Annotated in this window: 58 protein-coding genes and 1 other RNA gene (1 of these 59 only partly in view); 42 read left to right on the forward strand and 17 right to left on the reverse strand. The window is 63.4% G+C overall.

The annotated features are described in order from the left end of the window. Positions 1-233: 233 nt before the first annotated feature. The 4 genes from ssrA to WMO64_RS13235 form a co-directional block, all read right to left on the reverse strand. Positions 234-579: a transfer-messenger RNA gene (ssrA, locus tag WMO64_RS13220) on the reverse strand. 264 nt (positions 580-843) lie between these two features. Further along, positions 844-1,368, reverse strand: a complete 525-nt coding sequence (locus WMO64_RS13225; protein WP_349232272.1) for a peptidylprolyl isomerase — start codon at positions 1,366-1,368, stop codon at positions 844-846. A 37-nt stretch (positions 1,369-1,405) separates the two neighbouring features. After that, positions 1,406-1,873 carry an SsrA-binding protein SmpB gene (gene smpB, locus WMO64_RS13230; protein WP_006573054.1) on the reverse strand — a complete coding sequence of 156 codons (468 nt, stop codon included), beginning with the start codon at positions 1,871-1,873 and terminating at the stop codon, positions 1,406-1,408. Between the two features lie 94 nt (positions 1,874-1,967). Further along, the gene (locus tag WMO64_RS13235) at positions 1,968-2,465 is read right to left on the reverse strand and encodes a hypothetical protein (RefSeq protein ID WP_349232273.1); all 498 of its coding nucleotides are present in this window, start codon (positions 2,463-2,465) and stop codon (positions 1,968-1,970) included. Between the two features lie 249 nt (positions 2,466-2,714). Here WMO64_RS13235 and WMO64_RS13240 point away from each other — a divergent pair, with 249 nt between their 5' ends. The 5 genes from WMO64_RS13240 (at position 2,715) to WMO64_RS13260 (ending at position 8,016) form a co-directional block, all read left to right on the forward strand. Next, positions 2,715-3,251 (forward strand): NUDIX domain-containing protein, encoded by a 537-nt coding sequence (locus WMO64_RS13240; protein WP_294516464.1) that lies wholly within the window; start codon positions 2,715-2,717, stop codon positions 3,249-3,251. A gap of 26 nt (positions 3,252-3,277) precedes the next feature. Continuing rightward, complete coding sequence (locus WMO64_RS13245) at positions 3,278-3,982, forward strand: response regulator (protein ID WP_349232274.1); 705 nt, start codon at positions 3,278-3,280, stop codon at positions 3,980-3,982. A 90-nt stretch (positions 3,983-4,072) separates the two neighbouring features. Further along, on the forward strand, positions 4,073-5,842 hold the full coding sequence (locus tag WMO64_RS13250; protein WP_349232275.1) for an ATP-binding protein: 1,770 nt from the start codon (positions 4,073-4,075) through the stop codon (positions 5,840-5,842). Further along, positions 5,832-7,175, forward strand: a complete 1,344-nt coding sequence (locus WMO64_RS13255; protein WP_349232276.1) for a hypothetical protein — start codon at positions 5,832-5,834, stop codon at positions 7,173-7,175. The genes WMO64_RS13250 and WMO64_RS13255 overlap by 11 nt, the downstream gene beginning before the upstream one ends. A 16-nt stretch (positions 7,176-7,191) precedes the next feature. Next, positions 7,192-8,016 (forward strand): two-component system regulatory protein YycI, encoded by an 825-nt coding sequence (locus tag WMO64_RS13260; RefSeq protein WP_349232277.1) that lies wholly within the window; start codon positions 7,192-7,194, stop codon positions 8,014-8,016. 150 nt (positions 8,017-8,166) lie between these two features. Here WMO64_RS13260 and WMO64_RS13265 read toward each other — a convergent pair whose 3' ends face one another. From WMO64_RS13265 to WMO64_RS13280, 4 genes are read right to left on the reverse strand one after another with little or no spacing between them, the layout of a single operon-like run. Beyond that, positions 8,167-10,548 carry an S-layer homology domain-containing protein gene (locus WMO64_RS13265; protein WP_349232278.1) on the reverse strand — a complete coding sequence of 794 codons (2,382 nt, stop codon included), beginning with the start codon at positions 10,546-10,548 and terminating at the stop codon, positions 8,167-8,169. Between the two features lie 50 nt (positions 10,549-10,598). Beyond that, positions 10,599-11,876, reverse strand: coding sequence for an ABC transporter permease (locus WMO64_RS13270; protein ID WP_294516447.1), 1,278 nt, complete (start codon positions 11,874-11,876; stop codon positions 10,599-10,601). Continuing rightward, entirely contained in the window at positions 11,873-12,568 is a 696-nt protein-coding gene (locus WMO64_RS13275) for an ABC transporter ATP-binding protein (RefSeq protein ID WP_294516444.1), read from the reverse strand. The genes WMO64_RS13270 and WMO64_RS13275 overlap by 4 nt, the downstream gene beginning before the upstream one ends. A gap of 28 nt (positions 12,569-12,596) precedes the next feature. Beyond that, positions 12,597-14,378 carry an efflux RND transporter periplasmic adaptor subunit gene (locus WMO64_RS13280; protein ID WP_349232279.1) on the reverse strand — a complete coding sequence of 594 codons (1,782 nt, stop codon included), beginning with the start codon at positions 14,376-14,378 and terminating at the stop codon, positions 12,597-12,599. 558 nt (positions 14,379-14,936) lie between these two features. Between WMO64_RS13280 and WMO64_RS13285 the strand changes: the two genes are divergently transcribed. Next, positions 14,937-17,444, forward strand: a complete 2,508-nt coding sequence (locus WMO64_RS13285; RefSeq protein WP_349232280.1) for an S-layer homology domain-containing protein — start codon at positions 14,937-14,939, stop codon at positions 17,442-17,444. 79 nt (positions 17,445-17,523) lie between these two features. Here WMO64_RS13285 and WMO64_RS13290 read toward each other — a convergent pair whose 3' ends face one another. Then, a complete protein-coding gene (locus WMO64_RS13290) occupies positions 17,524-18,546 on the reverse strand; it encodes a hypothetical protein (RefSeq protein ID WP_349232281.1) in 1,023 nt (340 codons plus the stop codon). 703 nt (positions 18,547-19,249) lie between these two features. On the opposite strand from WMO64_RS13290, the gene murA reads away from it, so the two are divergent. From murA to WMO64_RS13420, 26 genes are all read left to right on the forward strand, one after another. Further along, positions 19,250-20,551 carry a UDP-N-acetylglucosamine 1-carboxyvinyltransferase gene (gene murA / locus WMO64_RS13295; RefSeq protein WP_294516432.1) on the forward strand — a complete coding sequence of 434 codons (1,302 nt, stop codon included), beginning with the start codon at positions 19,250-19,252 and terminating at the stop codon, positions 20,549-20,551. Positions 20,552-20,671: 120 nt separating this feature from the next. Next, entirely contained in the window at positions 20,672-21,460 is a 789-nt protein-coding gene (locus WMO64_RS13300; protein WP_294516429.1) for an MBL fold metallo-hydrolase, read from the forward strand. A gap of 3 nt (positions 21,461-21,463) precedes the next feature. Continuing rightward, positions 21,464-21,946 (forward strand): 23S rRNA (pseudouridine(1915)-N(3))-methyltransferase RlmH, encoded by a 483-nt coding sequence (gene rlmH, locus WMO64_RS13305; RefSeq protein WP_349232282.1) that lies wholly within the window; start codon positions 21,464-21,466, stop codon positions 21,944-21,946. Between the two features lie 184 nt (positions 21,947-22,130). Continuing rightward, the gene (locus tag WMO64_RS13310) at positions 22,131-23,858 is read left to right on the forward strand and encodes a phospho-sugar mutase (RefSeq protein ID WP_349232283.1); all 1,728 of its coding nucleotides are present in this window, start codon (positions 22,131-22,133) and stop codon (positions 23,856-23,858) included. Between the two features lie 171 nt (positions 23,859-24,029). Next, positions 24,030-24,389: an XRE family transcriptional regulator gene (locus WMO64_RS13315; protein ID WP_294516420.1), complete on the forward strand. Its 360-nt coding sequence runs from the start codon at positions 24,030-24,032 to the stop codon at positions 24,387-24,389. Next, positions 24,390-25,637, forward strand: coding sequence for a PBSX family phage terminase large subunit (locus tag WMO64_RS13320; protein WP_349232284.1), 1,248 nt, complete (start codon positions 24,390-24,392; stop codon positions 25,635-25,637). It begins immediately after the preceding gene. A gap of 17 nt (positions 25,638-25,654) precedes the next feature. Further along, positions 25,655-26,815 carry a serine/threonine protein phosphatase gene (locus WMO64_RS13325; protein ID WP_349232285.1) on the forward strand — a complete coding sequence of 387 codons (1,161 nt, stop codon included), beginning with the start codon at positions 25,655-25,657 and terminating at the stop codon, positions 26,813-26,815. Positions 26,816-26,840: 25 nt separating this feature from the next. After that, positions 26,841-27,782: a hypothetical protein gene (locus WMO64_RS13330; RefSeq protein WP_349232286.1), complete on the forward strand. Its 942-nt coding sequence runs from the start codon at positions 26,841-26,843 to the stop codon at positions 27,780-27,782. Positions 27,783-27,811: 29 nt separating this feature from the next. Next, a complete protein-coding gene (locus WMO64_RS13335; protein WP_349232287.1) occupies positions 27,812-28,150 on the forward strand; it encodes a hypothetical protein in 339 nt (112 codons plus the stop codon). A gap of 63 nt (positions 28,151-28,213) precedes the next feature. Further along, a complete protein-coding gene (locus WMO64_RS13340) occupies positions 28,214-29,245 on the forward strand; it encodes a phage major capsid protein (protein WP_294516406.1) in 1,032 nt (343 codons plus the stop codon). A gap of 62 nt (positions 29,246-29,307) precedes the next feature. Continuing rightward, positions 29,308-29,673: a hypothetical protein gene (locus WMO64_RS13345; RefSeq protein ID WP_294516403.1), complete on the forward strand. Its 366-nt coding sequence runs from the start codon at positions 29,308-29,310 to the stop codon at positions 29,671-29,673. Then, positions 29,670-30,029: a hypothetical protein gene (locus WMO64_RS13350; RefSeq protein WP_294516401.1), complete on the forward strand. Its 360-nt coding sequence runs from the start codon at positions 29,670-29,672 to the stop codon at positions 30,027-30,029. Before WMO64_RS13345 ends, WMO64_RS13350 begins: the two co-directional genes overlap by 4 nt. After that, positions 30,013-30,513: a hypothetical protein gene (locus WMO64_RS13355; protein ID WP_294516399.1), complete on the forward strand. Its 501-nt coding sequence runs from the start codon at positions 30,013-30,015 to the stop codon at positions 30,511-30,513. The genes WMO64_RS13350 and WMO64_RS13355 overlap by 17 nt, the downstream gene beginning before the upstream one ends. Next, complete coding sequence (locus WMO64_RS13360) at positions 30,510-31,532, forward strand: phage tail sheath C-terminal domain-containing protein (protein WP_349232288.1); 1,023 nt, start codon at positions 30,510-30,512, stop codon at positions 31,530-31,532. Before WMO64_RS13355 ends, WMO64_RS13360 begins: the two co-directional genes overlap by 4 nt. A 15-nt stretch (positions 31,533-31,547) precedes the next feature. Beyond that, positions 31,548-31,937: a hypothetical protein gene (locus tag WMO64_RS13365; protein ID WP_294516394.1), complete on the forward strand. Its 390-nt coding sequence runs from the start codon at positions 31,548-31,550 to the stop codon at positions 31,935-31,937. A 3-nt stretch (positions 31,938-31,940) separates the two neighbouring features. Beyond that, positions 31,941-32,372 carry a hypothetical protein gene (locus WMO64_RS13370; protein WP_349232289.1) on the forward strand — a complete coding sequence of 144 codons (432 nt, stop codon included), beginning with the start codon at positions 31,941-31,943 and terminating at the stop codon, positions 32,370-32,372. Beyond that, on the forward strand, positions 32,369-32,578 hold the full coding sequence (locus WMO64_RS13375) for a molybdopterin oxidoreductase (RefSeq protein ID WP_294516389.1): 210 nt from the start codon (positions 32,369-32,371) through the stop codon (positions 32,576-32,578). The genes WMO64_RS13370 and WMO64_RS13375 overlap by 4 nt, the downstream gene beginning before the upstream one ends. Beyond that, complete coding sequence (locus tag WMO64_RS13380) at positions 32,575-33,117, forward strand: hypothetical protein (protein WP_349232290.1); 543 nt, start codon at positions 32,575-32,577, stop codon at positions 33,115-33,117. Before WMO64_RS13375 ends, WMO64_RS13380 begins: the two co-directional genes overlap by 4 nt. Positions 33,118-33,128: 11 nt before the next feature. Continuing rightward, complete coding sequence (locus tag WMO64_RS13385) at positions 33,129-33,710, forward strand: LysM peptidoglycan-binding domain-containing protein (RefSeq protein WP_294516385.1); 582 nt, start codon at positions 33,129-33,131, stop codon at positions 33,708-33,710. Further along, positions 33,707-34,657 carry a hypothetical protein gene (locus tag WMO64_RS13390; RefSeq protein ID WP_349232291.1) on the forward strand — a complete coding sequence of 317 codons (951 nt, stop codon included), beginning with the start codon at positions 33,707-33,709 and terminating at the stop codon, positions 34,655-34,657. The genes WMO64_RS13385 and WMO64_RS13390 overlap by 4 nt, the downstream gene beginning before the upstream one ends. Positions 34,658-34,672: 15 nt before the next feature. After that, entirely contained in the window at positions 34,673-35,047 is a 375-nt protein-coding gene (locus WMO64_RS13395; protein ID WP_349232292.1) for a hypothetical protein, read from the forward strand. Then, on the forward strand, positions 35,044-35,397 hold the full coding sequence (locus WMO64_RS13400; RefSeq protein WP_349232293.1) for a hypothetical protein: 354 nt from the start codon (positions 35,044-35,046) through the stop codon (positions 35,395-35,397). The genes WMO64_RS13395 and WMO64_RS13400 overlap by 4 nt, the downstream gene beginning before the upstream one ends. Positions 35,398-35,404: 7 nt before the next feature. Beyond that, positions 35,405-36,463, forward strand: coding sequence for a baseplate J/gp47 family protein (locus WMO64_RS13405; protein WP_349232294.1), 1,059 nt, complete (start codon positions 35,405-35,407; stop codon positions 36,461-36,463). Next, on the forward strand, positions 36,460-37,026 hold the full coding sequence (locus WMO64_RS13410; protein WP_349232295.1) for a DUF2313 domain-containing protein: 567 nt from the start codon (positions 36,460-36,462) through the stop codon (positions 37,024-37,026). The genes WMO64_RS13405 and WMO64_RS13410 overlap by 4 nt, the downstream gene beginning before the upstream one ends. A gap of 11 nt (positions 37,027-37,037) precedes the next feature. After that, complete coding sequence (locus WMO64_RS13415) at positions 37,038-37,496, forward strand: carbohydrate-binding protein (protein ID WP_349232296.1); 459 nt, start codon at positions 37,038-37,040, stop codon at positions 37,494-37,496. Beyond that, on the forward strand, positions 37,493-37,939 hold the full coding sequence (locus tag WMO64_RS13420) for a phage holin family protein (RefSeq protein WP_294516370.1): 447 nt from the start codon (positions 37,493-37,495) through the stop codon (positions 37,937-37,939). Before WMO64_RS13415 ends, WMO64_RS13420 begins: the two co-directional genes overlap by 4 nt. Positions 37,940-37,982: 43 nt before the next feature. On the opposite strand, the gene WMO64_RS13425 is transcribed toward WMO64_RS13420, so the two are convergent. From WMO64_RS13425 to thrS, 7 genes are all read right to left on the reverse strand, one after another. After that, complete coding sequence (locus WMO64_RS13425) at positions 37,983-38,480, reverse strand: S-layer homology domain-containing protein (protein WP_349232297.1); 498 nt, start codon at positions 38,478-38,480, stop codon at positions 37,983-37,985. Positions 38,481-38,521: 41 nt separating this feature from the next. Next, positions 38,522-39,238, reverse strand: coding sequence for a DUF5044 domain-containing protein (locus WMO64_RS13430; RefSeq protein WP_294516365.1), 717 nt, complete (start codon positions 39,236-39,238; stop codon positions 38,522-38,524). Further along, on the reverse strand, positions 39,235-40,032 hold the full coding sequence (locus tag WMO64_RS13435) for a permease prefix domain 1-containing protein (protein ID WP_349232298.1): 798 nt from the start codon (positions 40,030-40,032) through the stop codon (positions 39,235-39,237). The genes WMO64_RS13430 and WMO64_RS13435 overlap by 4 nt, the downstream gene beginning before the upstream one ends. Before the next feature lie 4 nt (positions 40,033-40,036). Further along, the gene (locus tag WMO64_RS13440) at positions 40,037-40,702 is read right to left on the reverse strand and encodes a DUF5044 domain-containing protein (protein WP_349232299.1); all 666 of its coding nucleotides are present in this window, start codon (positions 40,700-40,702) and stop codon (positions 40,037-40,039) included. A 1-nt stretch (position 40,703) separates the two neighbouring features. Continuing rightward, positions 40,704-41,504, reverse strand: a complete 801-nt coding sequence (locus tag WMO64_RS13445) for a permease prefix domain 1-containing protein (protein WP_349232300.1) — start codon at positions 41,502-41,504, stop codon at positions 40,704-40,706. Between the two features lie 33 nt (positions 41,505-41,537). Beyond that, positions 41,538-41,882, reverse strand: coding sequence for a PadR family transcriptional regulator (locus tag WMO64_RS13450; RefSeq protein ID WP_294516361.1), 345 nt, complete (start codon positions 41,880-41,882; stop codon positions 41,538-41,540). A 140-nt stretch (positions 41,883-42,022) separates the two neighbouring features. Beyond that, the gene (gene thrS, locus WMO64_RS13455; protein ID WP_349232301.1) at positions 42,023-43,783 is read right to left on the reverse strand and encodes a threonine--tRNA ligase; all 1,761 of its coding nucleotides are present in this window, start codon (positions 43,781-43,783) and stop codon (positions 42,023-42,025) included. A 522-nt stretch (positions 43,784-44,305) separates the two neighbouring features. Here thrS and rpoN point away from each other — a divergent pair. Together rpoN and WMO64_RS13465 are read left to right on the forward strand one after the other, a co-directional pair. Beyond that, positions 44,306-45,685, forward strand: a complete 1,380-nt coding sequence (gene rpoN, locus WMO64_RS13460; RefSeq protein ID WP_349232302.1) for an RNA polymerase factor sigma-54 — start codon at positions 44,306-44,308, stop codon at positions 45,683-45,685. A 14-nt stretch (positions 45,686-45,699) separates the two neighbouring features. Continuing rightward, positions 45,700-46,350, forward strand: coding sequence for an HAD family hydrolase (locus WMO64_RS13465; RefSeq protein WP_349232303.1), 651 nt, complete (start codon positions 45,700-45,702; stop codon positions 46,348-46,350). Between the two features lie 277 nt (positions 46,351-46,627). Here WMO64_RS13465 and WMO64_RS13470 read toward each other — a convergent pair whose 3' ends face one another. Then, on the reverse strand, positions 46,628-48,532 hold the full coding sequence (locus tag WMO64_RS13470) for a flavocytochrome c (RefSeq protein WP_349232304.1): 1,905 nt from the start codon (positions 48,530-48,532) through the stop codon (positions 46,628-46,630). A 325-nt stretch (positions 48,533-48,857) separates the two neighbouring features. Here WMO64_RS13470 and WMO64_RS13475 point away from each other — a divergent pair, with 325 nt between their 5' ends. From WMO64_RS13475 to WMO64_RS13510, 8 genes are all read left to right on the forward strand, one after another. Next, positions 48,858-49,766 carry a phosphate ABC transporter substrate-binding protein gene (locus WMO64_RS13475; RefSeq protein ID WP_349232305.1) on the forward strand — a complete coding sequence of 303 codons (909 nt, stop codon included), beginning with the start codon at positions 48,858-48,860 and terminating at the stop codon, positions 49,764-49,766. A gap of 214 nt (positions 49,767-49,980) precedes the next feature. After that, positions 49,981-50,835 (forward strand): phosphate ABC transporter permease subunit PstC, encoded by an 855-nt coding sequence (gene pstC / locus WMO64_RS13480; RefSeq protein WP_294516665.1) that lies wholly within the window; start codon positions 49,981-49,983, stop codon positions 50,833-50,835. Between the two features lie 49 nt (positions 50,836-50,884). Then, entirely contained in the window at positions 50,885-51,739 is an 855-nt protein-coding gene (pstA, locus tag WMO64_RS13485) for a phosphate ABC transporter permease PstA (RefSeq protein WP_294516346.1), read from the forward strand. Positions 51,740-51,751: 12 nt separating this feature from the next. Continuing rightward, a complete protein-coding gene (pstB, locus tag WMO64_RS13490; protein WP_294516344.1) occupies positions 51,752-52,513 on the forward strand; it encodes a phosphate ABC transporter ATP-binding protein PstB in 762 nt (253 codons plus the stop codon). Beyond that, positions 52,514-53,158: a phosphate signaling complex protein PhoU gene (gene phoU / locus WMO64_RS13495; protein ID WP_294516342.1), complete on the forward strand. Its 645-nt coding sequence runs from the start codon at positions 52,514-52,516 to the stop codon at positions 53,156-53,158. A 31-nt stretch (positions 53,159-53,189) separates the two neighbouring features. Continuing rightward, on the forward strand, positions 53,190-53,861 hold the full coding sequence (locus tag WMO64_RS13500; protein ID WP_294516339.1) for a response regulator transcription factor: 672 nt from the start codon (positions 53,190-53,192) through the stop codon (positions 53,859-53,861). Positions 53,862-53,931: 70 nt separating this feature from the next. Then, positions 53,932-55,680, forward strand: a complete 1,749-nt coding sequence (locus tag WMO64_RS13505; protein WP_349232306.1) for a sensor histidine kinase — start codon at positions 53,932-53,934, stop codon at positions 55,678-55,680. 108 nt (positions 55,681-55,788) lie between these two features. Then, positions 55,789-56,145, forward strand: the 5' portion of a protein-coding gene (locus WMO64_RS13510) for a dipicolinate synthase subunit A N-terminal domain-containing protein (RefSeq protein ID WP_349232307.1). It continues 159 nt past the right edge of the window; the window shows 357 of its 516 coding nt (coding positions 1-357); its start codon is at positions 55,789-55,791; the stop codon falls past the right edge of the window.

Below are 56,145 nucleotides of genomic sequence, written 5' to 3' on the forward strand. Positions count from 1 at the left end.
TAGCTGTACAATCTTTTCAGGCATGGTTTGCTGTCTCCTTTCAGAATGGTGTGTCGCGACTTCATTCTACCAGAGATCTGCAAACCATGTCTCTTTTTCTTTTTGCGAAACTTATTCTACCTTATCTAATACAATCTTTATTATTTAGACAATGAATGCAAATCACAAAAACCGCAATCCATTGGGGACCAATGAAAAAACCGCTATCCATTGTTGCTCAATGGATAGCGGTTTGGTGGAGGCGAGGGGAGTCGAACCCCTGTCCGAAAACGCTTCAACGGGAACTTCTCCGGGCGCAGACGGTTATTTACATTCCCTTACCCAGGCGTGAGCCGTCACACTCAGGGGCTTGGTAGCTTCATTGTTCATGGTGCGCTCAAAGCTTTGCGCACTCACGTGCACCACTCGTCGACGCCCAATCCCGGACCGTGGTCCTTCCAGGTTGGACGGCCGCGTTAAGCCGCGGCGAGAACTACGTTGTCGTCGTTCTTTAATTTATAAGTTGCCCGTTTTAAGGTGGTCAGGCGCCACCGCCCGCTATTCCCGCCTCTACGTCCCCGTCGAAACCAGTACGCCCCCGCGTCGTCGGAGCAAGCTCCATATCACTCGCTTCGCCGTATACGGCAAAGCTTGCTCATTGCGCTGCTCCTCCGCTCCGGACGACCCCGCTTCGCTGGGCTTTGTCCGGATTGGGAAAACGGTACGATCATCCTCTTATGGGGAAAAGGGAGAAAGCTAAAAACAACGACAATTGCTCTTCATGTCTTCTCACCCGCCGGTGGGGGAAAGAGAATATTTCATCCGGCGGGGCGGGTGCCCCGCCGGAGTGAAAACAATGGGAAATCAGATCTTCTCAGGGGCGGGATAGTCCACACCGAAGGTCTCCACGGTCACGGACTTCATCCGCTGATCCTTGCGGGGACGGTCGGTACGCACGTCACGGTCGGCGTAGACAATGGCGTCGGCCACGTCCATGCCCTCGATGACCTTGCCGAAGGCGGCGTAGTCCCCATCCAGGTGGGGAGCCTTCTCCACCATGATGAAGAACTGGCTGCCGGCGGAGTTGGGGTGCATGGCGCGGGCCATGGACAGCACGCCGCGGTCATGCTTCAGGTCGTTCTTCACGCCGTTGCGGGCAAACTCGCCCTTGATGGTGTACCCCGGGCCGCCCATGCCGGTGCCGTCGGGGCAGCCGCCCTGGATCATGAAGCCGGGGATGACGCGGTGGAAAATCAGGCCGTTATAAAAGCCGGACTTCACCAGGCTGATGAAGTTGTTGACCGTATTGGGGGCCACGTCGGGATAGAGCTCGGCGACCATCTTGCCGCCGTCCTCCATCTCAATGGTGACCAGAGGATTCTGAGCCATTGGGAACATCTCCTTTCCGTTATGGAAGCAAATTATCTCAGTAGCCGCCCCGGGACTTCATGGCCCGGTCCATCTCGCGCTTGGCGTCCTTGGCGGCGGCGGCATCCCGCTTGTCATAGAGCTTCTTGCCCTTGGCAAGCCCCACCTCCACCTTCACCCGCGCGTTGCGGAAGTAGAGGGAGAGGGGAATGAGAGAGTAGCCGTCCACTTTGGTCTTCTGAAACAGGCGGAGAATCTCCCGCTTGTGCATCAGCAGACGGCGGGTACGGCGGGGGTCCTTGTTGAAAATATTGCCCTGCTCATAGGGGGAGATGTGCATCCCCACCACGGACAGCTCCCCGTCCTTGACGATACAGAAGGCGTCCTTCAGGTTCACGTTGCCCTGGCGGACCGACTTGACCTCCGTGCCGCAGAGCTCAATGCCTGCCTCGTACTTATCCTCAATAAAATAGTCGTGGTAGGCCTTGGGGTTCTTGGAGATAATCTTAATACCCTTCTGGTCCATGGGACGCACCTCCTTCCGGGCGGGTATGGCGGTGTGCGCCGGAAAGACGGCACAAATACCACTGTGAAAGTATTATACCATATCTGTCAAGGGCTCAGACAGGGGGAAAATGGCGCAGCAGTACGGCGGGGGCGTCCCGGTCCAGAATGGCGCGGCCATGCTCGGCCAGCCGGGCATCCGGATGGGTGCCCGCGTCCTCGGTGCGGCCGAACTCCGACAGGCAGGCCGCCATGCCCCGCTCGCCGCCGGGGAGAGAGAGCCAGAAGCGGCCGTCCAGCCAGGCCAGAGCGCTGTCCTGGCACAGGGCGGGCAGCGCCCGGACGGCGGCGAGCAGCTCCTCAAAGCCGGCGAAGGAGAACCACTGCCGGGGCGGCGGCGCCACCCGGGCAAAAACCAGCACGCCGCAGGCCTCCGGGTAGGCCTCGATCTCGATGGGCCCCTCCAGGGGCATGCCCTCCCGGGCAAAGGCGGCCCGGGCCAGCTCCAGCGCCCCCTCCAGGGTGAGCTGGGAAGGCGTGAGCCCCCGCTCCTTCAAGTCCGCCGCAGTGATGTACAGCACCGCGCTGCCTGCGCCGATGGGTTGGATGGTCATAGTAGAGACCTCCTTGCTCTGAACAGAAAATGGGCCCCGAAGCGGGCCGTATGACATGGCTACCATTATAGCGGCCGCCCCGGAGGGTGAACAGCTGTAATGATTGGGGGAACTGGAAGAAGCGTCTCCGGGGTAGCGCGGAAATGGGGATTATGCTATAATGTCATAATAGCAACAAACAGAAACGGAGCGCGTTATCTGCGGCAAGACCGGATGAATCCATATTTTGACAAATGGGGCGGTTTAGAGATGGAACTGACAGAAAAAACACTGGAGAGCCGGGAAATCTTCCGGGGACGCATCGTGACCCTCAAGGTGGATAAGATCGAGCTGCCTGACGGGCATCAGTCGGGCAGGGAAGTGGTGGAGCACCCCGGCGGCGTGGCCGTGCTCCCCCTGGACGACCAGGATATGGTGACCCTGGTGCGGCAGTACCGCTACCCCTTCGCCAAGGTGATCACCGAGCTGCCCGCCGGTAAGCTGGACGGAGACGAGGACCACAGGGTGGCCGCCCTCCGGGAGCTGAGCGAGGAGGTGGGCCTGGAGCCCCAAGAGCTGACCTACATGGGCTGCCTCTACGCCTCCCCCGGATTCTGCACCGAGGTGCTCCACATGTACCTGGCCCGGGGCCTGAAGCAGGGCGCCTGCCACCCCGACGAGGGGGAGTTCCTAGAGCGGATCAAGGTGCCCTTCGACCAGCTGGTGGAGCAGGTCATGAACAACGAGATCTCCGACGCCAAGACCGTGGCGGCGGTGCTGAAAGCAAAGGTGCTGTTGGGGCGGTGAGCGGCCGTCCTGTAGAGGAGGCAGTCATGAACAAGCGCATTCTCATTGTGGAAGACGAGAAAAATATTGTGGACATCCTCAGCTTCAACCTGGGCCGGGAGGGTTACGAGACCATAGAGGCCTACGACGGTCAGACCGGGCTCCAGCTGGCCTTGGAGCAGGACCCGGACCTGGTGCTGCTGGACCTGATGCTCCCCAAGATGAACGGCTTTGACGTGTGCCGCAGCCTCCGGGCTCAGGGAAAAAGCACGCCGGTGATCATGCTCACCGCCCGGGAAGAGGAGAACGACAAGGTCCTGGGCCTGGAGCTGGGCGCAGACGACTACATCACCAAGCCCTTCTCCATGCGGGAGTTGCTGGCGCGGGTGAAGGCCAACATCCGCCGCCGGGAGATGTCCGGCGGCCCATCCGCAGCTCCCCTGAGCACCAACAGGTTGGAGGCCGGGCGCATTTCCGTGGACCAGGATCTGATGGTGGCCTACAAGGACGGACGCCCCCTGGACCTGACCCAGCGGGAGTATGAGTTACTGCGGTTTTTGGCCGCCCGGCCGGGAAAGGTGTTCTCCCGGGAGGCCTTGATGGAAAACGTGTGGAACTACGAGGGGTATGTGGGCGACGTCCGGGCCGTGGACGTGGCCATCCGCCGCCTGCGCGAAAAAGTGGAGGACGACCCGGCACAGCCGCAGATCATCGTGACGAGACGGGGCCAGGGGTACCTGCTCAACCCGTAGAGAAAGTCCGGATTTTTAAGTGCAGAGAATCCATAAGACAGTTTTGAGAAGCCGTCAGGAGGTGAGGACGCCGTGTTCAGAAGCCTGCATATGAAGCTGGTACTCATTATGGTGCTGCTCATCGTGTCGCTGATGACCGTGGTGGGGGCGTTTCTGGTCAACTCGGTGTCCGCCTTCTACCTGACAGAGTTCTACGACCAGATGCACACCGTGTTCCGCTCCGACAACGAGACCCTGGCCCGGGATCTACAGGCCGAGGCCGGAGAGGGCCAGAGCGACGTGGACGTGATCCAGGACGTGCTCAAGAGCTACATCGGCGCCCTGGGTATTGACAACCGCCACCGCAACTACTTTATCCTGGACGGCGCCACCGGCAAGTGCCTGGCCGCCTCCGACGAGGAGAAGGGCGCCAATCTGCGCATCACCCCCAACATCACCGCCGCCATCCAGAACCAGGAGGGGGACATGAAGGATGTGTCCGCCGACTACATGGACGTGGCCGTGCCCATCCAGCGGGGAGAGAACCGGTACATCATCTATATCCTGGACGACCGGACCACGGTCCAGAACCTGAACACCCAGCTCTTTCAGCTGATCCTGGAGGCCCTGGCCTTTGGCCTGATTATCTCCATCCTGCTGTCCTTCCTCCTGTCCAAGACCATGATCACCCCCATCGAGCGGCTGACCACAGGCGCCGAACGGGTGGCAAAGGGGGACTTCTCCCACAAGATCGAGGTGGCGTCCAAGGACGAGATCGGCGTGCTCACCGGCACCTTCAACAACATGGCCCGGCAGCTGCGGGACACCATCCGGGAGGCGGAGAACGAGCGCAACAAGCTGGGCACCCTCTTCCTCCACATGACCGACGGCGTGGTGGCCTTCTCCCGGGACGGGGCGGTCATCCAGTGCAACCCCGCCGCCGAGCGGATGCTCCGCCGGACCATCCCCGTGGGGGGCGACGAGGTGACCTATGACACCCTGTTCGGCGACATCGCCGCCCTGCCCTCCGTGCTGGCTGTGGAGCAGCCCGGCTATCTGGACGGCGAGCGGGAGATCGACGGCACCATCCTGGAGCTGCTGCTGGCCCCCTTCTCCAGCGAGAGCGCCGGCGGCGTCATGGTGGTGATCCACGACGTCACCGAGCAGCGCAAGACCGAGGAGATGCGCCGGGAGTTCGTGGCCAATGTGTCCCACGAACTGCGCACCCCCCTGACCAACATCCGCAGCTACGCCGAGACCCTGGTGGACAACGCCGGCGAGCTGCCCCCCAACACAGAGAAAAACTTCCTGGGCGTCATCCTCAACGAGTCCGACCGGATGACCCACATTGTCCAGGATCTGCTCACCCTGTCCCGGTTCGACTCGGGCCACAGCGAGCTCAAGCTGGCCCCCTTCTCCTTCGAGCAGGCCATCCGGGACGTGTACAACGCCGTGCTGCTGGACGCCCAGCGCCACGGCCACACCCTTCGGCTGGAGATCGAGGAGAACCTGCCCAACATCATCGGGGACCGGGAGCGCATTCTCCAGGTGATGATGAACGTGGTGTCCAACGCCATCAAGTATACCCCCGACGGCGGCAGCATCCGTATCTCCGCCGGCCGGCTGAGAGAGCGGGTGTGGATGGAGGTGGAGGACAACGGCATCGGTATCCCAGCCGCCGACCGGCCCCGCATCTTTGAACGGTTCTACCGGGTGGACAAGGCCCGGTCCCGGGAGTCCGGCGGCACCGGCCTGGGACTCTCCATCGCAAAGGAGATCATCGACCGGCATGAGGGCGTGATCCGGCTGGTGGACAAGGATACCCCCGGCCTGATCGTCCGGGTGGAGCTGAAGATTGAGGGACCTTGCCATGGAGCGTAGAAAAAAACGCAGACGCCTGCTGGAGCTTGTCAAGGACGTGCTCATCGTCCTGCTGGCCCTGTCCGCCGTGTACCTCACCATGCGCACCCAGATCGGCGGGCTGGCGGGCTGGAACGGCAGCTGGCTCAACAGGCTGTTCAACGGAAAGACCGTGAGTCTGCTTCCCACCGTCAGCGAAGAGACGGAGGAAAACATGCAGCTCCGGCCGGTGCGCATGTCGGTCCAGCTGGGCAGCGGCGGCCGGTACGGCGTGCAGTACGACCAGACCGCCGTGGACGCCCTCTTTGACGCCACCGCCAGCCTGCTGGGCGACGCCCTGGGCAGTGCCCAGAGACCGGTCCAGGTCACCGAGGGCGCCTGGCGGGAGGCCCTCTCCGACGCATGGGGCATCTACTTCGACTTCCGGGGCACCGTGCCCCTGACCGTGCTCTCCGCATCCCTGTCCGGCGCTGTCAATCAGGCCCTGCCTGAGGCGGACGTCCGGCGGCTCCTGCTGGCCGAGGAGGAGGGGGCCGTGCGCCTGTATTATAGTAATGAGAGCACCGGCCTGTACTATGCCTGCGACACCGCCGAGGCACTCCGGGGCCACGTCCAGACCGCCGCCGCGGTCTACAGCCCCAACGGCACCGTGTTCGCCTATGAGACCAGCTACTCCGAGCTGGCCCCCTATGTAATGGTGGCCGCCACCCAGGTCAGCCCCAAGGTGTACCACGCGGCCAACCCGGTGGCCCAGATGAGCGAGAGCGACCGGGAGGAGATGATGGAGGCCCTGGGCTTCCACCCCCAGTCCAACAACAGCTACCGCAGCGGCGACCGGCTGATCGTCAACGAGTGGCCCGACCGGCTGAGCATCCTGGACGACGGCCACGTGCGCTATGAGACCTCTGTCTCCAACGAGCCCAAGTACCCCGTGGGCACACCGGGGGAGCCGGTGGACGCGGCGGCAGTGGCCCAGGCTACCTGGCCCCTGGCCGAACAGACCATAGGACAGTCCTGCGGCGCGGCCAGACTCTACCTCATTGGCGTGGTGCAGATGAGCGAGGACGAGTGGATGGCGGATTACGGCTACTGCCTCAACGGCGCAGGCGTGGAGCTGGGCGCAGACGGCTATGCCGCCCGCTTCATCATCCAGAACGGACAGATCACCGAGTTTGAGCTCTTCTTCCGCAGTTACACCGACACGGGCGAGCAGTCCATCGTGCTGCCCGAGGCCCAGGCCGCCGCCGCCATGTCCGCTCAGAGGGTACAGGGCAGCGAACTGCTGCTGGCCTATGAGGACAACGGCGCTGCCGAGCTGCTGAAAGCGGAGTGGATCGCCATACAGACCCCGTGAAATGAGGTGAGCCGCCTTGGAGTGGTCTAAAATCAAGAACATCATCCTGCTCATGCTCCTGGCGGTGAATCTGTTCCTGCTGGTGCTGGTGGCGGATCAGGAGCGGAAATCCGCCGCCTACCAGGAGGAGGCCCGCACCGGCGCGGTGGAAATCCTGGAGAAGGCCAACATCCACATGGACCCGGAGAATCTGCCGCCCGAGCGCGACCTCCACACCATGTCCGTGGAACGGGACAGGACCATGGAGGACGCCATGGCCCAGGCCCTGCTGGGCGAGACCAGCAAGTCGGGCGACCTTGGCCCGGTCACTTACTCCGGCAGCCGGGGAGAGGGGCAGTTCCTCAGCGACGGCAAGTTCTCCTTTACCTTCGCGGGAGAGGGACTGCCGGCCGGACAGGAGGACCCGGAAGTACACGGACAGAAACTGCTGGAGCAGGCCGGCTATGAGTGCCAGGTGCAGAACGTCCGGCAGCAGGAGGACGGGACCACCGTGGTGACGGTGCAGCAGCTGTGGGACGGGGACCCCGTGTTCAACAGCACGTCAGACCTGACCTATGAGAACGGCAGCCTGCGGAGCATCCGTGGCCAGCGGCTTATGGGGACCCCTGAGCCGAAAGCCGGCACGGAGCCGCTGGACGTGGCCACCATCCTGCTCCGCTTCCTCAGCGGCGTCCAGGACGGCGGCTATGTGTGCAGCGAGATCGTGGGCATGACGGCCGGATACGAGGTTACCCTGTCCAGCACCGGCAGCGCCGCCCTGGAGCCGGTATGGCTGATTATCACCAACACCGTCTCCTTCTATGTGGACGGGACCGACGGAACCGTCCGGCAGGCGGAATAAAAAAGGACGCCCTTTCCTATCACCAGGAAAAGGGCGTCCTTTTTTAGAAACTGTGAAGATAGCGGGGAGAAACGGCGCAATATGACGTAAAACGGGGAGCTGGAAGAATTCCAGCTCCCCGTTCTGTCAGGTATCCATCGGATGCCGGCGTCAGCCGACCACCACCAGACGGACCTTGCCGCCCTCCTGGGGGGCGCGGTCATAGTAGATGGTGAGGGTATCCGCATAGGCCCGGGCCTCATTCAGCGAGTCAAACCAGGTCTTGGTGGTATTGTTATAGCAGAGCACATTGCCGGCGATCGGGAGAACCATATCTCTGGTGGTGACGGTACCGATGGGGGCCTTGCTCTCGGGGTTAATATACTCATTCATCTCAAAGGCAGAACGAGGTACATTCTCCACCGCCTTCAGCGCCACCCAGTTGGACAGCTTCGGGACACCGCTGATGGTATCCAGAGAAGCGGCAATGCCCACCAGATCGCCGTCCTTAATGGGGGCACCGGTGATGAGCTCCTCGCTGTACTGGCCCTTGCCAATTTCTACGGACACAGAGGTGTTGGTGAAACTCACCTGATTTTTCTCACCCGTAACAGTCCCCTTCTTGGCAAAGCCGTAGGTGTACTGGTCGCCGGTGACATCGTCAAAGACAATGAAGTTGACCCGACCGGCATAGTCCTTGCCCACATAGGTGATCCTGTCGGCGGGGACAGTGGTCCGGGTGAGCTGATCGAAGGAGATCTCAACGGGCGCGCCCCTGCCTACACGCTCATAGAGCACCACGTTGTCGGCCAGCTTATCCTCGCCGAGCGTGCGGGCGGCCACGTCCAGAGCGCCGGAGGCGCCGCTGCCGGAGAGACGGGACAGAGACAGCATACCCAGCTTATTGGAGGATACTGTCACCAGCTGGCCCTGCATCTGGGCTGCGCTCTCCTCGGTATAGATGGTGGCGCCGGTGAACACGACCTTTTTCCCGTCGGAATCCCGGATGTCCGCCAGCGGGGTCACGGTGGCGGTGGTGCCCTCCATCTTCGCCACACCCACAGTGGTAGACTTGGCCACGGAGGGAGAGACAGCGCCGGCTACCTGGCCGTCGGAGGTGAGAAGCAGCGTGACAGTGTCGCCGATTTTAAAAGAGGCCAGATCCGCGTAGGCGCTGGAGAGCACAGGGAAGGTGGCACCCATGATGGTGACGCTCAGAGGCGTGGCGGGGCTGGGAGAGACGTTCTCATAGACGCCGGTCAGGCGCAGATCGCAAATATAGAGGGTTTTGGAGGCTTTGTCATAGGTGGCCACGTCGTACTGGCGGATATCCGACAGCGTGGCGGGCAGACCGTTCTTCAGGATGCGATAGCCTGTATCGTTGCCAACCAGAGAGGCAAAGGGATTACCGGAACCGGTGGCCTTGGCCACGACGGCTGTCTCGGAGGCCTGGGTGGAGGGAAGGTAGAGATACTCCAGCTTGCCGGTGGCGCCATAGCGCAGGACCAGAGCGGCGCCGGTCTTCAGGTTGAGATAGATATCCCGATAGGTGGTCTCGCCGCTCTCACGGTAGACCGGAGTGTCGGGCGCCACATCCAGCTTCTCGCCGCCGGAGACCGTCACGGAGTTAATCTCGGCAGACACGACAGAGGTGGCGCGCTGGGTGCCGCCCTGGCTGGGGAGAATGGCGATGACCTTGCTGCCCTTGTCCAGCACCAGACGGGCACGGGAACCAGCCAGAGCGGTGTCAAAGGGCACATGGTTGGTCTTGTAGGGGTCGGCGGAGCCGGTGGTCAGGATACAGCCCGCCGTGCCGTCAGCCGCGGTGGCGTCCAGCGAGAGGACCACCGCCTCGTCGGTGATGCTGCCGCCCAGCTGGGTCAGGTAGGGAGACTCGGAGTCCTTGGGGGCGGTGTACAGCATGTTCTCAAAGAGAATGGCGGTCTGGCCCCGGGTGATGGTGGAGTTCCAGGTGAGGGACAGGCCGTCGGTCAGGCCGATGACCGAGGCGGCGGCCAGATAGCCGCTGTACCAGGGAGAGCCCGCCGCCACGTCGGAGGCGGTATACCCCAGCATGCGCATCATGGTGGTGACCGCCTCGGCAAAGGTGATGGTCCGACCGGGCTGGAAGGTGCCGTCGCCCACGCCTACCATCAGCATTTCGCCGCCGCTGCCGTCCTCACCGCCGCCAAGGCGGGTGGAGGCGGCCAGGTTGATATAGCCCCGGGCCCAGTGGTCGCCCTTCACGTCCAGAAAGATGGTCCGGTTCATCTGGGCGGAGGCCTCCTCGCCCTTGCCCATGATCTCAATGGCCATCTTGCAGAACTCGGCCCGAGTCAGGGTGCCGCCCGGGTTGAAGAGGGTGCCGCCGGTGCCGTTGACCACGCCCAGGAGGCGCAGCACCTCGGCAGCCTCGGACACGTCGGGGTCGGTGATGTCGGTAAAGCCGGAGACACTGGTGGTGCCGGCAGCCGCAGAGGCGGGAACCACCGTCAGCAGGCCGCACAGCAGAGCCACCGAGAGCAGACCGGCAAGGAATCGTTTGATTTTCATATTTCTCTCTCCCTTATAGATGGAGTTGGGGTCATGCGAAAACGACAGGCTTACTCGGCCCGCAGGGCTTCCACAGGCTGGAGGCCGCTGGCCTTGATGGCGGGATAGAGGCCGAAGATGATGCCCAGGCCCACCGAGATGGCAAAGGCGCCCACGGTGATGCCGGCGTTGGGCAGCAGTATAATACCCAATGTCTGCTTACAGACGATCAGCGTGCCCACGTAGCCCACGCCGATGCCCAGAATACCGCCGATGCCGCAGATCATACAGGCCTCAATGAGGAACTGGATAATAATGCTCTTCCGCTCCGCGCCGATGGCCTTGCGGATGCCGATCTCACGGGTACGCTCGGTGACGGTGACCAGCATGATGTTCATGATGCCGATGCCGCCCACCAGCAGGGAGATGGCCGCAATGCCGCCCAGCAGCATCTGCTGGCTCTTGTTGGCCTCTTCGGTAGAGTCGATGTAGTTGTCAGGAGAATAGACATTGTAGTAGCCGTAGCTGTTTCCAGTTTTAGAGTCACCGATCAGGCCCTTCAGAAAGCCCTCCAGACGGGCGGCCGCCTCCTGAGTGGAGGCGGCATCTTTTGCTTTGACAATAAAGTCAGAGTTGCTGGAGGAGACATTGCCGGAACCGGCTACCTGGAAGGCACGGGTGGTGGTGTAAGGCAGGAGAATGAAGTTGTCCTGCTGAACATAGTGTTTGGTCTCCTCGGTAAGTGTTTTCTCATTGATGCGGGACTCATAGACACCAATGACTTTGAAGGGGACGCCGTCAAAGAGCATGGTCTCGCCGATAGGATTTGCATAGTTAAAGAACAGTTTGGCGGCGTAGGAGCCCAGAACGCACACCTGACTGCCTCGCTGTACATCCAGATAGGTCAGGTCCCGGCCCTTGGCAATGGTGGCGTTGTTGCAGGCCGCCCACTGGTCGCTGCCCATCCAGATCTGGGGGGGCTGGACACTGCCGTCGTCCGAGTACATGTTGTTGGAATTCTTGGCCCCGTACTGCACGGTGAACCAGCAGTACTGGTTGGGCGTCACACCCACCACCAGGTCGTCCAGCTGCTTGCAGTAGTTGTAGAGACTGTTGAATACCACGTCGTCGCTGGAGCCACCCGTCCACTTATAGGCGGAGACCTGGATCTGGTTGGTGCCCATGGACTTCATCAGGTCCATCATCTGCTTGGTGGTGCCCTGGGCGTAGGTCACCAGGATGATGACCGCCGCCAGACCGATGATGACGCCCAGCATGGTGAGAAAGGTGCGGCCCTTCCGGGCGGCAATGGACTTGGCCGCCAGCTTGATGGTCTGTTTTAAGTTCACAGCCAGTCCACCTCCTGCTGCCCGTCAGATACAATCTGACCGTCTGAAATGCGAACCACCCGGGGCACCGTGGCCGCGATGCCGTTGTCATGGGTGATGAGAATCACGGTGGTCCCCTCCTTATAAAGACGCCGGAGGATGTCCAGTACGTGGATGCCGGTCTTGGAGTCCAGCGCGCCGGTGGGCTCGTCGGCCAGAATAATGGGGGGATGAGTGCCGATGGCCCGGGCGATGGCCACCCGCTGCTGCTGACCGCCCGACATCTCCGTGGGCTTGTGGTCCCGCCGGTCCCACAGGGACACCCGCTCCAGCGCGTCCCGCACCCGCTCCCGCCGGACGGAGGCCTTGATGCCCTGGTAAATCAGGGGCAGCTCCACATTTTCGTAGGCGGAGAGGGCGGGGATCAGATTGAAGCCCTGAAAGATAAAGCCGATCTGTTTGTTGCGCACATGGGAGAGCTGCCGGTCCGACAGGTCGGTGACGTCGGTGCCGTCCAGATGGTACTCCCCGTAGGTGGGGATGTCCAGACAGCCGATCAGGTTCATCAGCGTGGACTTGCCCGAGCCGGACTGGCCCACAATGGCCACAAACTCGCCCCGGTCGATGGTGAGGGACACGCCGTTCAGGGCGCGCACCTCACGCTCCTCTCCCTCGTTATAAATCTTGAATACATCTTTTATATCAATGAGCATTCCATCATCTCCTTTTGACAGGAGCGGCTCAGCCCGCCTTGGAGGAGGCGCTGGCCCTGCGGCCATAATAGTTGCCGTCCGCGCTGGGGGTATTGTTATACACCATGTCGCCGTCGTTGAGGCCGGAGGTGATCTCCACGTTGGTGTCGTCGTTCAGGCCCAGCTCCACCGGGATAACCGCGCAGTCGTCAGGGATCTCCTCCTGCATTTCCTCGGGCAGGACGGACTTGTCAATGGCGTTCTCGGGGGCCTCCTGGCCGGGCTGGAGCTGGATGTAGACCACAGGCTGGGGCTTTTCCGCGCCCTCGGAGGTGTAGTACCGCACATCCTGGCTGGGGATGATGATGCCGGTGCTCTCAGCGGCGGTGAACTCATAGTCCAGATAGTAGCCGCCCATCAGGGTGCCGGTGGGATTGTCCACCCGGATAGTGGCGGGGAACACGGTGACGCCGTTTTCATTGGTGCCCTGGACGGCCACGGTCTCCACCACGCCCATGTAGCTGTTGCCGTTCCAGTCGGACAGGTTGATGGTCATGCCCTCGGAGATGTACTGCCGGTTGTGGTCGTCCACCTGGATGTTGACCGTCATAACCGCATTGTCCGCGATGACGATGGCCGTGGTGCCCGAAGTGACCTCCATGTCCGGCATCAGGGAGCAGGTGACCACGGTGCCCGAAATGGGCGCCACGGCGGAGAAGTTCTGCACGTTCTTCTCGGCGTCAGTCACCGCCTGCTGGGCCTTTGTCAGGGACTCCTGGGCGGTGTTGATCTGCTCCTGCTTGGCGCGGATCTGCTCGTCAATATCGTTGGTGCCCTGGACCAGCAGCACCTGACCCGCGGTGACATTGGCGTAATTCATCAGATCCGCCACCTGCTCCACAGGCCCGGCGGCCTTGGTGGCGATGGTGGTGGTCTGGTAGTAGGCCAGCTTGCCGCTCTCGTAGGGGTAGATGGGGACGCCGGCGGAGTCGGTCAGAGAGGCGGAGGCCACCATGTCGGCAGTCAGGGTGCCCGGGTTGTCCAGCACAAAGATGACCTCAAAGGTCACCGAGCCCTCGGGGACGATGCGCTCCACCTTGTTGATCTTCTCCACCGTGCCGGTGAGGGTGGCCATGACGGCGGGAATGGAGATCTCCGCCGTCTGACCCACCTGGATGTCGTTCTCATAGGCGTAGCTGTAGTACAGAGACAGCTTCAGCTTGGTGTCGTCCACCAGAACGGCGATCTGGGTGCCCGAACTCATGGGGTCCCCTACCTTAATATCAGAGACCTCGGTCAGCTTGCCGCCGTGGGGAGCGGTGATGGTCAGGTCGCCCCGGCTCTTCTGCAGGTCGGCCATCTCCTGGTTGAGCTTGGACATGGACTCCTGCTGGGCCACCAGCGCCTCCTGGGCGTTCTTGAGCGCCTCCTCCGCGGCGGGGGAGGTGACGACGTAGAGAAGATCGCCGGCGTTGACCACCTGGCCCTGAGTCACATACACCTCCTGGACCACGCCGTCAGCCGCCAGGGTGATGGTGGCGGAGTCCTTGGCGTTGGCTGCGCCGCCGCCCCGGACCGTGGTGGAGATGGTGCCGGTGGAAGCCCTGTCATAGATGGGCTCGCCCAGGTTGGAGTCCTTATGGTCGGTAAACACAAAGTACCACAGGGCCCAGGCCGCAGCGGCGATGACCGCCAGGACAATGATTGCAGTGATGATGTTCTTGACGATCTTCTTGTTCTTCTTCTTCCGCTCCGGAGCCTTTCCAGAGGGCTGGGGAGCCGGTGTGTGAACGGGCGCCGGGTCCATGACGGGGGTGTTCTGTTCAGCCATTTTCATTTCCTCCTATTGCCATAGGTTCTCATCATCATTGTAGCATGGGGGAACAGGGGAAAGCACTACAAATGAATGACAAGTTGTTAAGATAACCTTAAGATTCAGCCTCCTGTCTTTTAGACGCAGAGAAAGAAAAAAAGTTACCGTCCGAAAGAAAAAAGATGCACGCCCAAGCGCATCGCGGCGGCCCGAAACAAGCCCATGGAGAGGCGCCGCTGCCGGGGACGGACAGCGGGCCGGAGCACAGCACCGGGGCCTGAAACGGGGGCCTCTACCTTATATGTATTGAAAACACGGAAATGTTACAGCCAAACGAAAATAATCAAAAAATTTTAAAAACAGGGCGGGAACCTTTTAAATGGCCATATCGTCTAACAAAAAATGATAAGACAGGAACGGCAAGGTCGTAGTTTTACGGTTGTGTTACAAATGGGGGAAACCGCTTGACGATTTCGCCGGGATGTATTATCATGCCCACAGAGGCAAGGGGTGCGGTACTGTGCGGAAACGCTTAGTTTGCCCCCCACACTCAAAATTTAGAAGGAGGAATTCCAAATGAGAAACCTCAAGCGGGTCCTCAGCCTGGCTCTGGCCTCCGTCATGCTCATCGGCATGATGGTCATTGGCGCCGGCGCTGCGGACAAGACTGCGGCTGACCTGACCGATATGGACAAGGTCACCAACAAAGAGGCTGTCTCCGTGATGGTCGATCTGGGCATCATCGTGGGCAAGCCTGACGGTTCCTATGCCCCCACTGAGGGCGTGGACCGCGCCACCATGGCCAAGCTCATCACCTACGTGCTGATGGGCGACGTGGACGCTGCCATCTTCGAGGGCACTTCCACCGATCTGACCGACATCGACACCAACTGGGCCGAGGGCTACATCAAGTACTGCTATGCCAACGGCATCATCTCCGGTGACGGCCAGGGCCACTTCTTCCCCACCCAGGGCGTGACCGTTGTTCAGGCCGCCAAGATGCTGCTGGTGGCTCTGGGCTATGACGCCAACGCCAGCAAGTACCAGGGCAACTCCATGTGGTCCGTCAACATCATGAAGGACGCTCAGGTTGCCGGCCTGCTCAACGGCGTTGAGGGTACCGCTAACGACACCCTGACCCGTGACGGCGCTGCTCAGATGATCTACAACACCCTGAACGCCAAGACTGTGACCCCCAAGTTCCAGTACGACATGGGCGTGCAGTACCTGAGCGAGTATGTTGTTGACTCCACCACCCTGGGCTATCAGACCTACGGCATGGTGAAGGTGAACCCCACTGTGACCGGCATCGAGGACGGCAAGGCCGTTCTGGATCCCGCCATTGCGGGCACCAACAAGCTGTCCATCAGCAAGACCCTGACCGCTACCCCCGACATGGTCGGCAACGTTGTCACCCTGTACGTGAAGGGCACCCTGAACACCGACGGCACCTACAAGGCCAGCAGCCTGATCTCCAGCTCCCTGGTCATCAGCGCCACCAACGTTCTGGGCACCAGCACCGACGGCACCAAGGTGACCGGCTATGAGGCTGGCAAGACCAACGACCTGACCACCAACAAGACCGCCAACAAGACCTACATCGCCGAGCTGGATGAGTCCGTCAACTACTTCGAGAACGGCACCATGCTGGACAACGTGGCTGCTGCCAACGCCGCCATCAAGGTCGGTACCGTTGTTGAGCTGATCGACGCCAACGGCAACGGCAAGGCTGAACTGGTCAAGCTGACCAACAAGTCCGTCAAGACCGTCTCCGGCGACGTCAAGACCAAGACCGAGGATGACGTGCTGATGGTCTCCGTCCCCGGCGTCACCACCAACTATGTCGAGGCCAAGAGCGTCTCCGGCTACGAGGGCCTGGCCAAGAACGACGTGGTCCTGACCGTTGAGATCGGCGGCGTGACCTACATCGAGAAGGCCAACACCGTTGAGGGCGTTGTCACCGGTATCAAGAACAACACCTACAAGGTCGACGGTGTGTACTACGGTGTGTCCGGCCTGGTTGTCAACGGCATGGAGGGCTACACCGCCAACGACTTCAAGAACACCTACACCTTCTACCTGGACAACGGCAACAACATCGTGAAGGCCGTCAAGGTCACCGAGGAGACCGTCACCAAGACCGCCGTGGTTCTCGACTACGGCAAGATCACCAGCAGCGCTATCGGCGCCAGCTTCGTGGCTCAGGCTCAGCTGCTGTTCGAGGACGGCACCGTTGAGGTCGTCGAGATGAGCAAGTTCGGCGGCAAGACCGTCGTGAACGCCGACGCTGGTGAGAACCAGGTCAACTATGACACTGTTGCTGCCAACAAGGGCGTGTTCGTCGACTACTCCGTCGACAAGGACGGCAAGTACGAGCTGACTCTGGTCGACTCTGCTGAGCCCATTGCCACCGATAAGGGCATCACCACCAACACCGCTAAGTTCGACGGCACCAACATCGCCAACGCCAACACCATCTTCCTGGTGAAGAAGGGCACTACCTACACCGCTTACAAGGGCATCGCCAATGTTCCCAGCATCGCCAAGGCTGACCTGAAGAGCGGCCAGGTCGTGAGCAAGGACGGCGTGGCTACCTACGTCTACATCGTGGCTGACAAGTTCACCGGCGACGTGGCTGCTGCCAAGTATGCTTACATCCTGAACAAGGACGCCTATGAGGTCGTTTCCGATGGCAACAACGGTCTGGATTATGTCTATGCCGCTATCGTGGACGGCGTGAAGACCACCCTGACCGTGGACACCACCGACTACGTCAAGGTCAACGGCCTGGTCACCTATGTGACCACCGACGGCGTGGTGAGCGAGGCAGTCAAGCCTGTGACTCCCGCCACTGGCCTGAAGTCCATCTCCGGCGGCGTCATGGTCGTCGGCGCTGACGAGACCGCTTACCTGTACAACGACAGCACCGTCTTCTACGCCATCAACGAGAAGACCGGCGACGTGGAGACCGTGACCGCCAGCGACATCGCTGCCAGCGAGACCGCCAAGGTCGCCGTCGTGCTCGCCGATGGTACCACCAACAACACCGCTTCCGTGGTGTTCGTGATCACCCCCGCTGTGTAATCTGACGATTCACACAGTCACAAGAGCAAAAAAGGGACCCCGGGCCTTTGGCCCGGGGTCCCTTTTGTCATGCCTGTTTTTATTCCAGAAAGATGACGCCGTAATCATGGACAACGGGCGTGCTGCCGGACAGGGACAGGCGGAGGCATCCGGCCGCAGCTGCCGCAGAACGGGTCAGACGGAAGGTGCTCTCCTGACAGGAAGTCCCCTCCAGCGTCTGAGCGGCAGAGGTCCCCGCCTGCTCCATTTTCTCAAGGCTGCCGCTCTGCTCCCCCAGAAACGCGGCGACCGTACCGCCGCCGCTGTGCCGGACATAACAGATGGCCTGAGTCCAGGGGCCTATGTCCTCGGCGGAAGAGATCAGCCCGCCCGAGGTGCTGCCGGCAGGTGTAACGGTCAGCCCGATGGCAACAGGGTGGATGATACTGTCCTCGTCCTCGTATGCACAGACAATACTTCCGGCAATCCCCTCGGAAGTGACGTTTTCCACGCGAATTTCATAGACCTCATCCTTGCGGATGGAGCAGGTGATGGGAAACTCATACCAGGCCATGTTATCTTTCAGAAAGTCCAGCGTCTTGGTGGCATCAGCCAGCTTCCTGTCGTCCTGCCAGATGGACAGCGCCACGGTTTGAATGTTGGAGGTGCCATACCCCTGGACCGAGACCGCGGTGATGGTACCGTTGCCCTGGGCGGTCCAAAGACGCGAGACAAAATCGCCCCTGCGTGCGGATTTTCCAGATGTGAGCGTGGCAGGCCGGGGGACGTCGGACTGGCCGGCTGTGTCAAGGCTGACGGTGTGAGCCGCTGTGTCACGGTAGGCGCTCCCCTCCCAGGAGGCGATGCGGCTGCCGTCCAGAAAGCCATCAAACATCAGCCCCTTCTTGAAGCCGGTGTATTTGCCCTCATAGTAGTTTTGCAGCAGCAGGTTGTAGACGTTGTAGCCCACGTCCTCCAGACCGGACAGGGCCTGGTCCGCTTTTCCCTCCGCCTGCGCCACTGCGGCGTCAATGAGACGGTGGTCCTGGTTGAAGTCCTCCCGGAGAAACGGGTCCGCGCTCTCCCACTGGTGGAGGCCGATGTGCTGTGTCTGTGTGCTCATAAGTATGCTCCTTTCCGATTGTTGCGCCGCTTGCCGCGGCAGGCAGGAGGGCGCCGGGCTTGATACGCTTTCACATGGATCGCCCCCTCCTCATATCTCCCCGTTCCGGTGCGGATTGTTGCACAGTACAGGGCATCCAGTTTTTATATGAGGCCTCCACGCTACCCGGGGCAGAGCAAAAGAACATTATTTGCCGCTTTTTCAACAGAGAAGTGTCGCCCCCGGGCAATCGCGTCGGGATGGGAGACACTCCTTTTTTATGCCATGGGCGAGACGGCCGCCGGAACAGGGAAGCCCATCGCTCAGAGAAGTTCCAAAGCCGGGAGCGGCAGAGAAAACCGAAGGAACCAATTTCTAGGACATTCCTTTTTGGAGATTTGTTTAAATAGAATAAAACCACAGAAAAAAGGACATAGTGACACCATAGAAACGGCAGGAAACGGAAAAAGAAGGGGCTGAAAGACACGAAAATTCAATCAGGAGGCCGGAGATACTGTAAAATTACTTTGATTTTACATGAGACTATGTTATAATATCTGCGACTGGCATGGAGCGCATGCCGCGCCGGAAAAACGTCGGGGTTTCCCCTTCAGAAGGAGTACGGCGGAAAATATAAACTTGAATTGTCTGGCCGGTGTTGTGCCGGCCTGCTGACTGAACAGGCTGGTTTCCAGCCGCAACGGAGAGAATAGAGGGTGCCGTTTTGACAAAATATGTGATCCGCGGCGGTAAGCCGCTTTATGGTGAAATCGATATCAGCGGCGCCAAAAATGCCGCGGTGGCCATTATCCCCGCTGCACTTTTGGTGGACGGCGTATGCCGTATTGAGAATATCCCCCAGATCAGCGACGTGACGATGATCCTCAACATCCTGCAGGAGCTGGGCGCCGACGTGCGCACTGTCAACCGGACCACGGTGGACATCGACTGCTCCCACATCCGCAACGCAAGAGTCCCCAACGAGCTGGCTCGGAAAATCCGCGCCTCCTATTACCTGATCGGCGCACTGCTGGGCCGCTTCGGCAGCGCCCAGGTGCCTCCTCCCGGCGGCTGCCACCTGGGCGACCGCCCCATTGACCAGCACATCAAGGGCTTTGTGGCCATGGGCGCCGAGGTGGACGTGCGGGGCGGCTTCGTCAACGCCTGGGTCAAGGACGGCAAGCGCCTGAGCGGCGCTCAGGTCTACCTGGACATCGTCTCCGTGGGCGCCACCATGAACATCATGCTGGCCGCCACCCTGGCCGAGGGCACCACGGTCATCGAAAATGCCGCAAAAGAGCCCCATATCGTGGATCTGGCCAACTTCCTCAACTCTATGGGCGCCCGGATCATGGGCGCCGGCACCGACGTGATCAAGATCAAGGGCGTGGATCGCCTCAACGGCGGCACCTACTCCATTATCCCCGATCAGATCGAAGCGGGCACCTATATGGCCGCCGTGGCCGCCACCGGAGGCGAGGTCCTGATCAAAAACGTCATCCCCAAGCACCTGGAGTGCATCACCGCCAAGCTGGTGGAGACCGGCGTGGAGGTGGAAGAGCGGGATGACGCTGTTCTGGTGCGCAGAGATCCCTCCGTGCGCCTCACCCGCACCAACATCAAGACCCTGCCTTACCCCGGCTTCCCCACCGACATGCAGCCCCAGATGGCCGTGGTCCTCTCCCTGGCCGAGGGCACCAGCGTGGTCACTGAGGGCGTGTGGGACAACCGCTACCGCTATGTGGACGAGATCCGCCGCATGGGCGCACAGTTCCAGGTGGACGGCAAGGTGGCTGTCATTGAGGGCGTGGACCACCTCACCGGCGCCCCTGTCCGGGCCTGCGACCTGCGGGCCGGCGCGGCTATGGTCATCGCCGGCCTGGCCGCCCACGGCGTCACAGAGGTGGACTGCATCCACTATATTGAGCGCGGCTACGAGGACATCGTACGCAAGCTCTCCGGCGTGGGCGCCGACATCCGCGTTGTGGTCACCCCCGACGAGGACAAGCAGGCCCAGGTGGGATAACAAAATAGCCAGTCAGGGCGGCGGCAATGTGCTGCCGCCCTGTTTTTATGAACGCGCCGGGCATATAACGCCCCCACAGACCGTTTTATTGCTTGCAGACACTACATAGGAGAGATTCGATTGCTGTCATTGACCACCCTTGCCAGCGGCTCCAGCGGCAACAGCCTGCTGGTGTCCGATGGGAAAACCCATATCCTGATCGACGCCGGCATCTCCGCCCGGCGAATCACCAAGAGCCTGCGGGAGCTGGGGATCGACCCGGCTGAACTGGCGGGCATCCTCATCACCCACGAGCACTCCGACCATATCTGTGGGCTGACCACCCTGACCAAGCAGTTTGACATGCCGGTATACGCCAGCAAGGGCACCGGACGGCAGCTGTGCTACCGGATCGCCTTCCTGGAGAACCGGCTCAGGGCCTTTGAGGCCGGCGCGGTCTTTGAGATCGGAGGCCTGACCGTGGAGTCCTTCCCCACGCCCCACGACACGGCGGAGAGCGTGGGCTACGCCGTCTCCGCGGAGGGCAGAAAGGCAGCCGTGGTCACCGACCTGGGCAGGGTCACCGAAGAGGTGGCCAGGGGAATCCGGGGCGCCAACCTGCTGGTGGCCGAGACCAACTACGACCCGGAATGGCTCCAGTCCGGACCCTACCCCTACTACCTGAAGGAGCGCATCCAGGGGGGCTGGGGACACCTCTCCAACCAGGCAGGGGCCGAGTTGGCCTGCTCCGCTGTGGAAAACGGGGCCAGCACCGTGATCCTGGCCCACCTGTCCAAGGAGAACAACACCCCCGCCAGAGCCTACGACACGGTGCTGGCCGCCATGGAGCGCAGGGGCATACGGCCGGGGACCGACGTGCGGCTGGAGGTGGCCCCCAGAAGCGAGACGGGTATTCGCTGCGAGGTGTAATATATGCTGGGAATTCACGTGATCTGCGTGGGAAAACTGAAGGAAAAGTTCTACACCGACGCCTCCGCCGAGTACGCCAAGCGGCTGGGCGGATACTGCAAATTCCAGCTCACCGAGCTGCCCGAGGAGCGGCTGCCCGACAACCCCTCCCAGGCCCAGATCGACGCCGCCCTGCGGAAAGAGGCCGACGCCATCCTCCAGCGGCTGCCCAAGGGGTGCGCCGTCACCGCCATGTGCGTGGAGGGAAAAGTACTCTCCAGCCAGGAGCTCAGCCGCCGGATCACCGACTGGGCCGGCCAGGGCCGCAGCCAGCTCTGCTTTGTCATTGGCTCCTCCTACGGACTCCATACCGCTGTCAAGGAGCGGGCCGACCTGCGCCTGTCCATGTCCAAAATGACCTTCCCCCACCACCTGGCCAGGGTCATGCTGCTGGAGCAGCTCTACAGGGCCTTCAAAATCGCCGAGGGCTCCAGCTACCACAAATAGCGCCCCGCCGTAATACACCGCGCGGCCCCCGCACAGCAGCGCTCCGGGGACCGCGCGGCGTTTCCATATTTGAAATTTGTGGGTATTTCTGGACTTCAGGGGTGGATAGCCGGTGGGCGTTGTGCTATAATCACAACAGCGGGAACCTGTGATTCCGGAAATTCAGATATTGGAGGTAAGTCCCATGTCCTATCGTGATATGTATGAGAAATGGCTGAACAGCCCTGCCCTCAGCGAGGCGGAAAAAGAAGAGCTGCGCAGCATCGCCAATGATGAAAAGGAGATCGAAAGCCGCTTCTTTGCCCCCCTGGAGTTCGGCACCGCCGGACTGCGGGGTACCATGTGCGTGGGACTCCATCAGATGAATGTCCACGTCATCCGCCACGCCACCCAGGCCTTCGCCGAGGTCATCCTGGCCGAGGGCGGCAACGCCGCAGAGCGGGGCGTGGCCGTCTGCTTCGACTGCCGCAACCACTCCGCTGAGTTCGCCCGTGAGGCCGCCTGCGTCATGGCCGCCAACGGCATCAAGGTGCGCATCTTCGACGCCCTGCGCCCCACCCCCGAGCTCTCCTTCGCCGTGCGGGAATACGGCTGCATCGCCGGAATCAATGTTACCGCCAGCCACAACCCCAAGGAGTACAACGGCTACAAGGTCTACTGGCAGGACGGCGCTCAGCTGCCCCCCCACCACGCCTCCGCCATCGCCGCCAAGATGGAGGAGCTGGACCTCTTTGACTCCATCAAGCGCATGGACTATGACGAGGCGGTCAAGGCCGGCCTCATCACCCTGATGGGCGCCGAGACCGACGAGAAGTTCCTCTCCAACGTCATGGGCCAGGTCAACGACAAGGCCGCCGTGGACAAGGTGGCCGACACCTTCAAGATGGTCTACACCCCCTTCCACGGCACCGGCTACAAGCTCATCCCCGAGGCCCTCAAGCGCCTGGGCATGAAGCACGTCATCTGCGTCCCCGAGCAGATGGTCATCGACGGCAACTTCCCCACCGTGGTCTCCCCCAACCCGGAGAACCCCGAGGGCTTCTACCTGGCCGTGGACCTGGCCAAGAAGGAGGGCGCCGACTTCATCCTGGGCTCCGACCCCGACGCCGACCGCGTGGGCATCATGGTCAAGAACGACAAGGGCGAGTACATCACCATCACCGGCAACCAGACCGGCGTGCTGCTGCTGGACTACCTCATCGGCGCCAAGAAGCGCACCGGCAAGATGCCTGAGAACCCCGTGGCCCTCAAGACCATCGTCACCACCGAGATGGCCCGTAAGGTGGCCGAGACCAACGGCCTGAAGTGCTACGACACCTTCACCGGCTTCAAGTTCCTGGCCGAAAAGAAGGACAAGCTGGAGAACGCCGGCGAGGGCAAGGTCATCTTCGCTTACGAGGAGAGCTACGGCTACATGCTGGGCGACTACGTCCGGGACAAGGACGCCGTCACCGCCGCCCTGTCCCTCACCGAGATGGCCGCCTGGTACGCCGGTCAGGGCATGACCCTGTACGACGCCCTCCAGAAGTGCTATAAGAAGTACGGCTTCTACGCCGAGAAGACCCTCAACCTGGTCATGCCCGGCCTGGACGGCCTGAAGAAGATGGCCGACCTGATGGCCGGACTGCGGGAGAAGCCCCCGGTGGAGATCGCCGGCGTGGCCGTGAAGCAGCAGAAGGACTACAAGGACGGCTCCGTGGTCAACGTCTCCGACGGCGCCAAGAGCACCATGGAGCTCAGCGGCTCCAACGTGCTGCGCTATGAGATGGCCGACGGCACCAGCCTCATCGTCCGCCCCTCCGGCACCGAGCCCAAGGTCAAGGTCTACATCCTGGCCAACGGCGCCACCAAGGCCGAGGCCGACGAGAAGGTGGCCAAGTACACCGCCTGGGCTGAGAGCCTGAAAAAGTAAACAATCCAGCTGAAAAGCTCCCCTGCGGACTGCCCGCAGGGGAGCTTTTTTGCGCCCTTTTTTCAGTCGGGGCCGGGAGAAAAAACAGAGTGAAAAAATTTTTTCCACCGTTGATGTACAGAAAGCAGCAATATTCCCGGCCGGAACAGATGGGGGTGAGAGGTGAGTGGAGTGAAAACCGAATCGGGAAAAAAACGGGAGCGGCGGCTGAACACCCTGATGCGGCGCATGGAGCGGCTGGCCGGCGGCAGGGTCAACGACGCGGTCAAGCTGGCCTTCCTGGACGGCGAGCGGGTGGATGAGATCGACAATCTGGACCTCTCCGCCCTCACCGAGTTCAAGCGCAGCGGAAACGGAACCGTGGAGATCAAGCTCATGGACCGGGTGGCGGTACTGGAGAAGATCGCCGCCATGCTGGAGCGGGGAGAGGAGGACGAGGCAGACGCGTTCCTCCGGGCGCTGGAGCGCCCCGGAGACCAGTGCGCCGGGACAGAACCCGGCGGAGAATCTGTGCCCGGGAGGGGCGAATGAGTGCGGAAATGGGTATTTTCCGAAAAGCAGAAGACTGTGCTGCGGTGGTGGTGCACACCGGAACGGCGGTATGAGGCCATCATCTGCGACGGCGCCGTCCGCAGCGGAAAGACCTTCTGCATGGGGCTGTCCTTTGTGTGCTGGGCCATGGCCAGATTCCAGAATGCCGCCTTCGGACTGTGCGGCAAGACCACCGTATCCCTCCGGCGCAACCTGGTGAGAGGGCTGGTGCCCGTGCTGGAGGAACTGGGGTTCCGGTGTGAGGAAAAGGTGTCCCGCAACCTCCTCACCGTCCGGCGGGGCGGGAGGGAGAACACCTTCTACCTCTTCGGCGGCAAGGACGAGGGCAGCGCCGCCCTCATCCAGGGCGTGACCCTGGCTGGCGTGCTGCTGGACGAGGTGGCCCTCATGCCCCGGTCCTTTGTGGAGCAGGCCTGTGCCCGGTGCTCTGTGGCGGGAAGCAGGCTGTGGTTCAACTGCAACCCCGAGGGGCCCGAGCACTGGTTCTACAAGGAGTGGATCCAGAAGGCGGAGGAGCGCAACGCCCTGTACCTCCACTTTACCATGGAGGACAATCCGGGGCTCAGACCGGAGGTGCGGGCGCGGTACACGCGGATGTTCAGCGGCGCATTCTACCGCAGGTTCGTGCTGGGGGAGTGGGTGGCCGCTGAGGGGCGGGTCTACGACTTCTTCGACGAGCGCTACGTGGAGGACCCGCCCGACGGCCTGAGCCGGTGGTGCATCTCCTGCGACTACGGCACCGTCAACCCAGCCTCCTTCGGGTTGTGGGGGTGGAAGGACGGGATCTGGTACCGGGTGAAGGAGTTCTACTACGACTCCAGAGCGGAAAAACGGCAGAAGACCGACGGGGAGTACGCCCGGGACCTGCGAGAACTGGCCGGGGGACGGGACATCCGGCTGGTGGTGGTGGACCCGTCGGCGGCCAGCTTCATCGAGGTGCTGCGGAGAGAGGAATGGCAGGTGGTGAAGGCGGAGAACGACGTGCTCTCCGGCATCCGCACCACCGCCGAACTGCTGCGGGAGAAAAAGCTGGTGATCTGCCGGGGGTGCCACGACGCCCTGCGGGAGTTCCAGCTCTACTGCTGGGCGGACAGAGGCGGACAGGACCGGGTGCGCAAGGAACACGACCACGCCATGGACGAGATCCGCTACTTCGCGGCCACCGTGGCCGCCGGCAGAGAGCCGCCCTACCTGGGCGCGGCCTATGTGGAGCGGACAAGATTTTAGGAGACGGGAGGGCTCGGATGGGATTCTGGGAGAAGAAAAAGAGTGAGGCACCCGCAGGGGTGGCCGTCCAGCTGCGGGACGGCGGACGGCACCCCTTCGGCGTGCTGGACGGGTACGTGCCCCTGAGAAACGGGGAGATCGCCCTGTACCGCAGCATCCGGGAGGCGGTGCCCATTGTGGACGCCGCTATCCTGAAGCTGATCCGGCTTGCCGGCGGGCCGGTGGTGCAGTGCGGCGACAAGCGGGTCCAGGGGGAGATGGACCGGTTTTTGAAAACGGTCAGCACCGGACGGAGACAGCGGGGCATCCAGTCCTTCCTGGACTGCTACCTGGACTCCATGCTCACCTGCGGGAGAGCAGTAGGGGAGATCGTACTCAACGGCAGGCGGGACGGCATCGCCGCAGTGCTCTGCGGCAACGTGGCCGATGTGGAGATCAAAGAGGGGGAGACACCCTTGGACATCACCCTGTGCGCCAGGGGAAGAGACGGCGTGCTGGAGGACCTGCCCTGCCAGGAATTGCTCCTCTTTACCCCCTTCCAGCCCGAGACCGACAGCCCCTACGGCGTGTCCCTGCTGCGGTCCATGCCCTTCCTCACCGAGATTCTGCTGAAAATCTATCAGGCCGAGGGCATGAACTGGGAGCGGATGGGCAACGTCCGCTTCGCTGTGGTCTACAAGCCCGGCGAGGACGCTGTGGACAGGGCCTACGCCGTGGAGCGCAGCCAGCAGATCGCACGGGAGTGGTCTGCCGCCATGCAGGCGGGGAAAAACGGCAGTGTGCGGGACTTTGTGGCCGTGGGAGACGTGGACATCAAGGTCATTGGCGCGGACAACCAGATTCTGGACAGCCAGGTGCCCGTGCGGCAGATCCTGGAGCAGCTCATCGCCAGGACCGGTATCCCGCCCTTTATGCTGGGCCTGTCCTGGTCCTCCACCGAGCGGATGAGTACCCAGCAGGCCGACATGATGACCAGCGAGCTCACCGCCATCCGGCGGGGCCTGGAGCCGGTGTTGGAGCGGATCTGCGAGCTGTGGCTGGAGCTGAAGGGCTACGGCGGCGGGGTGACCGTGGACTGGGAGGACATCAACCTCCAGGACCTGGTGGAGGAGGCCAAGGCTCAGCTCTACCGGGAGCAGGCCAGAAAAATCCAGGTGGAGCTGGGACAGAAGCAGTGAGCCGATGGAGAACAGGGGGTAGGAAATGGACATTGTAAAGCAGGCGGACATGGGGCAGCCCCTCGCCGTGGAGGAGCGGGATCTGGCCCTCATCAACCGCTGGAGCCGGAAGGCCCTGACGGCGGAGGAGGTATACGCCTTCGCCGTGCGGCTGTGCGACAACGAGATCGACCGGGACGGGGAGCGGTTTACCCGGGAGACCCTGGAGGAGCTGGCAAAACTCTTTGAGGGCAAGAGCGGCATCTTCGACCACCAGTGGAGCGCTAAGGGCCAGGCGGCCCGGATCTACCGCACCGAGGTGGTACGGGAGCAAAACATCCTCACCCGGGCAGGGGACCCGTACTGCTACCTGAAGGGGTACGCCTACATGGTGCGCACCGAGGAGAACAGGGGACTCATCGCCGAGATCGAGGGCGGCATCAAGCGGGAGGTGTCCGTGGGGTGCGCCGTGGAGCGGGCCGTGTGCTCCATCTGCGGCGAGGACATCCGGGACAGAAAAAAGTGCGCACACACCAAGGGCCAGGAGTACGGCGGAAAGCTGTGCTGGGCAGACCTGTCCGGCGCCACCGATGCCTACGAGTGGTCCTTTGTGGCGGTGCCCGCCCAGCCCAGGGCCGGGGTCATTAAGCGAATGGGAGGCGGTCAGGAGACCGACCTGATGGAATACCTGAAGGACCAGCCTGTACTGCTGAGCAGAGCGGAACAGCTGGAGAAAGAGGCGGCACTGGGACGGAAGTACCTTGAGCGGCTGCGGGGCGAGGTGATGCGGCTGGGCGGCATCTGCGAAAAGGGCGTGGAGGAGCACATCCGCAGAAGCATTGCGGACAAGCTCAGCGGCGAGGAGCTGGAGGCCCTGCGGGACAGCTACCAGAAACGGCTGGAGGACCGGTTCCCTCTCACCGTACAGCTGCCCCGGCGCACCGAGCAGGCCGAGATGGACCAGAGAGACGGCGCTTTCCTCATCTGAGGCGCGGATAAAAGAAAGGAGAACGGAGTATGGCAAAGGTTTCGTTTGAAGGCATCGGCGAGATGATGGTCACCTTCCTGGCGGAGGAGGGCCTCACGGCCGGACCCATCAAGATGACCGGCGACGGCAAGGTGGGCCCCTGCGGCGATGGAGAGGCCTTCTGCGGCGTGGCCCTGGAGGTCAGCGACGGGCTGGCCCTGGTGCAGCTCAAGGGCTTTATCAAGGTCAGCTGCAGCGACACTGTGGCCGTGGGCTACACCAAGCTGTCCGCCAACGCCAGCGGCGGCGTCAAGACCAACGCGTCGGGCACCGCCTACCTGGTGGTGGAGGCCGGCAGCACCGAGAAACAGGCCACCATCCTGCTGTAATCGCAGGACGGAGAGAAAACTGGAATGCCGGCGCGCCGCGCCGGAGGAAGGAGAGCTGAAAAAATGGGATACGCTTATGACAATGTGAGACTGGAAAAGGGCATGTACCGCCAGGCGGGCCAGTCCTTTACCCAGGTGCTGGAGCGGGAGGACCCCTCCGAGCGCTACAAGGGCACCCCCCTGGAGGGCCTGGACGCCTATCAGCGGCAGCTCAAGCGCTTTGACATCAAGGTCAAGGGCGCGGGCAGCGACGTGGTGGAGAAGTTCTTCCGCACCTCCGACTCCGCCGTCCTCTTCCCCGAGTACATCGCACGGGCCGTGCGCCAGGGGATGGAGGAGGCCAACCTGCTGCCCTCCATCGTGGCCACCACCACCCGCATCGAGGGCATGGACTACCGCTCCGTGGCCTCCGTGCCCGGCAAGGAGGAGAAGGAGCTGCGCAATGTGGAGGAGGGCGCCGCTATCCCCCAGACCGAGGTCAAGACCCAGGAGAACCTGGTGAAGCTCCACAAGCGGGGCCGCATGCTGGTGGCCAGCTACGAGGCCATCCGGTGGCAGAAGCTGGACCTCTTCTCCGTCACCCTGCGCCAGATCGGCGCACACATCAACCGGATGCTGCTGGAGGACGCCATCGGCGTGCTCATCAACGGCGACGGCAACAACAACGCCGCCAAGGAGTACAAGGTGGGTACCTCCCCCATCGGCGGCGAGACCGGCACCCTCACCTACGACGATCTGGTGGACTTCTGGGCCCAGTTCGACCCCTACGAGATGAACACCATGCTGGTGTCCGGGGACGTGATGCTCAAGATGCTCAAGATGAGCGAGTTCCAGAATCCCCTCACCGGCCTCAACTTCCAGGGCACCGGCAAGATGACCACCCCCCTGGGCGCCAACCTGCTGCGCACCTCCGCCATGAGTGAGAACACCATGATCGGCCTGGACAAGAACTATGCCCTGGAGATGGTGCAGGCCGGGGACGTGACCGTGGAGTACGACAAGCTCATCGACCGGCAGCTGGAGCGGGCCGCCATCACCAGCACCTGCGGCTTCGCCAAGCTCTATCAGGACGCCAGCCGAGTGCTGAAGGTGTAAGACAACCAGAGGGCGGGCCGAGGTATGGCCCGCCCCACCCAAGAGAGACGGGAGGGAACGGCATGGCGGAAGAGACGGCGGAGCTGGCCCGGCAGTTGGGACAGGTATCCGAGGACCGGATGGAGGAATTGCAGGCCCTGTGCGATCTGGCCGAGCAGGAGCTGGAGGGCAGGCTGAAGGACGGCATCACCAGGGCCGACTGCGGCGCGGCCTTCACCATGGGGGCCGCGTGGCTGGGACTGGCCGGTCTGTGCGCCGCAGGGGCCGCCGACGAGGTGGAGTCCTTTACCGCGGGCAGCCTGACCATCCACCACCGGGACGGCGGCGGCACGGAGGACAGAAGCCTGAGCCTGCGGCGGCAGGCGGAGCAGGTGATGCGGCCCTACCTGAAGGACGAGGGCTTCTGCTTTCTGGGGGTGCCGGGGTGAGCGGGACCTTTGAAAAACTGCTGGCCAAATACGGCCAGAGCGTGACATTGTGCAGGCACGAGGGGGAGACGGAGATCATCCGGGCCTTCCTTCAGCCTGTCACCGAGCGGCGGGAGACCTGGCGGCAGACAGAGCCCTCCCCCATGGGGACGGTACGGAAGGACCGCTTTCTCTGTCTGACCGGGGCGGACACCGCCCTGGAACACATGGAGGACGGGCACCTGGAGTGGCGGGACCTGCGGCTCAGAGTGTCCGCGGCACAGCCCATCTATATGGGCGACACAGTCAGCCACTGGTGGGCCATCCTGACGGTGGAGGACCTGTGGGAGGAGGGAGAATATGGCGGGACTGGATGAGATTCGGGAGCGCATGGCCCAATTCCTGACGGAACAGGGCCTGGAGGCCGTGACCGCCTGGCCGGAGACAAGACGGACACGGAGAGAGGGGGCGGCCGCCGCCGTCTCCCTCCGCGGCTGCGAGGGCGGCCCGGCCGGCTTCCAGGACTATCTGGGCGAGCGGTACAACCAGGACACCGGACGGTGGGAGGAGCTCTACGGCAGACGGGTGAAAATCACCTTCGGCCTGGACCTCTACGCCGCCCAGACCAGCGGCGGCGCGGCGGCCATCGACAGGGCTCTGGACACCCTGTCCGCCGCCTTCAACGGCCCCGGGCCCGACGGACTGGATGTTCTGGAATTTTCCGTGGGTGAGACACAGTTCCAGGAGGATAGCCAGCTCTACCGCTGTCCGGTGGAGGCGGTGTGTCAGGCGCGGCTGTACGCCGTGGCCGACGAGGGAGGCACCTTCCTGGACTTTGAAATCAGAGGGGAGAGATTATGAACGTGACGACACATGAACGGCCGGGGGTCTACTCCAGCTATGACACCTCTGCCGTGGTGACCGCCTCCGGCGGCAGCAAAACGGTGGGCATTGCGGCGGTGAGCGAAGGCGGCGAGACGGGCAAGCTGTACAAGCTGATAAGGCTGGAGGAGGCCGAGACCGCCTTCGGTACCGGCGACAATCTGACCGAGCTGGTGAAGCTCCTCTTCCTCAACGGCGCGGGGGCGGTATACGCTGTGCCCGTGACGGGAGAGGAGGGCTATGAGGCAGCCTTTGCCCTGCTCTCCGGAGAGGAAAACGTGGCTATCACGGTCTGTGACAGCGAGACCCTGACGGTACAGCAGGCCCTGCGGGACAGCGTGAAGGCCGCGTCCGAGGTGCGGCGGGAGCGCATCGCCGTGGTGCCCGGCGGCACCGACGAGAACCCCAGCCAGCTGGCCGAGCGGGCGGGCAATCTCAACTGCGAGCGGGTGGTGCTCACAGCCCCCGGCGGGGCCAAGGCAGCCGCCGCTGTGGCGGGCGCCATCGCCGGGGAGAGCGACCCCGCCGTCCCTCTGGGCGGCGCGGAGCTGAAGGGCCTGACCGACCTAAATGCCCGGTACGACGACAACCAGATCGACACCCTGGTGCGGGGCGGCGTCACCCCCCTGGAAAACCTGGCCGGGGTGGTGAGCGTGGTGCGGGGCGTCACCACCCGGACCAAGACCGGCGAGACCCCCGACAGTACCTGGCGGGAGCTGTCTACCATCCTCATCATCGACGAGGTGATCCCCGGGCTGCGCAGCAGCCTGCGGTCCAAGTTCCGCAGAGCCAAAAACACCGAGCAGAGCCGGGGCGCCGTGCGCGCCCAGGTGGTGGTGGAGCTGGAAAACCGGGTGAGCCGGGAGATCATCAACGCCTACGAAAACGTGACCGTGTCCGCCCTGGAGGACGACCCCACCGTGTGTCTGGTGGAGTTCTCCTTCGCCGTGGTCCACGGCATGAACCAGATCTGGCTCACCGCACACATCACCGTGTAAAGGGAGGGAACATATATGAATCTGTCGGGATTCCCCACAAGCAGCGACATCTATCTGGAGGTGGACGGCAAAAAGGTGGCGGTGGTCCAGAGCTATTCCGCCAAGACCAGTAAGACCAGCCAGACCGTGGAGGCCTTCGGCGAGGACGAGCCGGTGGCCACCATCCCCGGCCAGCGCACCCACGTGCTGGAACTGACCCGGCTCTATGCCACCGACGAGGCCATCCGGGACGGCATCAACTTCCACGACCTGGAGGACTTCAACCTGGTCATCTGCAAGCCCGACCGGAAAATCATTTACTCCGGCTGCCAGTGGAGCACCATCGGCGAGACCGGCGCCCTAGGGGCCATGGTGGTGGAGAAGATCACCATCGTGGCGGCCAAGCGGATTGAGATGAAGGTGTAAGGCATGGAGGAGAACTGGTCGGTGCTGCTGGGCGGCAGGCGGCGCATCAAGGTGGACAAGGGCATGGAGCTGCGGCTCCTCTCCGCCCTGGAGCTGCTGGAGGCGGGCCGTGAGGCCGAAGGGCTGGCCCGCAGGGAGGAGGAGAAGGCCCTGTGCGCCAACGCCTGCCTGCTTGCCAGAGCACTGGAGCGGGACGGAAGGACGGTGTTCCCCGACGGTGAGGCGGTGCTCAAGGGGCTCTCCGCCGGGGAGATCGGACACCTGGCCAGGCTGTGGAGCGGCCTGAACCGGGCGGAAAATCCCGGGCCGGAGGACGGAGAGGAGCGGGTGGACGCCCTAAAAAAAGCCTGGAGCACACGCCTGAGGCGCGCCTTCGCTGGCGTGTGCTCAAAGCCTTCGGGGCCCTCCCCACTGAGACGCGGGCAAAAGAGATGACCGGCCGGGACTACCTCTGGTGCGCCCTCAATCTGCTGCTGGACCAGGAGGAGGAGCTGGCGGCTTTGTGCCCCTCCTGCCGGGCGGAGGCCCAGGAGGGACGCTGCCCGGTGTGCGGAGGCCCGGCAGCTCCGGCAAACGCCGGGGAAAACCAGGCCTTCGACCTGGAGCGGTATGAGCGGCTGAAACGGGGGGAGCGGGTATGACGGACTACATCGCCCTGGCCCTGGCGGACCAGGACGAGCGGGAAAACAGCGAGACGGCGGAGCTCCTGTTGGAGCAGCACAGCGCCGCCGGTGTGGGGCGGAAAAAAGCGCGGGAGCGGGCGGCAGAAGGCGGTGGGACTGCCTGGAACGGCGGCGCCCCGGAGGCGGGGACGCTTACTGGAGAAGAGCCGGACAGGAGAGACGCCCGAAAGCAGGATGAGCAGGATGGCGGACTGGAAGATCTGGCAGTCGGCCGAACCCGGGCCTGGCTGGAGACGGCGGAGACAACGGCGTCTGTGGGAGCGGCAAGCTGGCTGGAAGGAGCGGCGGCTGTGTTCCGGGGGAGCGCTTCCGGCGGCGGAGGGCTCTACCAGCGGCTGAGACAGGCGCAGACGGCGGCGGAGTACCGGCCCAGCCGGACAAGCGTGGCCCTCCTGCCGGCAGAGGCGCAGAGCGGGTCCGTACAGGGCCTGGCGGAGCTGGACCGGGCCTTCCAGCGGGACGCCCGCCGGTATGACGGCGGATTTGAACTTTACTGAGGGGGATGGACATGGGCAGACTGGCTGCAATGCGGTACAAAAATTATGTGTGGCCCCACAATCCCAGAGTGTACACCATTGAATACCGGCGGGAGATCGCGGCCCGGAAGGTGCCCTTCGGCCGGTACTGCCTCCAGGATATGGGGCCGACCCGGCGGGTCATGAAGGGCGAGGGGGAGTTCGTGGGCCAGGGGGCCTATGACGAGTTTAAAAAGCTGGCGTCTGTCTTCTACGGCGAGGGGCCCGGGCTGCTGGTCCACCCGGTGTGGCAGTCGGCCAAGGCCTACTTCGCCGCCCTCTCCCTGAAGCAGGAGCCCAGAGCCGATTACGTCAGCTACGCCTTTGAGTTCTGGGAGTGCTACGACGGCTATCAGGAGGGCCTGCGGGAGATTGTGGGTGAGACGGGCGGCACCGGCAATACGGGCAGCAGCAGCGCGGGGAGCGGGGCGGCCTACCATACGGTGACCGCGGGAGAGACCCTGTGGAGCATCTCCCTGCGCTACGGAACCACGGTGGAAGCCCTGGTAAATCTCAACCCCCAGCTCAAAAATCCCAACCTCATCTACCCCGGAGAGCAGGTGCGGGTGAAGTGACGGGAAGACTCATTGGATACGATGGGAAGAAATACGCACTGCCCACGCTGCTGGCGTGGACGCTGAATTACGGCACCGGCACCCCCTGCGACAGCTTTGAGGTGCGCTGTCCCTGGGGAGAGAAGCTGGACGGCGCATTGTCCGACGCGGTGGAGTTTACGGCTGAAGAGGACGGCGAGACCGTGTTCCGCGGTGTGGTGGACGAGTACGAGTGGAGCTGCGGCAGCGGCGGCAGCACCTTGCTCATCTCCGGCCGGGGCATGGCCGGGCGGCTGCTGGACAACGAGGCCCAGCCCGCCGACTACCAGACCGCCACACTGGAGGATATCCTGCGGGACCATGTGGCCCCCTACGGAATCCAGACGGCGGAGGGGGCCAGCCTGCCGGCGGTGCCCGGCTTCTCGGTGGAGAGCGGCAGCAGCGAGTGGCAGGTGCTCTACAACTTCGCACGCTACTACGGCGGAGTGGAGCCCCGTTTCGACCGGTTCGGCATCCTCCACCTGACCTCCTGGCAGGACGGAAAACGCCTGCGCCTGGACGACAGCGCCGCCGTGGAGGAGGTCCGGTGGACGGAAAAGCGCTACGGCGTGCTCTCCGAGGTGCTGGTGCGGGACAGGACCACCCAGAGCGTGCAGCGGGTGGTCAACCAGTCCGTCCTGGACAGGGGCGGCATGTGCCGGCGGGTGCTCACCATGCCGGGCAAAAGCAGCTACCAGGCCATGCGGTACAGCGGCCGGTTCCAGCTGGAGCAGTCCGCCGCGGAGCGGCTGCGGCTGGAGCTGACATTGGCGGGCCGGGTGGCCGCCTGGCCCGGGGACCTGGTGGAACTGAATCTGGCGCGGTACAGTCTGTCCGGCGTGTGGCGGGTGCTGTCCACTGAGCACAGGGGAGACGGACAGGGACTCCGCACCACCCTGGAGCTGGGCGAGCGGGAGATCACAGTTTGAGAGAGGGGGAGGCCCGTGTGGCTTTCTGAGCGGAAGAGAGGCAGACAGTACGGCGAGGCCATGGTGGGACAGACCACCCTGAGCGGTGACCCGGCGGGCGTCTATCTGGATGCGGAGCGGCGGACGCTGGCGGTCTTTGCCCCCGGGGGCTACGCCTGGCGGCCCGCCGTGGGGGAAGAGGTGCTGGTGCTCAAGCAGGAGGGGGAAAAGACCTGCGCGGTGGGCGTGCGCTGCTGCGGCGACCTGGCCCCCGGCGAGGTGCTCATCCATGCGGGCCAGGGGGACGCGGCCATTAAGCTGGGGAACGACGGCACGGTGGAGCTGATGGGACAGGTACGCATCAACGGCGTGCCCCTGGAGGATATGCGGAACAGAGGCGGGGAAGTATGACGGAACTGATGATACGGGACGGGGACTATGTGCCCGACGGGACGGGCGGGCTGGCCCGGGCGGAGGGAAACGACGCCATTTTGCAGCGGGTGCTGTGGAAGCTCACTGTGCGGCGGGGCAGCTTTCCCTTCCTGCCTGAACTGGGCAGCAGGCTCTACCTCCTGCCCCGGGAAAAGCCGGGGAACCGGCTGGCCATGGCCAGACAGTACGTCCAGGAGGCCCTGGAGGGAGAGGACGGACTGGAGGTCACCGGCGTGGAGCTGACAGAGGAGCACGGAATGGGCCTGCTGAAGGTGGAGCTGACCTATGAGGGCGCCCCTATGACGGCGGGCCTGGCCCTGAAGGAGTGACGGCGAAATGAAAACAGTGGACGAGATATACGGCGAGCTGGCGGCGGCCTTTGCCGGGGCCACGGGCCAGACGGCGGGACAGGACGGGGATATGGCGGTGCGCCTCTACGCGGTGGCCGCCCAGGTCTACGCCCTGTACGTCCAGGCAGACTGGACGGCGCGGCAGTGCTTCCCCCAGACGGCATCGGGGGAGCACCTGGACCAGCACGCCTTTCTGCGGGGCCTGGAGCGGAAAGAGGCGGCCCGGGCAATGGGAACCATCCGCTTCTACGTGGACCAGGCGGGCGGCACCGATTTGACCATCCCGGCGGGCACAGTGTGCATGACGGCAGGGCTGGTGCGCTTTGAGACAACGGCGGCGGCGGTGCTCCGATCGGGGAGCCTGTACGTTGACGCGGCTGCCCAGGCAGTGGAGCCCGGAACGGCGGGAAACGCGGCGGCGGGGACCATCCTGACCATGGCGGTGGCCCCGGTGGGGGTGAGCCGGTGCTCTAACCCGGAGGGCTTTGCCGGCGGCACCGACCGGGAGGACGACGAGACCCTGCGGGTCCGGGTGCTGGAGACCTTCCGGCGGCTGCCCAACGGGGCCAACGCCGCCTTCTATGAACAGGGGGCCCTGTCCTTCCCGGAGGTGGCTGCCGCGGCGGTGCTGCCCAGAAACCGGGGCATTGGCACCGTGGACGTGGTGGTGGCCACGGCGGCGGGCAGCCCGGACGAGGACCTGCTGGAGCGGCTGACCGCCTACTTCCAGGAGCGGCGGGAGATCGCCGTGGACGTACAGGTGCGGGCGCCCAGGGAGAAGACGGTGGACATGTCGGTGGCGGTGTCCGCAAGAGAGGGCAGCGACGCCGCCGGTGTGCGGACAGCGGTGGAGCAGGCCCTGGGGAGCTGGTTCAACGGCGGGCTGCTGGGGCAGGACGTGCTGCGGGCCAAACTGGGAGCGGTGATTTTCGGCGTGGAGGGCGTGGCAAACTACGACCTGACCGCACCGGCGGCAGATGTGGCCGTGGAACAGGATGAACTGCCCAGACTGGGGAGCCTGAGCGTGACGGAGATGAAGGTATGAGCTGCGGGGAGTATCTGAAGGAATTGCTGCGGCCCCTGGGGGTCTACCAACTGGAGGGCACCATCAACGGCGGCGAGCTGGAGGCCCAGGGCCAGGCCCTGGACGGCGTGGCCGGGACCCTGGACAACCTCCAGCGGGAGATGCTGCTCACCACGGCGGAGGATATGGGCCTGGAGGCTATTGAGGGCCTGCTCAGCCGCAGGCCGGTGGCTGAGACGGCGGAGGGGCGGCGGGCCGCCCTGGCCGCCCTCCTCCGCATCGGCGGGGACAGCTTCACCCTGTCGGCCATCAACGACAATCTGGCCGGGTGCGGCATCAACGCGGTGGCCAGTGAGACTGGAACGCCGGGCACGGTGGAGGTGCGCTTCCCCGATGTGCCCGGCATCCCCGACGGCTTTGAGGCCATGCGGGCCATCATCGAGGACATCCTGCCCTGCCACCTGGCGGTGGAGTATGTGTACTGGTACGTAAACTGGGGGATGCTGGAGGAACGGTTCGCCACCTGGGGAGACCTGGAGCAGCTGGATTTGACCTGGAGCGAGATCGAAAAACTGGTGACCTGAGGGGGAGAAGCATGAGACGGATTCAAGTGCGGCAGGGTGTGGTGCGCTACCAGAAGGAGCGGAGCGACCTGCTACAGGAGGCGGCGGTGGCCATGGCCCGGCAGGCGGCTATGGGGCTGGAGGACGATGCGGCGGCCAAGGTTGGGGTACTCTTCCCCCAGTGGACGCCGGGGACAGCCTACCAGATGGGGGCGCGGATCTCTGACGAGGTAGGAAGTCTGTACCGGGTAGTTCAGGACCACACGGCCCAGGCCGACTGGCCCATGGACCAGACCCCGGCTTTATATACGCCCCTGGGTGTGACGGCGGAGGAACCGGACGCGATCCCCGAGTGGCGGCAGCCTCTGGGCTCCGAGGACGCCTACCACACCGGCGGCCGGGTGAAGTACGAGGGCAAGGTCTACGAGAGCACGGTGGACAACAACGTATGGGCCCCCGGCGTCTACGGCTGGACCGAGGTGGCGGAGTGAACTGGGGCGATGTGAAATTCGGTATTCTGGCGGCGGTGGCAGCGGCGGGAAGTATGCTCACCGGGTGGCTGGGCGGTTGGGACATCGCCCTCCAGACCCTGCTGGTGCTCATGGCGGTGGACTGTATCTCCGGCGTGGTGGTGGCGGCGGTGTTCAAGCGCTCGGACAAGAGCGAGGGCGGGCGCCTGGACAGCGGCGCCGGATTCCGGGGCCTGTGCAAGAAAGGGGCGGAGCTGGTTCTGGTGCTGCTGGCCGTTCGGCTGGACGCCCTTACCGGCAGCGGCCAGTACGCCCGGATGGCGGTGCTGATCTTCTTCATCGGCAATGAGGGGCTGTCCATCCTGGAGAATCTGGGCCTGATGGGGGTGCCTTACCCCGCCTTCCTGAAAAACGCCCTGGAAGTGCTGCTGGAAAAAGGCGACCAGGGGGAGTCGGAGCAGTAAAAAGACCCCGGCCGTGAAGATACACGGTCGGGGCGTCGCTGCATCAGTGAAAGAAACGGGTGAAGATGCCGGTGACCTCTTCGGCGGTCAGGGTGTCCTGGGGTGCCATCAGGCCGCCCTCCGCCCAGAGAATTAAGCCGGTGTCCGTGGCCCAGTAGAGGGAGTCGTCCGCCCAGGGGGAGATGCCGTCAAAGTCGTTGCATTCCGCTAAATTGCCGAAGGTGCGGGTATCAAAGCCCAGAAAGTTGCCCACACGGCGGAGCACCACGGCGGCCTCCTCCCGGGTGATGGGCCGGTCGGGGTCAAAGCGGCCCCAGCCAGTGCCCAGCAAAAAGCCCATATCAGCCGCCCAGCAGATGGCAGCGGTATCGGAACGGTTGTGGGTGACGTCGTAAAACACGCCGGTGTCCTCGTAGGGTACGCCGCCGAAGGCCTCCCACAGGACAACGGTAAACTCGCCCCGGGTGACGGGGCCGGAAGCGGCCCAACAGGCGGGACAGAGCAGGGCGAGGGAGAGCACAAGAGCAAAGAGACGCCTCACGGTATCACCTCCTGGGGAGAAGATACCATAAAATGGATAAATTATCCGTCGTAAGAGCACCACTCGCAGAGGAGATCGCCCTGGGCGTCATAGGCACGGGCCAGGGTGGAGGAAGCGCCTTCACCGGGATTCCACACCTGCTGGCACAGCCAGAAGGGGCTGTCCGGCGAGAGCCGGGTGCAGTCGGCGGCGCTGCCGTATTCCAGCAGCCAGTCCCGGGGGGAAAGACCGCCCGATTCGCTGAAGTTGTACCAGCCCTGATAGAGCTCAATACGGGCCACGTCGGGCAATGTACACACGGCAAGCGAGACCCATTCCCAGTACCAGTCGCCGTTGTCAAAGGGATTTTCGCCAATGCTTTCATCCAGCAGGTAGGCGCTGGCGTACTGGAGATGGACCACCACCAGAGGAGCATCCTCAGAAGGCGTGAGAAGATAAACAGGAAATTTGGGCTGAGACCAGAAGAGGCCGGCCCTGGAATGGCTGGTCACCGCCCAGCCGTCCCCCTGGCGGCTGACCAGCCAGTGGCTCCCCTCTCCGTCATCGTACGGAGAGGGAGTGATCTCCTGAAAATGGATGGTACCCTGGGCCACCACCGGGCCGGGGTTGAGACCGTAGGACAGCAGGGCGGCCCGATGAGCCAGACCGGGCGTGGGCATGGGAGAACCGGACGCCCACCAGTAGAACACCAGAGAAAACAGCAGAAACAGAATACTGAGGACCAGACGGACTCTTCGGGAAGGTGTGGGCAGCTTCACGGCTCGGTCACCTCCTGGGCGGTGAACTGGTAGACCAGCTGGTGGTCATCCCCAAACTCAATGGTAAAGGTCTGAGGTGGGGAGACGGGCTGGGAGAAGTACACGGAAATGCTATAAAATTGGCGGAACAGCCCCCGCTCCGAGCGGGCGGAGAGGCGTGGAGGGTCAGAGAGCGGGCCATCATCTCCATTGAGAGAGACAGGAAGATACTCGGCGTCCAGCGGGGAGAGCCAGAAGGCGGGACACAGGGCGGAGACCACCAGCTCCAGACGGTATTCCGGCTCCGCCAGGGGAATGCCGTCCACGTCGGCGTCAATCCGGTAGAGCAGGGCGGCGCCGGTGTCGGAGAAGAAATAGGAGCTGATTTGTCCGCCGCCCAGGGCGGCGCCGGAGGCCAAAATGGTACTGTTCGGATAGAGCCGTTCCACATCGGCCAAAACCAGATCCTGGGGGTCGGAAAAGGGCGCCCAGGTCTTGCCTGCCATGACCCCGTCCTGGGCGGTAAAGAATCCGGCACATAAAATCAGGAGCGCCAGAACACAGAACACCCGGGTGAGGCGGGGATACCAGGGACTGTGGAGCCTGTCCAGGTCGGCACCCAGCTGGTCGGCGTCGCCCATGGCGGCGGCCGCCTCCTGACGGGCCTGCCGGGGGTCCATGCCCCCGTCCTGGAGGGCCTGGGCGTGGTCCTCCATGTGGCCCAGCAGCTCCTCATAAATCTGTTCCCGGGCCGGGCGGAAGCGGATATAGCGGCACACCCGGTCGCAGTATTGACGAATAGGGTCCCAGGCCATGGGATTACCTCCCTTCGGAATCGGATAGGGTTATGCCGTACCGCTCAGACCAGATGCTGGGGACGGGGCTCTCGTAGACCAGAGCGCCGGAGGCATCATAGCCCCGGAGCTGGACAGCATCCAGAACCACGGGGGTGCCCGAAAGCGACTGGGCCAGGGGCAGGAAAAAGAGCTGGTTGCCCAGCGCCAGAGCGGGCGACGTGATCAGGGGCTGAATATCCCTGAGATCGGAATCAAGGCAGGGATGGACGGCCTCCACCCTGGTGATGGAATCAGTCTGGCTGTAAATGAGGACATATTGGGGAGATGACCTTGCGGCGGCAGTCAGGGGGAGATCGGGAGAGGGCTCCAGGACAACGGGGCGATCCCACTGATGCCAGGAGACGTCGTAGTAGGAAAAGGTAAAGAGTGCATACCGGCCCTCCCACTGGAGGACATAGCCCCGGTCAAAATCGGGAGCGTCCTCGGGGAGCTCATCCCGGGTGAACTCGGCCACAATTTCACCGGGGCCGAACAGTATCTCTTGTTGAGCGGCACGGAGTGCGGCACCGATTGTAGGGATGGGAAAACTCAGGGACGCCACCAGCAGAACCAACAAGAAGAGAAGCAGAAGGGCATCGGTAATGATACGCCGGCGGCGCACGGCAGCGGAACAAGGGGAGTCATTCATCTCAAGCCCCTCCTCTCAGAGGGAGGGTAAAGGAGATCTCCTCCCCAAAGCGGTCAAAGGTGAAGGTCAGCTCCCGGGCGGCGGGATTCAGAAGCTGCACGTCTATCGTGTACCAGTTGACAAAAGGCGTGTAGTCTGTGGTGCCTGAGTAACAGTGGGGAAGTTCAGCAGCAACATTAATAGAGGAACTGCTGAGTTGGACGAGATACTCCTCACAGGAGAGATAGGTGCCGCCCAGATCATCCCTGGCAGAGAGCCAGTTGGTAAATTCCACGTCCCGGATCCAGGGCGTATGGGGAATGCGGAGCAGGGCAACCACCGTGGGGGTGGGCGAGGTCTCCAGCACAATGACCTCCTCCACGGTGACGTTGTAATCTCTGGCGGAGAAGGTGAGGTTGGGGCGGTAGTTTACCGTGGCGTCAAAACCCTGGTAAAACTGGCGCAGAGAGTGAGAAGCGTCAGGAAACATGGGGGGCAGCACTTCAAAGTGGAAGAGGGCGACGAGCAGAGCCACCGCCGTCATGAGCTTGACTGCCCGGCGGAACCAGATCTGGAACCAGCCCAGCCGGGGATTATGTACCGCGTCCAGCGCGTGGCCCAGAGCAGCAGGGTCGCCCATGGCGGCTATGGCCTGCTGCTGAGCCTCTTCCGGGGGCATATCGGGGTGGGCCTCCAGCAGCGCTTCCATGCGCTCCTGGAGGTGGTCGGTCAGCTCGGCGGCGATGGCATGGTGGTCCGGGGAGAAGCGGATCTCCCGGCAGACCGCGATGCAGTAATCCTCAAAGGTACGCAGTTCCGGCATGGTATCCCTCCTTTCGTGGGGAAAGGAGGGAACTCAGGCCATAGCCCCGGCGGTACCGGTGACGATAGCGTTGACCTTCTGGGAAAATACCTGCCACTCCGCCTTCTTCTCGTCCAGCAGCCGCAGGCCCTTCCTGGTGATATGGTAGTACTTCCGTTTCCGGCCGGAGGGGGCCTCCTTCTCGTAGGAGGTGACCGCCTTCTCATTCTCCAGGCCGTGGAGAATGGGGTAGAGGGTGCCCTCCTTGAGGGTGAAGGTGTGATCGCTGCGGGCCTCCAGCTGGGAAATCATCTCGTAGCCGTACATATCGCCGCCGGAGAGCAGGGAGAGAATGAGCAGGGTGGTGCTGCCGGAGAGCAGGCTTTTGTCGGGCTTCATAGGGGAGCCTCCTTTCTTATAATAAAATATACCTCGGTTATCTAGGTATACTATACCTAGATAACCGAGGTATGTCAAGGGCAGGAAAAACGGGTGTCGCAGAACAGCCTGCGACACCCGTTTTTTATCGGGAAAAAGCGTCAGCGGATGATCTTCTGATCCACTTCCTCACGGAGGATGTCCACGAACTCGTCCAGAGTCATGGTGCCCTGGTCGCCGCCGGCCCGGTTGCGGACGGACACGGTCACGGACTCGGCCTCCTTGTCGCCCAGAACCAGCATATAGGGGATCTTCTTCAGCTGGGCCTCGCGGATCTTCTTGCCGATCTTCTCGTTGCGGTGGTCCACCTCGACGCGGAAGCCGGCCTTCTCCAGCAGGTCCTTGACCTCGTCGGCGTACTGGGCGGTGCGGTCGGTGATGGGCAGGACGGACACCTGGACAGGGGCCAGCCAGGCGGGGAAGGCACCGGCAAAGTGCTCGGTGATGACACCGATGAACCGCTCGATGGAGCCCAGCACCACGCGGTGGATCATGACGGGGCGGTGCTTCTCGCCGTCAGCGCCGGTGTACTCCAGCTCAAAGCGTTCGGGCAGCTGGCTGTCCAGCTGGATGGTGCCGCACTGCCAGGTACGGCCCAGAGAGTCGGCCAGATGGAAGTCCAGCTTGGGGCCGTAGAAGGCGCCGTCGCCCTCGTTGATGACGAACTCCTTGCCCATGTCGGTGATGGCGTTCTTCAGAATGTCCTGGTTGCGCTCCCACTCCTCCACGGTGCCGATGTGGTCCTCGGGCATGGTGGACAGCTCAATGGTGTAGGTCAGGCCGAAGGTGGAGTAGACCTCGTCAAACAGGCGGACGGTCTCCTGGATGACGTCCTTCATCTGGTCCCGGGTCATGAAGACGTGGGCGTCGTCCTGGGTGAAGCAGCGGACCCGGAACAGGCCGTGGAGGGCGCCGGACAGCTCATGACGGTGGACCAGGCCCAGCTCGCCCACACGGAGGGGCAGGTCACGGTAAGAGTGGGGCTCGCTGGCGTAGACCAGCATGCCGCCGGGGCAGTTCATGGGCTTGATGGCAAAGTCCTCGCCGTCAATGACGGTGGTGTACATGTTGTTCTTGTAGTGGTCCCAGTGGCCGGAGCGCTCCCACAGCTGGCGGTTGAGCATCATGGGGGTGGAGATCTCCACGTAGCCGTACTTCTTGTGGACCTGACGCCAGTAGTCGATCAGGGCGTTGCGCAGCACCATGCCGTTGGGCAGGAAGAAGGGGAAGCCGGGGCCCTCGTCCCGGAGCATGAACAGCCCCAGCTCCTTGCCCAGCTTGCGGTGGTCCCGCTTCTTGGCCTCCTCGATGCGCTGCAGGTAGGCGTCCAGCTCCTCCTTCTTGGGGAAGGCGATGCCGTAGATACGCTGGAGGGTCTCACGGTTGGAGTCGCCCCGCCAGTAGGCGGCGTTGCAGGCGGTCAGCTTGATGGCGTTGCCCTTCACACGGCCGGTGGAGTCCAGGTGGGGACCGGCGCACAGGTCGGTAAACTCGCCCTGCTTGTAGAAGGAGATGTGGGCGTCCTCGGGCAGGTCGTTGATGAGCTCCACCTTGTAGGGCTCGCCCTTCTCCTCCATGAACTTGACGGCCTCTTCCCGGGGCAGCTCAAACCGCTCCAGCTTCAGCTTCTCCTTGCAGATCTTCCGCATCTCCGCCTCGATCTTCTCCAGAATCTCAGGGGTGAAGGGGAAGGGAGAGTCCATGTCGTAGTAGAAGCCCTCGTCGATGGAGGGGCCGATGGCCAGCTTCACCTCGGGGTACAGGCGCTTCACCGCCTGGGCCAGGATGTGAGAGCAGGTGTGCCAGTAGGTCTTGCGGTACTCGGGGTTGTCAAAGCTATACTGATTGTTTTCTTCTGCCATGATAATTCCTCCTTGTAATTGGGGGTAAGGACAAAAAAGTCCCACCCCTGAACGGTTCCAGGGGTGAGACGAAAGCGGTCCCACGGTTCCACCCTGCTTACGGCATACGCCGTCGCTCGTGACCTCTGTAACGGGAGGACCCGGCCCAGCCTAGCCCGGAAGGGGATCGGTGGGCGGCTCAGGGGTGGTATTGCTCTGCCCGCGTGCCGGAGACGCTTTCAGCCAGCGGCGTCTCCTCTCTGTGGGGCGGTACAGAGCGCAGTCCCCATCACAGCCACTTTGGATGCTGACACTATATCACCGGAAAAGATGGTTGTCAAGGCCGCCGGGGCGGAAAAGCAAGAGGGAAAGGGAAGAAAAAGTATGTCCCGTCAAGACAGAGCGCTGTCCGCCCGAGATGGGCGGAGGAGAGAATTGAAATTGAAGGAGAAAAAAACATATGTTATAATGTAAAAAAGAGAATCTGTGGAGACAGCCCTTGGGATAGTTTCCACAAATACCACGGTGAGCGGAGAGAAGCGCATGGAACTGAGCATGAACCTCAAGCAGACCCAGACCCTGTCGCCCCAGATGATGCAGTCCATGGAGATCCTGCAGATGGGCTCTCAGGAGCTGCTGGAGTTTATCGAGGAGACCACCCAGGAGAATCCGGTGCTGGAGGTGGATGAGAAATATGACCGCCGGGACGAGTTCGACCTGATGCGGCGGAAGCTGGAGTGGCTGGAGGCCACCGACGTACAGAACAGCTGGTACCACCGGCAGGACACAGAGGAGGACGCCGACCCCATGGCCAACTACGGCGGCGTGGAGGACGGGGAGGAGGACCTGTACCGGTATGTGCTCTCCCAGCTGCGGATGCTGCCCCTGGAGCCGGACGTGATGGCGGCGGCGGTGTTCGTGGTGGAGAGCCTGAATCAGAACGGCTGGCTGGACGACGACGTGCCCGCCCTGGCGGCGGCCTTCGGGTGCCCGCAGCCGGTCATGGAGCAGGCGCTGGAGGCGGTGCAGGGCCTGGAGCCCGCCGGCGTGGCGGCCCGGAACCTCTCCGAGTGCCTGCGGCTCCAGCTGCTGCGCCGGGGCGGGGACTGTGCCCTGGCCCTGCGCATCGTGGAGGACCACCTGGACGCCCTGGCCCGGAGCCGGTTCGGCCTGATCGCCAGGGAGCTGGGGACCTCCGCCGAGGAGGTGCGGGAGGCCTGTGCCCTCATCAAGACCCTGAACCCCAAGCCGGGCACCGGCTTTGCCGCCCGGGAGCACCTGACCTACATCAATCCGGACATCATCGTGGTCAGCTTCCCAGACCACTTTGAGGTGCTGGCCAACGACTACTTTTTCCCCAGCCTGCATATGAGCAGCTACTACCAGCAGCTGATGAAGGACACCGACGACCAGGAGGTCAAGGACTACCTCACCGGGAAGGTCCGGCAGGCCAAATGGGTGGTGCGGAGTATCGAGCAGCGGCGGAGCACCCTGCTCGCCTGCGCCCAGTGCATTCTGGAGCTCCAGGAGCGGTTCTTCCGCCAGGGTCTGGGCCATCTGACCCCCATGTCCCTGGCCGATGTGGCCCAGCGGCTGGAGGTCCATGAATCCACCGTCAGCCGGGCCATCCGGGACAAATATCTCCAGTGCTCCATGGGGGTGTACCCCCTGAGCTACTTCTTCTCCCGGGGCCTGGGCGGCAGCACGGGCGGGGAGGAGGGGGCCTCCCCCGAGGCGGCCAAGGCCCTGCTCCGCAAGCTCATCGAGGAGGAGGACAAGGCGCGGCCCCTCTCCGACCAGAAGCTGAGCCAGCTGATGGGGGAACAGGGCTGCGCTATCTCCCGGCGCACGGTGGCCAAATACCGGGATGAGCTGGGTATCCCCAGCACCACAGGCCGCCGGCAGTACGAAAAAACAGTGTAAGGATGGTATGGTACATGAAGTTCAAGGCAGTACTCTTTGATTTTGACTACACCCTGGGGGACGCCACCGAGTCCATTGTGGCCGGGTTCCGCCACGCGTTTGAGAAGATGGGGCTCCCTGAGCCCACCGAGGCGGCCATTCGGAGCACCGTGGGCTATCTGCTCAAGGATGGGTACACCATGCTCACCGGCGACAGCGACCCGGAGCGGCAGGAGAAGTTCGTCCGGCTGTTCCAGGAGAAGTGCCGGCCCATGCAGCCCAGGACCACCAAACTGCTGCCCGGAGCCCGGGATCTGCTGGAGGCCCTGCACGGGGCGGGGGTACCCCTGGGTATCATCACCTCCAAGCGCAACGAGGCCCTTCAGGCGGTGCTGGAGGCCCTGAATATCCGAGAGCTGTTTACCCTCACCGTCTCCGGCGACCAGGTCCGCGCCCCCAAGCCCGACCCCACCGGCCTGCTCCGGGCCATGGAGACCCTGGGCGTGACCGGAGACCAGGTGCTCTACTGCGGTGACACGGTGCTGGACGCTGAGACCGCCCAGCGGGCGGGGACCCACTTTGCCGCTGTGACCACCGGCGTCACCCCCGCAGCGGCCTTTCAGGCCTACCCCTGCGACCACGTGGCCACGGATATGGTGGACATGAAGGCGTGGCTGGGGCTGTAAGCCCCCTGGAAAATTTAAGAGAATCAGGTCTTTTCTTAACCCTTTCTTTAAATGATCGCGGTACCATACAGGCAGAACGAAGCGTGCGAAGGAAAGGAGGACTGGCTATGGAACTCATCGCCCTGATGATTGCCGCCGCCGGGATCCTGCTTGTCGTGAGCGGCAGGCTGGGACAGGAGACCAGATGACGTTCTGCCCCCGCAGCAGCGGGAACAACAGAGGAAGGCCCGGAACCGATCGGTTCCGGGCCTTCCTTTTGTTATATCCGGGGGATAAATTACTTGGCGTAGTCGGCGGCGGACTGGCCGGAGATGCGGCCGAAGACGATGAAGTCGGCCACAGCGTTGCCGCCCAGACGGTTGGCGCCGTGGATACCGCCGGTGACCTCGCCGGCGGCGAAGAGGCCGGGGATCACGTTGTCCTCAGTGTCCAGCACCTGGGCGCTGGTGTTGATCTTGACGCCGCCCATGGTGTGGTGCACACCGGGAGCGATCTTGATGGCGTAGTAGGGAGCGGTGTCCAGGGGGTTGGCAAAGCTGGTGCGGCCGAACTCGGCGTCGGTGCCGGCAGCCACAGCGGCGTTCCACTTCTCCATGGTGGAGGCAAAGGCGTCGGCGGGGACGCCCATGGCCTCGGCCAGGGCCTCGTAGGTGTCGCCCTGGACGGTGTAGCCGGCCTTGATGTACCCGGCGATGACGCTGGAGGCGTCCACCATCTTCTGGTCCACCACCAGCCAGGCGTAGCCGCCGGTCTGGGCCAGCTCGGCGGCGGACACGGCGTCACGGGTGCCCACCTCGTCGCAGAACCGCAGGCCCTCGGCGTTGACCAGGATGGCGCCGTCGCCGCGGAGACCCTCGGTGATGAGGGCGGAGGTCTTCTGCTCGACAGTGGGGTGGATCTGGATCTGGTCCATGTCCACGGTGGCGGCGCCCACGGCCTCGGCCATCTTGATGCCGTCGCCGGTGATGCCGGGGGCGTTGGTGGTGACAAAGCCCTTCAGCTCGGGCTTGAGCTCGGCCACCATGTCCAGGTTGGCGCCGAAGCCGCCGGTGGCCAGCACCACGCTCTTGGCGTTGACGGTGTAGCCGTCGGCCTTGACGCCCACAGCGGCGCCGTTGTCCATCAGGATCTCAGTGGCGGGGGCGTTGTAGATGATCTGCACGCCGTTGTCCTCGCAGGCCTGCTGGAGGATGGGCACCACGTAGGAGCCCACGGAGACCACCTTGCCGTCAGCGTCCACAGGGCGGTGGATACGCTTGACGCTGGCGCCGCCGAAGGAGCCCACGTTGTGCAGGTCGGCGCCGATGGTGGAGAGCCACTCGATGGCGGGGGCGGAGTTCTCAGCCAGGGTCTTGACCAGGTCGTAGTTATTGATGTCCTGGCCGCCCACCATGGTGTCCAGGATGAACAGCTCCACGCTGTCAAAGTAGCCGGTGGGGTTGGCCTTGTAGGCGTCGTACTGGGCCTGAACGGTGGCCACCAGGTCGGCCAGGTCGGGGTAGGTCTCGGCGGCGGTGGCCAGGGTCTTCTCCACGCCGGCGTCCTCGGTGAACTCGTTGGCGTCCTGCCACTCGGTCTTGGCGGCGTTCATGCCGCCGGTGGAGCGGACGGAGTTGCCGCCCACCATGGAGGTCTTCTCCAGGATGACCACGCTCTTGCCGGCCTGGGCGGCGGTGATGGCGGCGGTCATGCCGGCGCCGCCGGCGCCCACGACCACCACGTCAACGTCCAGGGTCTGCTCCTCGCCGGTCTGGTCGGAGCCGCCGGACACGGGGGTCAGGGAGGCGGGGTCCACACCGGCGGCAGTCAGGGCGGCGTTCACAGCGTCAAAGAAGCCCTGGCTGGTGATGGTGGCGCCGGAGATGGAGTCGATCTGGGTGGACTGGGCGTCCACCACGGCCTGGGGCAGAGACTCCAGAGCGGTCTCGCCGATGGCGGGGGTCTCGTCGGACTCCAGCACCTCGATCTTCTCAATGCGGTCGGCGGACAGGGTCACGGCCACCTTGATGGTGCTCTCCATACCCTGGCCCTCGCCCTCATAGGTGCCAGGGGTGAACTTGCCCTCGGTTACGGTCTGAGAGCCGCTGGGCTGGGCGCTGCCGTCAGCGGTGCCGTTGGAGCAGGCGGCCAGGCTGAAGACAAGCGCGATGGCCAGAAACAGTGCGCTCATTTTTTTGATCATGCCACATTCTCTCCTTCTTTAAAAATGTCGGAATATTCCATACCAAAACACTGGATGTTTTGGCGGCATCCCTTTATACCATAGGACGTGAGAAAAAGCAATAACTTTGTCGTTAATCTGTCAATTAATTCGATTTCCTCCTGCCAAAAAGGACAGAAGACCATAAATATTTAAAATGTAAAGGGGAAAAGTAAAGAAAAGTTTTTCTTTACACAGGCTTTACAAAGGGCTGCGGGACAACTTTACAAAGCCCCGGTATACTAATCCGTGTTCGAGAGAACAACACGAAATGAAGAATGAACAAGACGATTGGAGAATGAACGAAATGAAAAAGATTTCCGCACTCTTCCTTGCCCTGGCCATGTGCGTGGGCCTGATGGCCGGCTGCAGCAGCACCGGCGACACCACTGGCGACCAGCCCAGCACCTCCCCCTCCACCAGCGCTCAGACCGATGTCCAGACCAGCACCCAGCCCAGCGAGAACACCGAGCTGTCCGGCGTTGTGAACCTGAACGGCTCCACCTCCGTGGAGAAGCCCATCCAGGCTCTGGCTGAGGCCTTTATGGAGATGCACCCCGACGTGAAGGTCAACTACGACCCTACCGGCTCCGGTACCGGCATCAACTCTGCGCTGGAGGGCACCTGCGATGTGGGCCTGGCCAGCCGTGACCTGAAGGAGGAGGAGACCTCCCAGGGCCTGACCGCCACCGTGTTCGCCCTGGACGGCATCGCCATCATTGTCAACAGCGAGAACCCCGTGGCCGACCTGACCCTGGACCAGATCGCCAAGCTGGCCACCGGCGAGATCTCCAACTGGAGCGAGGTCGTGGACGGCTATGACGCCCCCGTGGTCCTCATCGGCCGTGAGGCCGGTTCCGGCACCCGCGACGGCTTCGAGTCCATCACCGGCACCGAGGACGCCTGCGTCTACACCCAGGAGCTGACCTCCACCGGCGCCGTCATCCAGGCTGTTGCCGGCAACCCCAACGCCTTCGGCTACGCCTCCCTGTCCGCCGTTGAGGGCGCTGACGGTGTGAAGGCCGTCTCCGTCGAGGGCGTGGCTCCCAGCGAGGAGACCGTTCTGGATGGTACCTACAAGGTTCAGCGTAACTTCAACTTTGTGTTCAACAGCAGCAGCGAGCTGTCCGACGCCGCCCAGGCGTTCGTGGACTTCGCCCTCTCCGCTGACGCCGCCGACCTGATTGCCGGTGCCGGCGCGGTGCCCCTGGCCTGATTAAAACCCTGACTTGTTGGCCTGAGGCGCCTCCGCACAGCCTGCGGAGGCGTCTCAGGCTGACTGAATGTCCGCCCGAAAGGAGCTTTTTCCCACTATGGATGAAACGCTGCATATCTCCCCCGCGGAGGAGTCCAAGCCCCGCCAGGAGAAAAAGACACGGGAGGGCAGAGGCCGCGGGCCTCGGCCCGGCCAGCGCAGCCCCCTGCGGGCCATGGAGCTGGTGATGAACGGCGTCTTCTTCTTCTGCGGCATTGTCGCCATCGTCTTTGTCCTGTTTATCAGCGTCTACCTCATCATCTCCGGCCTGCCCGCCATCGCCAAGATCGGCCTGGTGGACTTCCTCTTCGGCCAGACCTGGGCCTCCACCGCCAAGGACCCCCAGTTCGGCATCCTGCCCTTTATCCTCACCTCCATCTACGGCACCGCCGGCGCGGTGGTGCTGGGCGTTCCGGTGGGTCTGATGACCGCCATCTTCATCTCCAAGGTGGCCCCCAGGAAGCTGGCCGCCGTGGTCCGGCCCGCCGTGGACCTGCTGGCCGGTATCCCCTCCGTGGTGTACGGCCTCATCGGCATGATCGTGCTGGTCCCCGCCGTGCGCAAGGCCTTCAACCTGCCTGACGGCGCCAGCCTGTTCGCCGCCATCATCGTGCTGGCCGTCATGATCCTGCCCTCCATCATCAGCGTCTCTGAGACCGCCCTCAACGCGGTGCCCCGGGAGTACGAGGAGGCCTCACTGGCCCTGGGCGCCACCCACATCGAGACCGTGTTCCGGGTCAGCGTGCCCGCGGCCTCCAGCGGCATCGCCGCCTCCGTGGTGCTGGGCATCGGCCGCGCCATCGGCGAGGCCATGGCCATCATGATGGTGGCCGGCAACGTGGCCAACATGCCGGGCCTGTTCAAGTCGGTCCGCTTCCTCACCACAGCCGTGGCCAGCGAGATGTCCTACGCCGCCGTGGGTTCCCTCCAGCGCCAGGCCCTGTTCTCCATCGCGCTGGTGCTCTTTGTGTTCATCATGCTCATCAATGTGGCGCTTAACGGCCTGCTGAAAAAGAACCGGAAGGATTAAAGGCCCGCCGGTTCCACCTATGAATTTTCCCAAAGGGATGGTATACTAAATGGAAATGAAACGACTTTCCGGACGGCGGCGGGCCTACGACAGGGGCCTGCGGTTCCTGCTGTACCTGTGCGCCTTCCTCACCTGCGCGCTGCTGGTGGGCATCATCGGCTACATCTTTGTCCGGGGCCTGCCCAATGTGACCTGGCAGCTCCTCTCCACCAAGCCCAGCACTATCAAGGGCACCATCGGCATCCTCCCCAACATTCTCAACACCCTCTATATCGTCTTTATAACCCTGATCATCGTCCTGCCTCTGGGCGTGGGCGCGGCCGTGTATCTGACCGAGTACGCCAAGAACCGGAAGCTGGTCTCCGCCATCGAGTTCGCCACCGAGACCCTCACCGGCATCCCCTCCATCATCTACGGCCTGGTGGGCATGCTCTTCTTCGTGCAGTTCTGCGGCCTGGGCACCTCCCTGCTGGCCGGCGGCCTGACCCTGGTGGTCATGACCCTGCCCACCATCATCCGCACCACCCAGGAGAGCCTGAAGACCGTGCCCCAGTCCTACCGGGAGGGCGCCCTGGGCCTGGGCGCCGGCAAGTGGCACATGATCCGCACCATCGTCCTGCCCTCCTCTGTGGACGGCATCGTCACCGGCTGCATCCTGGCCATCGGCCGTGTGGTGGGCGAGTCGGCCGCCCTGCTCTTTACCGCCGGCATGGGCCTGACCATCAACGGCTTTATCAAGGCCATGGGCAGCAGCGGCGCCACCCTCACCGTATCCCTCTACATGTACGCCATGGAGCGGGGCGAGATCGATGTGGCCTTCGCCATCGCGGCCATCCTGATGATCCTGACTCTGGTCATCAACCTGGCGGCCAAGCTGGTGGGCAGCAAGCTGAGAAAAAAGTAAGGAGCGAGCCTTATGGATGAAACGACGATCCTCTCCGCCCGGGACCTGAACCTGTGGTACGGAGAAAACCACGCCCTCAAGGGTGTGAATATCGACATTCCCGAGCGCCAGGTAACCGCCCTCATCGGGCCCTCCGGCTGCGGCAAATCCACCTTCCTCAAGACCCTGGACCGGATGAACGATCTGGTGCCCAACATCAAGATCACCGGCAGCGTCAAGTACCGGGACCAGGAGATCTACGACCCCAGCGTGGACGTGACCTGGCTGCGCAAGCAGATCGGCATGGTGTTCCAGAAGCCCAACCCCTTCCCCATGAGCATCTACGACAACATCGCCTACGGCCCCCGCACCCACGGCATCCGCAGCAAGAGCAAGCTGGACGACATCGTGGAGAAGTCCCTCCGGGGCGCAGCCATCTGGGACGAGGTGAAAGACCGGCTGAAGAAGTCCGCCCTGTCCCTGTCCGGCGGCCAGCAGCAGCGTATCTGCATCGCCCGTGCCCTGGCCGTGGAGCCCGATATCCTGCTGATGGACGAGGCCACCTCCGCCCTGGACCCCATCTCCACCTCCAAGATCGAGGACCTGATCGGGGACCTGAAGAAGGACTACACCATCGTCATTGTCACCCACAACATGCAGCAGGCCACCCGTGTCTCGGACAAGTGCGCCTTCTTCCTCATGGGCGAACTCATCGAGTTCGGGGACACCACCCAGCTCTTCTCCATGCCCAGAGACAAGCGGACCGAGGACTACATCACCGGGAGGTTCGGATAAATGAGAAAGACCTTTGACGCGGAGCTCCAGGAGCTCAACGCGGAGATGATCGACATGGCCGCCGCGGCGGAGGATGTCATCGACGCGGTGACCCAGTCTCTCACCTCCGCCGACCACGACGCGGCCAAGGGGGCCGTGGAGATGACCAAGCACATGGACCAGATGGAGCGGGACATTGAGAACCGCTGCCTGCGGCTGCTCCTCCAGCAGCAGCCCGTGGCCCGGGACCTGCGCACCATCTCCGCCGCCCTGAAGATGGTCACCGACCTGCAGCGCATCGGCGACCAGTGCGCCAACATCGCCGAACTGTCCGGCCTGCTGGGCAATCCGGGCAGGAACCAGGCCATGAAGGACATCCGCACCATGAGCCAGAAGGCGGGCGTCATGGTCAAGCGGGCCATCTTCGCCTACGCCAACCGGGACACCTCCTCCGCCCGTGAGGTGGTGGACCTGGACGACGAGGTGGACAACCTGTTCCAGGCCACCAAGCACGAGCTGGTGGAGCTGATCGTGAACAACCGCAGCGAGGCCGACCAGGCCATTGACCTGATCATCATCGCCAAGTACCTGGAGCGGATCGCGGACCACGCGGTCAACATCGCCCAGTGGGCCATCTACTGCGTGACCGGCGAGCTGGCCGGCTGAGAAACCGGCAAATTTTGTGTGGGGTGATTCCATGTCCCAGGTGATTCTGGTTGTTGAGGACGACGAGAGCATCCGCGAGATGCTCCGCTATTATTTCCAGTCCGTCGGGTACAACGTCCGGGCCTATGAGTCCGGCGAGGCCATGTTCGAGGGGGAGCAGGGGAAGGATTGCCCGGTGCTGTGCATCCTGGACATCATGCTCCCCGGCATGGACGGGCTGGAGATCCTCCGCCGGCTCCGGGCCGACCGGGACCGGGAGGGCGTGCCCGTCATCCTCCTCACCGCCCGCACCGCCGAGATGGACCGGGTCAACGGCCTGGAGGCCGGGGCGGACGACTATGTGGTCAAGCCCTTCGGCATCATGGAGCTCCAGGCCCGGGTGAAGGCGGTGCTCCGCCGCACCCACCGGGGAGAGGAGAACCGCCTCATCCGCTGCGGGGACCTGGAGATCGACCCGGCCGCCCGTGTGGTGCGCCGGGGCGGACAGCAGGTGGACCTGACCTTCAAGGAGTTTGAGCTGCTCCGCCTGCTGGCCACCCACCGGGGCGTGGCCCTCACCCGGGACGAGATCCTCCAGTCCGTCTGGGACTACGACTACACCGGCGAGACCCGCACGGTGGACATGCACGTCAAGACCCTCCGGCAGAAGCTGGGGGAGGAGTACATCACAACCGTCCGCGGCGTGGGATACAAGATGAACTGAACGGCGGCCGGGTGGTGCCGGGGGAATGCCCCGGATGCCGCCCGGTTCTCTGAATACAGGGGGAATTCTGATGAAAAAACGACTGATCTGCGCCACGCTCATCACCGTCCTGGTGGCGCTGCTGGTATCCGGCGCCGTTGGCATCTGGGTGCTGCGGGAGCGGGAGATGAGCGCCGCCCGGCAGAGCCTCCAGGAGCTGCTGGTCCTCATGGACGCCCAGAGCGCCATCACCGAGCCGGCAGACCTGACCGAGCAGTTCCGCCAGGCCGCGCCGGAGAAGCGCCTGACCATCATCGACACCGACGGCACTGTGGTGGCCGACACCGAGGCCGGCCCGGCCGCCATGGAGAACCACGCCGACCGGGAGGAGTTCAAGCAGGCCACGGCCACCGGCTGGGGCGAGTCCCTCCGGTCCTCCGACACGGTGGGCACCACCATGCTCTACGAGGCCAAGCGCTTTGCCGACGGCATGGTGGGCCGGGCCTCCATGCCCGTCTCCTCCATCGACAGCCTGGTGTGGGACAGCGTGGGCGGCTTTGTGGTGGCCGCCCTGGTGGCCCTGGTGCTGGCCCTCATCATGGCCAGCCGCATGGCCCGCCTGGTGCTCAAGCCCCTGACCGTGGTGGGCGACGCCCTCCAGGGCGTGCTGGACGGCGAGGCGGAGGACAAGGCCGCCCTGGCCGCCTATGAGGCCGACGACGAGGTCCGGCCCCTGCTGCGATACATCGACAAGCTGATGGAGCGCCTGAGCGCCTACATCGACGAGATCCGGGCCGAGCGGGACAAGGTCAGCCTGATCCTGGAGTGCATGGACGAGGGCCTCATCCTGCTGGATGAGGAGGGCCATGTCCTCACCCTGAACCGGTCCGCCCGCCGCCTGTTCGGCCTGAGCGACGACTCCGACGGCAGCGGCATCCTGCTGCTCACCCGCTCCCGCCGCCTGCGGGAAGCCCTCAAGACCGTCCGCACCGAGAAGACCCCCGTGGTGCTGGACCTGGACGACCCGGCCTTTGACGGCAAGAGCCTGCGCATGTTCCTCTCCCCGGTCACCGGCCGGCAGTACGAGGGGGAGACCGTGGGCGCCTCCATCCTCATCTCCGACGTGACCGAGCTCAAGCGGGCCGAGGGCATCCGCAGCGAGTTCACCGCCAACGTGTCCCACGAACTCAAGACCCCCCTCACCAGCATCAAGGGCTTCACCGACATGCTCTCCTCCGGCATGGTCAAGAGCGAGGAGGACCGGAAGCGCTTCCTCACCATGATCGGCGTGGAGGTGGACCGGCTCATTGAGCTCATCAACGACATCCTGAAGATCTCCGAGCTGGAGTCGGTGGCCATCGACCAGTGCGAGGAGGCCAGCGACGTGCTCTCCGCCGCCAAGGAGACCCAGACCCTTCTGGAGCCCGCCGCCAAGGAGGCGGGGGTGTCCCTGACCGTCACCGGTGAGAGCGCCATGGCGGCCATTCCGGTGAGCCGGCTGAAGGAGCTGCTCCTCAACCTGATGGAAAACGGCGTGAAGTACAATGTGAAGGGCGGCAGCGTCAACGTGACCGTGTCCGCCGACAGCGCCTGGGTTACTGCCGTGGTGGCCGACACCGGCATCGGCATCCCAGCGGACGCCCAGAAGCGGGTCTTTGAGCGCTTCTTCCGGGTGGACAAGGGCCGGGCCCGGAAAAACGGCGGCACCGGCCTGGGGCTGGCCATCGTCAAGCACATCGTCCAGCTCTACGGCGGTACCGTCACCCTGGAGAGTGCTCTGGGCGAGGGCAGCACCTTTACCGTGAAGCTGCCCAGAGCAGCCGAGAAGAACGGAAACTGAATCATCGACCAAGAGCGCCGCTCCGGTTCTCCCGGAGCGGCGCTCTTTTGCACCCATTCCGGCGGAGAGAATAGGATAAGGTAGTCGCGGTGAATGGAGGAACGACCCATGAGACAAGAACTGAATTTCTGGGTGATCGGCGGGGATATGCGCCAGGTCCGGCTGGCCGGCCTGCTGGCTGCCGACGGGCACAGCGTCCACACCTTTGCCCTGGAGCAGGGGGAGCGGCCGGAGCAGGTGCGGGAGGCGGCCACCCTGCGGGAGGCCGCCCTGGCCGACTGCGTGATTCTCCCTCTGCCGGTGGAGGGGGAGACGGGAATGCTGAACGCGCCGCTGTCCGCCGGAAGGCACAGCCTGTCCCAGGTGCTGGACGCCCTCCGCTCCGGGCAGGTGATCTGCGGCGGCCGGGTGTCCCGGGAGGCGGCGGTGCTGGCGGAGGAGCGGGGACTGGTGCTCCGGGACTAT

This window comes from Pseudoflavonifractor intestinihominis (genome assembly GCF_040096055.1).
In the GTDB taxonomy this organism is placed as follows: domain Bacteria; phylum Bacillota; class Clostridia; order Oscillospirales; family Oscillospiraceae; genus Pseudoflavonifractor; species Pseudoflavonifractor intestinihominis.

What these genes read in the sequence shown, in the direction of transcription:
- WMO64_RS13225 (WP_349232272.1), bottom strand. Translation starts at nt 1,368, where the DNA reads ATGGCTCAGAATCCTCTGGTCACCATTGAGATGGAGGACGGCGGCAAG.
- smpB (WP_006573054.1), bottom strand. Translation starts at nt 1,873, where the DNA reads ATGGACCAGAAGGGTATTAAGATTATCTCCAAGAACCCCAAGGCCTAC.
- WMO64_RS13235 (WP_349232273.1), bottom strand. Translation starts at nt 2,465, where the DNA reads ATGACCATCCAACCCATCGGCGCAGGCAGCGCGGTGCTGTACATCACT.
- WMO64_RS13240 (WP_294516464.1), top strand. Translation starts at nt 2,715, where the DNA reads ATGGAACTGACAGAAAAAACACTGGAGAGCCGGGAAATCTTCCGGGGA.
- WMO64_RS13245 (WP_349232274.1), top strand. Translation starts at nt 3,278, where the DNA reads ATGAACAAGCGCATTCTCATTGTGGAAGACGAGAAAAATATTGTGGAC.
- WMO64_RS13250 (WP_349232275.1), top strand. Translation starts at nt 4,073, where the DNA reads ATGAAGCTGGTACTCATTATGGTGCTGCTCATCGTGTCGCTGATGACC.
- WMO64_RS13255 (WP_349232276.1), top strand. Translation starts at nt 5,832, where the DNA reads ATGGAGCGTAGAAAAAAACGCAGACGCCTGCTGGAGCTTGTCAAGGAC.
- WMO64_RS13265 (WP_349232278.1), bottom strand. Translation starts at nt 10,548, where the DNA reads ATGAAAATCAAACGATTCCTTGCCGGTCTGCTCTCGGTGGCTCTGCTG.
- WMO64_RS13275 (WP_294516444.1), bottom strand. Translation starts at nt 12,568, where the DNA reads ATGCTCATTGATATAAAAGATGTATTCAAGATTTATAACGAGGGAGAG.
- WMO64_RS13280 (WP_349232279.1), bottom strand. Translation starts at nt 14,378, where the DNA reads ATGGCTGAACAGAACACCCCCGTCATGGACCCGGCGCCCGTTCACACA.
- WMO64_RS13285 (WP_349232280.1), top strand. Translation starts at nt 14,937, where the DNA reads ATGAGAAACCTCAAGCGGGTCCTCAGCCTGGCTCTGGCCTCCGTCATG.
- WMO64_RS13290 (WP_349232281.1), bottom strand. Translation starts at nt 18,546, where the DNA reads ATGAGCACACAGACACAGCACATCGGCCTCCACCAGTGGGAGAGCGCG.
- rlmH (WP_349232282.1), top strand. Translation starts at nt 21,464, where the DNA reads ATGCTGGGAATTCACGTGATCTGCGTGGGAAAACTGAAGGAAAAGTTC.
- WMO64_RS13310 (WP_349232283.1), top strand. Translation starts at nt 22,131, where the DNA reads ATGTCCTATCGTGATATGTATGAGAAATGGCTGAACAGCCCTGCCCTC.
- WMO64_RS13325 (WP_349232285.1), top strand. Translation starts at nt 25,655, where the DNA reads ATGGGATTCTGGGAGAAGAAAAAGAGTGAGGCACCCGCAGGGGTGGCC.
- WMO64_RS13330 (WP_349232286.1), top strand. Translation starts at nt 26,841, where the DNA reads ATGGACATTGTAAAGCAGGCGGACATGGGGCAGCCCCTCGCCGTGGAG.
- WMO64_RS13335 (WP_349232287.1), top strand. Translation starts at nt 27,812, where the DNA reads ATGGCAAAGGTTTCGTTTGAAGGCATCGGCGAGATGATGGTCACCTTC.
- WMO64_RS13340 (WP_294516406.1), top strand. Translation starts at nt 28,214, where the DNA reads ATGGGATACGCTTATGACAATGTGAGACTGGAAAAGGGCATGTACCGC.
- WMO64_RS13345 (WP_294516403.1), top strand. Translation starts at nt 29,308, where the DNA reads ATGGCGGAAGAGACGGCGGAGCTGGCCCGGCAGTTGGGACAGGTATCC.
- WMO64_RS13355 (WP_294516399.1), top strand. Translation starts at nt 30,013, where the DNA reads ATGGCGGGACTGGATGAGATTCGGGAGCGCATGGCCCAATTCCTGACG.
- WMO64_RS13360 (WP_349232288.1), top strand. Translation starts at nt 30,510, where the DNA reads ATGAACGTGACGACACATGAACGGCCGGGGGTCTACTCCAGCTATGAC.
- WMO64_RS13365 (WP_294516394.1), top strand. Translation starts at nt 31,548, where the DNA reads ATGAATCTGTCGGGATTCCCCACAAGCAGCGACATCTATCTGGAGGTG.
- WMO64_RS13370 (WP_349232289.1), top strand. Translation starts at nt 31,941, where the DNA reads ATGGAGGAGAACTGGTCGGTGCTGCTGGGCGGCAGGCGGCGCATCAAG.
- WMO64_RS13375 (WP_294516389.1), top strand. Translation starts at nt 32,369, where the DNA reads ATGACCGGCCGGGACTACCTCTGGTGCGCCCTCAATCTGCTGCTGGAC.
- WMO64_RS13380 (WP_349232290.1), top strand. Translation starts at nt 32,575, where the DNA reads ATGACGGACTACATCGCCCTGGCCCTGGCGGACCAGGACGAGCGGGAA.
- WMO64_RS13385 (WP_294516385.1), top strand. Translation starts at nt 33,129, where the DNA reads ATGGGCAGACTGGCTGCAATGCGGTACAAAAATTATGTGTGGCCCCAC.
- WMO64_RS13400 (WP_349232293.1), top strand. Translation starts at nt 35,044, where the DNA reads ATGACGGAACTGATGATACGGGACGGGGACTATGTGCCCGACGGGACG.
- WMO64_RS13405 (WP_349232294.1), top strand. Translation starts at nt 35,405, where the DNA reads ATGAAAACAGTGGACGAGATATACGGCGAGCTGGCGGCGGCCTTTGCC.
- WMO64_RS13410 (WP_349232295.1), top strand. Translation starts at nt 36,460, where the DNA reads ATGAGCTGCGGGGAGTATCTGAAGGAATTGCTGCGGCCCCTGGGGGTC.
- WMO64_RS13415 (WP_349232296.1), top strand. Translation starts at nt 37,038, where the DNA reads ATGAGACGGATTCAAGTGCGGCAGGGTGTGGTGCGCTACCAGAAGGAG.
- WMO64_RS13435 (WP_349232298.1), bottom strand. Translation starts at nt 40,032, where the DNA reads ATGGCCTGGGACCCTATTCGTCAATACTGCGACCGGGTGTGCCGCTAT.
- WMO64_RS13440 (WP_349232299.1), bottom strand. Translation starts at nt 40,702, where the DNA reads ATGAATGACTCCCCTTGTTCCGCTGCCGTGCGCCGCCGGCGTATCATT.
- WMO64_RS13445 (WP_349232300.1), bottom strand. Translation starts at nt 41,504, where the DNA reads ATGCCGGAACTGCGTACCTTTGAGGATTACTGCATCGCGGTCTGCCGG.
- WMO64_RS13450 (WP_294516361.1), bottom strand. Translation starts at nt 41,882, where the DNA reads ATGAAGCCCGACAAAAGCCTGCTCTCCGGCAGCACCACCCTGCTCATT.
- thrS (WP_349232301.1), bottom strand. Translation starts at nt 43,783, where the DNA reads ATGGCAGAAGAAAACAATCAGTATAGCTTTGACAACCCCGAGTACCGC.
- rpoN (WP_349232302.1), top strand. Translation starts at nt 44,306, where the DNA reads ATGGAACTGAGCATGAACCTCAAGCAGACCCAGACCCTGTCGCCCCAG.
- WMO64_RS13465 (WP_349232303.1), top strand. Translation starts at nt 45,700, where the DNA reads ATGAAGTTCAAGGCAGTACTCTTTGATTTTGACTACACCCTGGGGGAC.
- WMO64_RS13470 (WP_349232304.1), bottom strand. Translation starts at nt 48,532, where the DNA reads ATGATCAAAAAAATGAGCGCACTGTTTCTGGCCATCGCGCTTGTCTTC.
- WMO64_RS13475 (WP_349232305.1), top strand. Translation starts at nt 48,858, where the DNA reads ATGAAAAAGATTTCCGCACTCTTCCTTGCCCTGGCCATGTGCGTGGGC.
- pstC (WP_294516665.1), top strand. Translation starts at nt 49,981, where the DNA reads ATGGAGCTGGTGATGAACGGCGTCTTCTTCTTCTGCGGCATTGTCGCC.
- pstA (WP_294516346.1), top strand. Translation starts at nt 50,885, where the DNA reads ATGGAAATGAAACGACTTTCCGGACGGCGGCGGGCCTACGACAGGGGC.
- pstB (WP_294516344.1), top strand. Translation starts at nt 51,752, where the DNA reads ATGGATGAAACGACGATCCTCTCCGCCCGGGACCTGAACCTGTGGTAC.
- phoU (WP_294516342.1), top strand. Translation starts at nt 52,514, where the DNA reads ATGAGAAAGACCTTTGACGCGGAGCTCCAGGAGCTCAACGCGGAGATG.
- WMO64_RS13500 (WP_294516339.1), top strand. Translation starts at nt 53,190, where the DNA reads ATGTCCCAGGTGATTCTGGTTGTTGAGGACGACGAGAGCATCCGCGAG.
- WMO64_RS13505 (WP_349232306.1), top strand. Translation starts at nt 53,932, where the DNA reads ATGAAAAAACGACTGATCTGCGCCACGCTCATCACCGTCCTGGTGGCG.